Annotated in this window: 50 protein-coding genes and 4 pseudogenes (2 of these 54 running past the window's edge); 28 read left to right on the top strand and 26 right to left on the bottom strand. The window is 71.2% G+C overall.

Features of this window, described 5'->3' with window-relative positions; translation table 11 throughout:
• A protein-coding gene (locus IE313_RS03515) for a glycoside hydrolase family protein (RefSeq protein ID WP_189929402.1) crosses the window boundary here: on the bottom strand, positions 1 to 24 show its start. It extends 1,323 nt beyond the left edge of the window; 24 of the gene's 1,347 nt are visible here — the first part of the coding sequence; its start codon is at positions 22 to 24; its stop codon lies beyond the left edge, outside the window.
• Between the two features lie 190 nt (positions 25 to 214).
• On the opposite strand from IE313_RS03515, the gene IE313_RS03510 reads away from it, so the two are divergent.
• The 4 genes from IE313_RS03510 to IE313_RS03495 all read left to right on the top strand — a co-directional run bounded on the left by IE313_RS03510 (position 215) and on the right by IE313_RS03495 (position 4,559).
• Positions 215 to 1,234, top strand: a complete 1,020-nt coding sequence (locus IE313_RS03510) for a LacI family DNA-binding transcriptional regulator (protein WP_189929401.1) — start codon at positions 215 to 217, stop codon at positions 1,232 to 1,234.
• 110 nt (positions 1,235 to 1,344) lie between these two features.
• The gene (locus IE313_RS03505) at positions 1,345 to 2,664 is read left to right on the top strand and encodes an ABC transporter substrate-binding protein (RefSeq protein WP_229924350.1); all 1,320 of its coding nucleotides are present in this window, start codon (positions 1,345 to 1,347) and stop codon (positions 2,662 to 2,664) included.
• Positions 2,665 to 2,758: 94 nt separating this feature from the next.
• Positions 2,759 to 3,721, top strand: coding sequence for a carbohydrate ABC transporter permease (locus tag IE313_RS03500; protein WP_373316921.1), 963 nt, complete (start codon positions 2,759 to 2,761; stop codon positions 3,719 to 3,721).
• A 1-nt stretch (position 3,722) separates the two neighbouring features.
• Entirely contained in the window at positions 3,723 to 4,559 is an 837-nt protein-coding gene (locus tag IE313_RS03495; RefSeq protein WP_189929399.1) for a carbohydrate ABC transporter permease, read from the top strand.
• A 309-nt stretch (positions 4,560 to 4,868) separates the two neighbouring features.
• Here IE313_RS03495 and IE313_RS03490 read toward each other — a convergent pair whose 3' ends face one another.
• On the bottom strand, positions 4,869 to 5,696 hold the full coding sequence (locus IE313_RS03490; protein ID WP_189929398.1) for a DUF4097 family beta strand repeat-containing protein: 828 nt from the start codon (positions 5,694 to 5,696) through the stop codon (positions 4,869 to 4,871).
• A gap of 821 nt (positions 5,697 to 6,517) precedes the next feature.
• On the opposite strand from IE313_RS03490, the pseudogene IE313_RS03480 reads away from it, so the two are divergent.
• Positions 6,518 to 7,647 (top strand): annotated as a pseudogene (locus tag IE313_RS03480) (methyltransferase).
• A gap of 319 nt (positions 7,648 to 7,966) precedes the next feature.
• Here IE313_RS03480 and IE313_RS03475 read toward each other — a convergent pair.
• Together IE313_RS03475 and IE313_RS03470 are read right to left on the bottom strand one after the other, a co-directional pair.
• Positions 7,967 to 8,101, bottom strand: a pseudogene (locus IE313_RS03475) (IS5 family transposase); the annotation flags it as partial.
• A gap of 640 nt (positions 8,102 to 8,741) precedes the next feature.
• Positions 8,742 to 9,371 carry a TetR/AcrR family transcriptional regulator gene (locus tag IE313_RS03470; RefSeq protein ID WP_189929397.1) on the bottom strand — a complete coding sequence of 210 codons (630 nt, stop codon included), beginning with the start codon at positions 9,369 to 9,371 and terminating at the stop codon, positions 8,742 to 8,744.
• A gap of 121 nt (positions 9,372 to 9,492) precedes the next feature.
• Between IE313_RS03470 and IE313_RS03465 the strand changes: the two genes are divergently transcribed.
• Positions 9,493 to 10,302, top strand: coding sequence for a class II aldolase/adducin family protein (locus tag IE313_RS03465; RefSeq protein ID WP_189929396.1), 810 nt, complete (start codon positions 9,493 to 9,495; stop codon positions 10,300 to 10,302).
• A 589-nt stretch (positions 10,303 to 10,891) separates the two neighbouring features.
• On the opposite strand, the gene IE313_RS03460 is transcribed toward IE313_RS03465, so the two are convergent.
• Complete coding sequence (locus IE313_RS03460) at positions 10,892 to 11,779, bottom strand: alpha/beta fold hydrolase (RefSeq protein WP_189929395.1); 888 nt, start codon at positions 11,777 to 11,779, stop codon at positions 10,892 to 10,894.
• A gap of 221 nt (positions 11,780 to 12,000) precedes the next feature.
• Positions 12,001 to 12,732 (bottom strand): flavin reductase family protein, encoded by a 732-nt coding sequence (locus tag IE313_RS03455; RefSeq protein WP_189929394.1) that lies wholly within the window; start codon positions 12,730 to 12,732, stop codon positions 12,001 to 12,003.
• Between the two features lie 238 nt (positions 12,733 to 12,970).
• On the opposite strand from IE313_RS03455, the pseudogene IE313_RS36590 reads away from it, so the two are divergent.
• Positions 12,971 to 13,203, top strand: a pseudogene (locus IE313_RS36590) (IS630 family transposase); the annotation flags it as partial.
• Between the two features lie 134 nt (positions 13,204 to 13,337).
• On the opposite strand, the gene IE313_RS03450 reads toward IE313_RS36590, so the two are convergent.
• Positions 13,338 to 13,742, bottom strand: coding sequence for a tautomerase family protein (locus IE313_RS03450; RefSeq protein ID WP_189929393.1), 405 nt, complete (start codon positions 13,740 to 13,742; stop codon positions 13,338 to 13,340).
• An 88-nt stretch (positions 13,743 to 13,830) separates the two neighbouring features.
• Between IE313_RS03450 and IE313_RS03445 the strand changes: the two genes are divergently transcribed.
• Positions 13,831 to 14,370: a MarR family winged helix-turn-helix transcriptional regulator gene (locus tag IE313_RS03445; protein WP_189929392.1), complete on the top strand. Its 540-nt coding sequence runs from the start codon at positions 13,831 to 13,833 to the stop codon at positions 14,368 to 14,370.
• A 794-nt stretch (positions 14,371 to 15,164) separates the two neighbouring features.
• Here the strand turns inward: IE313_RS03445 and IE313_RS03440 are convergent.
• The 3 genes from IE313_RS03440 to IE313_RS03430 all read right to left on the bottom strand — a co-directional run bounded on the left by IE313_RS03440 (position 15,165) and on the right by IE313_RS03430 (position 17,845).
• Complete coding sequence (locus IE313_RS03440) at positions 15,165 to 16,091, bottom strand: alpha/beta fold hydrolase (protein ID WP_189929391.1); 927 nt, start codon at positions 16,089 to 16,091, stop codon at positions 15,165 to 15,167.
• Between the two features lie 183 nt (positions 16,092 to 16,274).
• Positions 16,275 to 17,267, bottom strand: coding sequence for an NAD(P)-dependent oxidoreductase (locus IE313_RS03435; protein ID WP_229924349.1), 993 nt, complete (start codon positions 17,265 to 17,267; stop codon positions 16,275 to 16,277).
• 89 nt (positions 17,268 to 17,356) lie between these two features.
• Positions 17,357 to 17,845 carry a winged helix-turn-helix transcriptional regulator gene (locus tag IE313_RS03430; protein WP_189929390.1) on the bottom strand — a complete coding sequence of 163 codons (489 nt, stop codon included), beginning with the start codon at positions 17,843 to 17,845 and terminating at the stop codon, positions 17,357 to 17,359.
• A gap of 129 nt (positions 17,846 to 17,974) precedes the next feature.
• Here IE313_RS03430 and IE313_RS03425 point away from each other — a divergent pair.
• A pseudogene (locus IE313_RS03425) lies at positions 17,975 to 18,530 on the top strand (transposase).
• Between the two features lie 157 nt (positions 18,531 to 18,687).
• Here the strand turns inward: IE313_RS03425 and IE313_RS03420 are convergent.
• From IE313_RS03420 to IE313_RS03405, 5 genes are all read right to left on the bottom strand, one after another.
• Positions 18,688 to 19,653 carry a pirin family protein gene (locus IE313_RS03420; RefSeq protein ID WP_189929389.1) on the bottom strand — a complete coding sequence of 322 codons (966 nt, stop codon included), beginning with the start codon at positions 19,651 to 19,653 and terminating at the stop codon, positions 18,688 to 18,690.
• A 359-nt stretch (positions 19,654 to 20,012) separates the two neighbouring features.
• The gene (locus tag IE313_RS34950) at positions 20,013 to 20,180 is read right to left on the bottom strand and encodes a carbohydrate-binding protein (protein WP_229924348.1); all 168 of its coding nucleotides are present in this window, start codon (positions 20,178 to 20,180) and stop codon (positions 20,013 to 20,015) included.
• The gene (locus tag IE313_RS03415; protein WP_229924347.1) at positions 20,168 to 21,364 is read right to left on the bottom strand and encodes a glycoside hydrolase family 43 protein; all 1,197 of its coding nucleotides are present in this window, start codon (positions 21,362 to 21,364) and stop codon (positions 20,168 to 20,170) included. Before IE313_RS03415 ends, IE313_RS34950 begins: the two co-directional genes overlap by 13 nt.
• Positions 21,365 to 21,410: 46 nt before the next feature.
• Positions 21,411 to 22,949 carry a family 43 glycosylhydrolase gene (locus IE313_RS03410; RefSeq protein WP_189929388.1) on the bottom strand — a complete coding sequence of 513 codons (1,539 nt, stop codon included), beginning with the start codon at positions 22,947 to 22,949 and terminating at the stop codon, positions 21,411 to 21,413.
• Positions 22,950 to 23,510: 561 nt separating this feature from the next.
• Positions 23,511 to 24,524, bottom strand: a complete 1,014-nt coding sequence (locus IE313_RS03405) for a LacI family DNA-binding transcriptional regulator (RefSeq protein WP_189929803.1) — start codon at positions 24,522 to 24,524, stop codon at positions 23,511 to 23,513.
• Between the two features lie 152 nt (positions 24,525 to 24,676).
• Here IE313_RS03405 and IE313_RS03400 point away from each other — a divergent pair, with 152 nt between their 5' ends.
• The 4 genes from IE313_RS03400 to IE313_RS03385 all read left to right on the top strand — a co-directional run bounded on the left by IE313_RS03400 (position 24,677) and on the right by IE313_RS03385 (position 29,853).
• Complete coding sequence (locus IE313_RS03400) at positions 24,677 to 26,503, top strand: glycoside hydrolase family 2 protein (protein ID WP_189929387.1); 1,827 nt, start codon at positions 24,677 to 24,679, stop codon at positions 26,501 to 26,503.
• Between the two features lie 110 nt (positions 26,504 to 26,613).
• Complete coding sequence (locus IE313_RS03395) at positions 26,614 to 27,972, top strand: ABC transporter substrate-binding protein (RefSeq protein WP_189929386.1); 1,359 nt, start codon at positions 26,614 to 26,616, stop codon at positions 27,970 to 27,972.
• Between the two features lie 23 nt (positions 27,973 to 27,995).
• On the top strand, positions 27,996 to 28,913 hold the full coding sequence (locus IE313_RS03390) for a carbohydrate ABC transporter permease (RefSeq protein ID WP_189929385.1): 918 nt from the start codon (positions 27,996 to 27,998) through the stop codon (positions 28,911 to 28,913).
• A 1-nt stretch (position 28,914) separates the two neighbouring features.
• A complete protein-coding gene (locus IE313_RS03385; protein WP_189929384.1) occupies positions 28,915 to 29,853 on the top strand; it encodes a carbohydrate ABC transporter permease in 939 nt (312 codons plus the stop codon).
• A 66-nt stretch (positions 29,854 to 29,919) separates the two neighbouring features.
• Here IE313_RS03385 and IE313_RS03380 read toward each other — a convergent pair whose 3' ends face one another.
• The gene (locus IE313_RS03380) at positions 29,920 to 31,347 is read right to left on the bottom strand and encodes a dihydrolipoyl dehydrogenase family protein (RefSeq protein ID WP_189929383.1); all 1,428 of its coding nucleotides are present in this window, start codon (positions 31,345 to 31,347) and stop codon (positions 29,920 to 29,922) included.
• Between the two features lie 142 nt (positions 31,348 to 31,489).
• Here IE313_RS03380 and trxA point away from each other — a divergent pair, with 142 nt between their 5' ends.
• Entirely contained in the window at positions 31,490 to 31,900 is a 411-nt protein-coding gene (gene trxA, locus IE313_RS03375) for a thioredoxin (protein ID WP_189929382.1), read from the top strand.
• Between the two features lie 120 nt (positions 31,901 to 32,020).
• Here the strand turns inward: trxA and IE313_RS03370 are convergent, their stop codons facing one another.
• A complete protein-coding gene (locus IE313_RS03370; protein WP_229924346.1) occupies positions 32,021 to 32,989 on the bottom strand; it encodes a LacI family DNA-binding transcriptional regulator in 969 nt (322 codons plus the stop codon).
• A gap of 244 nt (positions 32,990 to 33,233) precedes the next feature.
• On the opposite strand from IE313_RS03370, the gene IE313_RS03365 reads away from it, so the two are divergent.
• From IE313_RS03365 to IE313_RS03335, 7 genes are all read left to right on the top strand, one after another.
• Complete coding sequence (locus IE313_RS03365; RefSeq protein ID WP_373316911.1) at positions 33,234 to 33,701, top strand: type II toxin-antitoxin system PemK/MazF family toxin; 468 nt, start codon at positions 33,234 to 33,236, stop codon at positions 33,699 to 33,701.
• Positions 33,702 to 33,901: 200 nt separating this feature from the next.
• Positions 33,902 to 35,182 (top strand): ergothioneine biosynthesis glutamate--cysteine ligase EgtA, encoded by a 1,281-nt coding sequence (gene egtA, locus IE313_RS03360; RefSeq protein WP_189929380.1) that lies wholly within the window; start codon positions 33,902 to 33,904, stop codon positions 35,180 to 35,182.
• Positions 35,179 to 36,525, top strand: coding sequence for an ergothioneine biosynthesis protein EgtB (gene egtB / locus IE313_RS03355; protein ID WP_189929379.1), 1,347 nt, complete (start codon positions 35,179 to 35,181; stop codon positions 36,523 to 36,525). Before egtA ends, egtB begins: the two co-directional genes overlap by 4 nt.
• A complete protein-coding gene (egtC, locus tag IE313_RS03350; RefSeq protein ID WP_189929378.1) occupies positions 36,525 to 37,289 on the top strand; it encodes an ergothioneine biosynthesis protein EgtC in 765 nt (254 codons plus the stop codon). Before egtB ends, egtC begins: the two co-directional genes overlap by 1 nt.
• The gene (gene egtD, locus IE313_RS03345; protein WP_189929377.1) at positions 37,286 to 38,248 is read left to right on the top strand and encodes an L-histidine N(alpha)-methyltransferase; all 963 of its coding nucleotides are present in this window, start codon (positions 37,286 to 37,288) and stop codon (positions 38,246 to 38,248) included. The genes egtC and egtD overlap by 4 nt, the downstream gene beginning before the upstream one ends.
• Positions 38,249 to 38,281: 33 nt before the next feature.
• Entirely contained in the window at positions 38,282 to 38,497 is a 216-nt protein-coding gene (locus IE313_RS03340; RefSeq protein WP_189929376.1) for a dodecin, read from the top strand.
• 46 nt (positions 38,498 to 38,543) lie between these two features.
• Positions 38,544 to 39,578: an MsnO8 family LLM class oxidoreductase gene (locus IE313_RS03335; protein ID WP_189929375.1), complete on the top strand. Its 1,035-nt coding sequence runs from the start codon at positions 38,544 to 38,546 to the stop codon at positions 39,576 to 39,578.
• Here IE313_RS03335 and IE313_RS03330 read toward each other — a convergent pair.
• The 5 genes from IE313_RS03330 to IE313_RS03310 all read right to left on the bottom strand — a co-directional run bounded on the left by IE313_RS03330 (position 39,509) and on the right by IE313_RS03310 (position 44,882).
• Positions 39,509 to 40,471 (bottom strand): lysophospholipid acyltransferase family protein, encoded by a 963-nt coding sequence (locus IE313_RS03330; RefSeq protein ID WP_189929374.1) that lies wholly within the window; start codon positions 40,469 to 40,471, stop codon positions 39,509 to 39,511. The genes IE313_RS03335 and IE313_RS03330 overlap by 70 nt on opposite strands.
• On the bottom strand, positions 40,468 to 41,238 hold the full coding sequence (locus tag IE313_RS03325) for a GNAT family N-acetyltransferase (protein ID WP_189929373.1): 771 nt from the start codon (positions 41,236 to 41,238) through the stop codon (positions 40,468 to 40,470). Before IE313_RS03325 ends, IE313_RS03330 begins: the two co-directional genes overlap by 4 nt.
• Positions 41,239 to 41,494: 256 nt before the next feature.
• Positions 41,495 to 42,244, bottom strand: coding sequence for a succinate dehydrogenase/fumarate reductase iron-sulfur subunit (locus IE313_RS03320; RefSeq protein ID WP_189929372.1), 750 nt, complete (start codon positions 42,242 to 42,244; stop codon positions 41,495 to 41,497).
• Complete coding sequence (locus IE313_RS03315; RefSeq protein WP_189929371.1) at positions 42,241 to 44,208, bottom strand: fumarate reductase/succinate dehydrogenase flavoprotein subunit; 1,968 nt, start codon at positions 44,206 to 44,208, stop codon at positions 42,241 to 42,243. Before IE313_RS03315 ends, IE313_RS03320 begins: the two co-directional genes overlap by 4 nt.
• 2 nt (positions 44,209 to 44,210) lie before the next feature.
• Complete coding sequence (locus IE313_RS03310) at positions 44,211 to 44,882, bottom strand: succinate dehydrogenase (protein ID WP_189929370.1); 672 nt, start codon at positions 44,880 to 44,882, stop codon at positions 44,211 to 44,213.
• Between the two features lie 131 nt (positions 44,883 to 45,013).
• Between IE313_RS03310 and IE313_RS03305 the strand changes: the two genes are divergently transcribed.
• Positions 45,014 to 45,895, top strand: a complete 882-nt coding sequence (locus tag IE313_RS03305) for a LysR family transcriptional regulator (protein ID WP_189929801.1) — start codon at positions 45,014 to 45,016, stop codon at positions 45,893 to 45,895.
• 310 nt (positions 45,896 to 46,205) lie between these two features.
• Here IE313_RS03305 and IE313_RS03300 read toward each other — a convergent pair whose 3' ends face one another.
• Together IE313_RS03300 and IE313_RS03295 are read right to left on the bottom strand one after the other, a co-directional pair.
• On the bottom strand, positions 46,206 to 48,341 hold the full coding sequence (locus tag IE313_RS03300) for a putative bifunctional diguanylate cyclase/phosphodiesterase (RefSeq protein WP_189929369.1): 2,136 nt from the start codon (positions 48,339 to 48,341) through the stop codon (positions 46,206 to 46,208).
• Positions 48,338 to 49,150, bottom strand: coding sequence for an SAM-dependent methyltransferase (locus IE313_RS03295; RefSeq protein WP_189929368.1), 813 nt, complete (start codon positions 49,148 to 49,150; stop codon positions 48,338 to 48,340). Before IE313_RS03295 ends, IE313_RS03300 begins: the two co-directional genes overlap by 4 nt.
• A gap of 665 nt (positions 49,151 to 49,815) precedes the next feature.
• On the opposite strand from IE313_RS03295, the gene IE313_RS03290 reads away from it, so the two are divergent.
• Complete coding sequence (locus IE313_RS03290) at positions 49,816 to 50,409, top strand: hypothetical protein (protein WP_189929367.1); 594 nt, start codon at positions 49,816 to 49,818, stop codon at positions 50,407 to 50,409.
• 184 nt (positions 50,410 to 50,593) lie between these two features.
• Here the strand turns inward: IE313_RS03290 and IE313_RS03285 are convergent, their stop codons facing one another.
• A complete protein-coding gene (locus IE313_RS03285; RefSeq protein WP_189929366.1) occupies positions 50,594 to 51,082 on the bottom strand; it encodes a hypothetical protein in 489 nt (162 codons plus the stop codon).
• Positions 51,083 to 51,411: 329 nt separating this feature from the next.
• Here IE313_RS03285 and IE313_RS03280 point away from each other — a divergent pair, with 329 nt between their 5' ends.
• The 3 genes from IE313_RS03280 (at position 51,412) to IE313_RS03270 (ending at position 54,328) form a co-directional block, all read left to right on the top strand.
• Positions 51,412 to 52,074 carry a class F sortase gene (locus tag IE313_RS03280; RefSeq protein WP_189929365.1) on the top strand — a complete coding sequence of 221 codons (663 nt, stop codon included), beginning with the start codon at positions 51,412 to 51,414 and terminating at the stop codon, positions 52,072 to 52,074.
• 67 nt (positions 52,075 to 52,141) lie between these two features.
• A complete protein-coding gene (locus IE313_RS03275; RefSeq protein WP_189929364.1) occupies positions 52,142 to 52,603 on the top strand; it encodes a universal stress protein in 462 nt (153 codons plus the stop codon).
• A gap of 249 nt (positions 52,604 to 52,852) precedes the next feature.
• A complete protein-coding gene (locus tag IE313_RS03270) occupies positions 52,853 to 54,328 on the top strand; it encodes an amino acid permease (protein ID WP_189929363.1) in 1,476 nt (491 codons plus the stop codon).
• Here the strand turns inward: IE313_RS03270 and IE313_RS03265 are convergent.
• A complete protein-coding gene (locus IE313_RS03265; RefSeq protein WP_229924344.1) occupies positions 54,315 to 55,484 on the bottom strand; it encodes a CapA family protein in 1,170 nt (389 codons plus the stop codon). The two genes, IE313_RS03270 and IE313_RS03265, sit on opposite strands and share 14 nt — an antisense overlap.
• 342 nt (positions 55,485 to 55,826) lie before the next feature.
• Between IE313_RS03265 and IE313_RS03260 the strand changes: the two genes are divergently transcribed.
• Both IE313_RS03260 and IE313_RS03255 read left to right on the top strand, forming a co-directional pair.
• A complete protein-coding gene (locus tag IE313_RS03260; RefSeq protein WP_229924395.1) occupies positions 55,827 to 56,360 on the top strand; it encodes a sigma-70 family RNA polymerase sigma factor in 534 nt (177 codons plus the stop codon).
• A gap of 123 nt (positions 56,361 to 56,483) precedes the next feature.
• Positions 56,484 to 56,688, top strand: partial view of a hypothetical protein gene (locus IE313_RS03255; RefSeq protein ID WP_189929360.1) — the start only. 308 nt of this gene lie beyond the right edge of the window; 205 of the gene's 513 nt are visible here — the first part of the coding sequence; its start codon is at positions 56,484 to 56,486; its stop codon lies beyond the right edge, outside the window.

The following is a 56,688-nucleotide window of genomic DNA, read 5'->3' as shown; positions in this document are numbered from 1 at the left end:
CAGACCGGGCGGGGCGTAACGCACGGACAGCTCCTGTCGGTTGGCTCGCTCGAATAACGCAAGCGTGTGCGTTACTACAACAGCGATATCGCAGCTACCAAAGATCCCGCCCAGTAAAACTGAGCTCAAACGCTTGCGCAACTGACTGTCACGGCTTTACGGTCTGGTCGCCGGCGGCTCACATGGATGTGCGCCGGGATCGGAGGTAGTGACGGTGACGGCCAGCATCACCGACGTCGCCCGTGCCACGGGAGTGTCGGCGTCCACCGTGTCCCGGGCGCTGCGCGGCCGGCCCGGCGTGTCGGTCGAAGTGCGCGCGCGCATCGTGGAGGCGGCGGCCGCGCTCGGTTACACCGCCTCGCGCTCGGCGTCGAGCCTGGCCAGCGGGCGGACGTTCAGCATCGGAGTGATCGTGCCGTACGTCGGGCGCTGGTTCTTCGGCACCGTCGTGGACGCCGCCGAGCATGTGTTCAGTGCCGCGGGATACGACGTCCTGCTGTACAACCTCGGCTCGCCGGACGCGCGCAAGCGGTTCTTCACCAAGCTGCCGGTGCGCAAACGCGTCGACGCGGTGCTGTCGCTGCTGGTGCCCGACGACGACGAGGCCGACGCGCTCCGGTCGCTCGGCGTGCCGCTGGCCGCCATCGTGGGCGAGCCCAGACCGGGCTTCACGGTGGTGGGCATCGACGACCGGGCCGGTGCGCAGAGCGCGGTACGGCATCTGGTCAACCTCGGGCACCGGAGGATCGGCATGATCTCGGGTGACAGCGGACCGCAGCACTGGACGGCCCCGGTGCGGCGGAGGCAGGCGTACCTGGATGTGCTGTCGGACGCCGGGCTGGCCCACGACCCCGCCCTGGAGGCGGACGGCGGCTACACGGTCGAGGGCGGCGAACGCGCCATGACGGAACTGCTCGCCGCCTCCCGGCCACCGACGGCGGTGTTCGCGCAGTCCGACGAGATGGCCATGGGCGCGCTGCGGGCGCTGCGGCTGCACCGGCTCCGGGTGCCCGACGACGTGTCGATCATCGGCTTCGACAACCACGAACTGGCCGACGTGATCGGGTTGACCACCATCGCCCAGCCCGTCGCGGCCCAGGGCGCACAGGCCGCCGGGCTGCTGGTGCGGCAGTTGGAGCACGCCCGGCTCGCGCCGCCCGCCCACGTGCAGCTCCCCATCCGTCTGGAGCTTCGCGACACCACCGCCCCGCCCAACCCTCGTCGGCCCCAGTGACGCCCAGGGCGCGGTCCGGCCGTCGACGGCGGCCCCGTGGGCGCGCGCACACCTGCCACGCGATCCACATCAACACGGAGGTAGAGAACATGCCCGTCAGGAAACGACGGTTGCCCACGAAGAGCCTGACCGGCCTGGCCCTCGCCCTGCCGCTGATGGCTGTGACCGCCTGCGGCGCGGGTGGTACGCCCGCCAAGGCGTCCGCGGGCAGCGGCTCCGGTGCCATCACCGTATGGGGCCACCAGGGGCAGACCAACGAGGACACCGCCCTGCAGAAGGCGGTACGGGGTTTCAACAGCTCACAGCAGAAGATCAAGGTGAAACTGAAGCTGATACCCCAGAACGACTACACCAAGACGATCACCACCACCAACGCGTCCGAGCTCCCGGACGTGCTGGAGATGGACGGACCGACGGTCGCCAACTTCGTCTACAACCGGAAGATCACCCCGATCACCTCGTACGTGTCCGCCAGGACCGTGGAGAACGCGACCCGCGCCGTCAAGGCCGAGGGAACGGTGGGCGGCAAGCTGTACGCACTCGGCATGTACGACTCCGGGATGGGGCTGTTCGCCGACAAGAAGCTGCTCAAGGCCGCGGGGGTGGCCTACCCCACCGGCCTGTCCGACGACTGGACCTCGACGCAGTTCACGGATGCGGTCCGCAAGCTGGCCGCCCGGGACCCGGACGGCAAGAGCCTGGACATCCAGGAGAACACCGGTCTGGACACGGAGGCAGGTACCTACCAGTTCGCACCGATCGTCTGGTCCGCGGGCGGAGCACTGCTCAAGAACGGCAAGGCGGCCGGCGCCATCGACTCCCCCGGCGCGGTCTCCGCGCTCAGGACGTTCCAGTCGTGGAAGAAGTACACCGACCCGAACACCGACGGCAACGCCTTCGCCAAGGGCCGGGTGGCCCTGAGCTGGGTCGGCCACTGGATGTACCCGGCCTACCACAAGGCCCTCGGCTCCGACCTTGCGGTGCTGCCCCTCCCCGACTTCGGCAACGGTCCCAAGACCGGGCAGGGCTCGTGGACCTGGGGCATCGGTGCCGACACCGGGAACGGCAAGGCCGCCGGCGCGTTCCTGGACTACCTGCTCGATGACACCAACGTCTCGGCGATGACCACGGCGAACGGCGCGCCGCCGGCCACCAGGACCGCGCTTGCCAAGAGCCCCCTGTACAAGCCCGGCGGACCGCTCCGGCTCCTCGCGGACCAGCTCGCCAAGCCCTGCGGTGACACGCACATCACCTCCTCCTGCGTCGCCGTCACCCGGCCCGTGACCGCCGGTTACCCCGCTGTCACCTCGCAGTTCAGCCAGGCACTGAACTCGGTCTTCGGCGGAGCCGATCCCAAGGCCGCCCTGTCCAAGGCCGCGAGGGCCATCGACCAGGACTTCTCCGACAACCAGGGTTACAAGATCCCGTAGCACACATCGGCCGGCGGGGATCCAGCGAGCAGGATCCCGACGGGTCGGCCGGGAACAGGACCCCACCGTGACCTCAGACAGCCCTGCGCAGGCCCTGGCCGCGGGCCGGGCCAAGGCGCCGCCCCCTGCGTCCGCGCGGCCTGGGCGCCCCGGACGCAGGAACCGCGAATGGGTGCATGGACTGCTGATGTCCGCGCCCGCGCTCGCCGGCCTGATCGCCTTCGTCGGCGTGCCGTTCGGCTACGCCGTCGTGCTGTCCCTCTACAATGTGCGGCTCGGCTCTCCGCTGCCGCCGAGTTTCTTCGGGCTCGAACAGTACCGAAGGCTGTTCACCGATCCGGATCTCTCGGGCCCGTTCCTGCGGGCCCTGCTGAACAACCTGGTCTTCGCCGCCGTCGTGGTACCCGTGCAGACCGCACTGGCCCTCGGCCTTGCGGTCCTGCTCAATCGCACGCTGAAGGCCATCGGCTTCTTCCGTTCGCTGTTCTTCATGCCGGTGGTCTTCCCCATGGCCCTGGTCGCGGTCGTCTGGCGGCTGATCCTCGCCCGGAGCGACCAGGGCATGCTCAACTCCGTCCTGCACCACCTCAGCCTCGGCCACTGGGGCGCCCACGACTGGCTCGGTTCCGCCGCCACCGCCATGGTCTCGGTGATCGCACTGTCCATCTGGCAGGGCGTCGGCTTCCAGATGGTCATCCTGCTCGCGGGTCTCCAGCAGATTCCGGCGGAACTCCACGAAGCGGCCCAACTCGACCGCGCCGGCCGCTGGCAGCGCTTCTGCCACGTGACCCTGCCCGGAATCCGGGGCACCCTGGTGTTCGTCGCCCTGCTCACCTCCGTCCTGTCGTTCCGCGTCTTCGACCAGGTCTACATCCTGATCCGTGGTGGCGGGCTCAACGAGGACGCCACCCACACGGTGATGTACGAGGCCGTCACCACCGCGTTCGACCGCAACGACATCGGTCAGGCCGCAGCGGTGACCGTCGTCTTCTTCCTGATCGTCGTCGTCCTGACGCTGCTCCAGCGCCGCTTCGTGCGCCCCGACCCGGAGGACTGAGATGACCCGAACGCCGTTGCGCCGGACCCTGGACTACCTCGTCCTGAGCGTGCTGGCCTTCATCTTCGTCCTGCCCGCCCTGTACCTGTTCCTCGGCAGCTTCAAGCCGTCCGACCAGGTACTCAGCGGCCTGTCCGGCTTCCTGCCCACCCATCTGACCCTGCACAACTACCGGGCGGTACTGGCCGCCCTCGACTCCGACAGCACCGGCTACTTCTGGCACTTCATGGGGGTCTCCCTGCTGCTGGCGGCGGTGGTCGTCCTCGGGGGCCTCGTCGTCAACTCGATGGCGGCATACGGGCTGACCCGGCTGCGCTGGCGCGGCAGCTCGGCTCTCTTCGCCCTGATCCTGCTGCTGATGCTGGTGCCCTTCGAGGCGGTCGCCGTGCCGCTGTTCTACCTGCTCAACGGGGCCCGCAACACCCTCGCCGTCCAGGCGGTGCCCTTCGTCGCCAACGCCTTCTCCATCTACCAGTTCGCCACGTTCTTCCGCGCGCTGCCCGTGAGCATCGAGGAAGCCGCCCGCATCGACGGGGCCGGGCCCTGGCGGACCTTCTTCGCCGTCGTCATCCCGATGAGCAGGCCCGTGTTCGCCTCCGTGGCGATCCTGACCTTCCTTACCCAGTGGGGCTCCTTCCTCTGGCCGGTCCTGATGGTCTCCGACCCCTCGGAGCGCCCCCTGCCTCTGGAACTGAGCGTCTTCCAGGGCCAGCAACCCCCCGACTGGGGCCAGATCCTCGCCTTCGGCGTCCTCCTGGTGCTGCCCGTCCTGATCGTCTTCGCCTTCTTCCAACGCTGGTTCGTCCAGGGCGTCGCCGGCTCCGCGGTCAAGGGCTGAGACGCGGGGACCAGGCAAGGGGGACGGCGGCGCCCCGGGTCCGCAAGGTGCGGGTACCGAGGCGTCCCAGCCGTGGGCCGGCTCCCCGCAACGGTCCGCTGACCGTGTCGGCCGCCCCCCTCGCGTTCTCCCGGCCGTCCACCGGCCCGGGCCGGGCGGAGGACCGTGCCGGGCGGAGGACCGTGCCGGGCGGAGGACCGTGCCGCGCGGCCGCGTGCAAGACACGTGCGGCACGCAGGGTGGTGCCCCGGCCCGAAGCGGTGTCCCCCCTGCGGTCTGCTCCCGCGGTACGGACAGCGGAGGCGTCCGTCAGTTCCCGTGGACGGAAACGCTGCCCACCGTGGTGTGGGCCTTCACGGAGTGGGGACTCCCGCTGTCGCTCGGTACTCCGATGTCGGCCGTGCCGACCTTGCTGCTCGCGTCCACCGCGTACGTGGCACCCCCCTTCGGCAGGCCGATGTCGACCGTCCCCTGCCGGGCGTCCACCTCGACGTCGTCAGGCACGGCCGAGAAGCCGAGGTCCACGGACCCCGTGCGGGCCTTGGCCGTGACCTTCTTGGACGTGAGCCCCGTCCCCAGGACGGCTCCGGTGCGGGTGCTGAGGTTGACGGGGCCGGAGCTGTCACTCACCTTCGCGGCACCGGTCGAGGTGCTGATGGAGAGCGGCGTGCTGATGTGGGAGGCGGTGACCGCACCGGTCCGGCTCTCGGCGGTCACGGTGACGTCGCGTCCCACCGTGATCCTGTGCTTGGCCGAGCAGACGGAGACGTTCCCGTGGCACTTCGGCTTCACCCTCAGCGTCAGCGTGTTCCCGCTGAGCCCCCACGACGCCTCGGCTCCGGTTCCGTGGATCTCCCGCTGCACCCGCACGCCGGTGACATCACCGGGGACGATCTCGACGCCGGTGCCGTCGGAGTCGACGGTGAGGTTCTTGCCGCTGAAGTCGAAGGTGTGCGTCGAGGACCCCTGCGAGGAGTCCGAGGAAGCGCTCGACGGGTCGGTGTCGGATGCGTTCGAGGAACCGGGCGCTGCCGAGGAGCCCTGGTCACAGGCGCTGACGGTGAGCACCAGGGCTACGGCACCGCAGGCGGTGAGGGCTGCTCGGCTACGGTTGCTCGGGCGTTGTGCAGCGGTCACGTCTCTCCAGCGTTCGAAGGTCGTCATCAGAGTGGCCGGCCGCCACTGCTGTTGTTCTCGGGGCGCTCGTCGGTCGGTGAGCGAGCCATGGTGGCATACGTCGCCCGGCACACTCCTGCCCCTCGGGGCCACGGAACGCTCCTCGGCTTGCCGCCAGCACGGTCCGGCACCGGCACGCCCGCGGTCTCCCCCGGTCCTCCTGGTGGCCTCGGCGTCATCGTCCGGCACCAGTCCGTGGACTCGGCGGGGGAACCGGACGGGGCACCCTGGTGGGGGCGGCTGCCGACGAGCGGGCGATCGTGCGGGGCGCAGGGCAGCCGTCGGCACGGAAAGCACCCACCGGGTCCGCCCGCACGGATACGGCAAGGCACCGAGGGCACCGTCGTCCTGCCCCGCCGCTGGAAAGTGGAGCGGACGATCGGCTGGTGCATGAACACACGCCGTGACGCACGCGACTGCGAGCGTCTTGCACAGCACTGCGAAGCCCATCTGCACTGGGCACTCATCACCGAGACGGCCAGGCGCCCCACCCGCAGAAGCCCCGCACCAGTCAGTGGACGAAGAAGCCCACCCGCTGACCTCGCAGCCGGTGCTTGGAATCCGAGCAGCACCTGTGCGAGCCTGCTGCCACTCCTTCGAAAGGGCTGACCCTGATGCTCGGCATGGTTGTCCGGGACGTCCGCTCTCGCACTTCGACGCGAGAGCGGTAACGACCACCTGCCTCAACGCGCACGCCTGTCCGACGGACAGGCGTGGGTTCGGCCTGCTCCCCGTCGAAGTGCTCTTCGTGCCCCTGCACGTTCGACCACGAGGAGTACGCGGTGTCCACCATCCACTGGACCACGGGCCGCACCCACCGGTCCGCCCGCTGGCATTCCGAGAGCGCCGCCCCGCTTCCGCAGCGAACCGTCGTCGCCGATGACCGGATGAAGGCCGACGACGCCTACCGCCGGGCATGTGAGGGAACGGCCCTGCTCTGGCAAGGCGACTTCCACAACGGCCGGCAACTGCTTCACGCGATGGGCCGCCGCATCGACCGCGTATCACCCAGGCCCAGCACTTCGCTGAGCGAGGCCTTCCATCTGCACCGACGCAGCACCAGTCACCGCGCCCATGTCCTCGGAAAGCTCCTGGTGCCACTGGACGACGACCACAGGCCGGCCTTGCGCCGAGCTCCCGACACCCGCCAGGCCTGCCTGGAAGCCTACGGCCCCCGCAGGGACCCATGGCAGTCCCGCTCCGGGAACTGCTGGGAGTGATCGGCGCCCACCAGTGGCGCCTGAAGGGGATCGACGTGCCGGCGCTCGGTACCCGAATCCACCCCCACTACGGCGTGTTCGCGCCGGTCAGAGGCGAGTACGTCGACCTGGTCGCCCGTACGCCTCTGCCGCCGGAGACCCGGCGCAGTCCCGCCACCAGTACGGCGTTCGATCTCGGCACGGGAACCGGCGTCCTCGCCGCTGTCCTGGACCGCCGCGGAATCGACCGCGTCGTGGCCACCGATATCAGCCCACGCGCCCTGACCTGCGCCAGGGAGAACGCCCACCGGCTCACACTGTCCGACCGGATCGAGGTGTCCGGCCCCGGCCTGTTCCCCGAAGGCCGCGCCGACCTCGTTTTGTGCAACCCGCCCTGGCTTCCCGCCCGTCCGACCAGCTCCGTCGAGCAAGGCGTCTACGACCCGGACAGCACCATGCTCCACAGCTTCCTCGCTGGACTCTCCGCCCACCTCCAGCCAGGCGGAGAGGGCTGGCTCGTCCTGTCCGACCTGGCAGAGCACCTCGGCCTCCGGACACGTCGGCAACTGCTCGACGCCATCCGGGCAGCGCGCCTCCGGGTTGTGGAGAAGATCGACACCAGGCCCCGGCATCCACGTGCCAAGGACGCCACCGACCCACTGCACGCGGCACGAAGCGCCGAGACCACGTCCCTCTGGCGTTTGACAGCATGACCGGCAGTCCCCTCAGGCAACGGCACCTCACCTCCCGGTCCCCCAGGTGAGCACATCCCGTGGGTGACCTCGCCACGCCCACGGGATGACCCGGTGCCCCGCCAGACCTGAGGATCGAGAACACCTACTCGCAGGCCGGTGCTTGCCCGGCCGTGCTGTCGGTGGCCTACCGGGCATGGATGGGCCGCCGCCTCGGAGGCGGGAGCCGAGGGGCTGGGTGCCCGGCGGGCAGCAGTGGAGCTGGGCTGGCAGGGTGCGGGCCCCGTCCCGGCCGGTTGTGGAGGCCGGCGTGACCAGCACGGCCTGCACGAACCCGAGAGTGCCGTTTGCGCCCGTTGATCTTCTTCCCGGCATCGTATCCCCGTGAAGCGAGGGCGACGGTGGCGTCCGCCTTCACCGGCTGCGAGTCCACGCCCCCTGCGCTCGGCTCCAGACTGGGGCCCTCAGCCCGGCGGACGGCTTCACGCAGCCGCGGCTACCACGACCCCGCGACACTTCAACAACAGGGCCTCCTGCTTCTCACTGGACTCGACAACCGCGAGCTACCAAGAGGCCCTTCCTTCGTGCCTCGACGCAGGACAACCCACCCGATCCAAAACCTCGTTCGAACCGGACCGAGCACACGAACGGATGGACGACAGCCAGTTGAACCTCATCGGCCGCACAGCTCGCACCCCGGTGCGCAGTCGTCGCCGACAGATGACGGCGCAGCCGAGGGTGACGAACGCGTGGTGGATGCCGTCGCGGATCTCCCGGCGGACGCGTAGGCGGCCGAACCAGTGCAGCGGTGCGATCGCTCCCTCCACGACCCAGCGGTGGACGCCCGGGCCGGAGCGAGCCGTGCCCGGTGCCGCGCCGGACGATGTGCGGGGTGATCTGGAACCGGCGGACCTTGTCCCGTGGACCCCGTGGTCATGGCCTCGGTCGGCGTACAGGTGCTCGGGGCGGTGCGGTGGCTGGCCGCGCTTGCCGCGGATCGGCGGGACAGCCTGGATCAACGGGATCAGCGGGATCAGGCGGGGGCGGAAGTGCTCGCCTTCGGCCAGTGCCGGTAGTCAGCCGACGGTGGCAGCGGGTAGGGCACGGCGAACCGCTCAGCGGGCGTTCGATGCATCGCGGGTGACGGCAGCGAGTAGGGGTGCCGTGAAGCGGCGGTCGAGTTCGCCCGGCGGGAGGCGATCCGGCTCGACATAGCTCTGGGCCAGGCCGCCTTCGCGGATGGCGACCAGGAGGCGGGCGAAGTCCTCGGCATCAACGGTGAGTTCGCGGCCCAGGCGGCGTACGAGGTCCTCGATATGGCGGGCGAGCAGCGTGCGGGCGCGGGCGTCGTGTTCGGCCAGCTTGCGGGCGGCCTCGGGAGTGCGGATGGCATGCAGGGTGAACTCGGTCGTCACCAAGTACCAGGCGCGCTCGGACGGTTCGAGGCGGCTGCGGGAGAGCGCCTGTGCGAGGGCGTCGACGCTGGGCTCGCCGTCCGCGGTGACCTGTTCGACGATGGCGGCCATGCGCTCGGCCGAGCGGTCGATGTGCTCGTCGAAGAGCGCGAAGAACAGCTCCTCCTTGGTACGGAAGTTGGAGTAGAAGGCCCCTCGGGAGTAGTTGGCGCGCTCGCAGATCTGCTCGATGGTCGCGGCGTGGAAGCCCTGTTCCGCGAAGACCTCCAGTGCGGCCCCGAGCAGGGCGGCTCGGGTCCGCGGGCGGCGCTTGGTGACCCCTTTGGGCATGGCTGGCTCTCTCTCGCCTGATGTGTGGCTCCGTGACGTGATCCACGATACATGTATGTATCCGATGCACGGGTGTATCTTTTTGTTGTTCGCAGCATTCCCGACCTCATGGAGGACCACCATGGGCACCGCCACGTTCGCCGACGAGCGCTACATCCTGGGCCCCGCTCCCGAGAGCGCGGGCCTCCCCACTCCGCCGGTCTTCGACTCGCCCGAGGCGGAACGGCAGTACCGCAAGGAGCAACTCGCCGCAGGATTCCGCCTCTTCGGCCGCTTCGGCTTCTCCGAGGGCGTCGCCGGACACATCACCGTCCGTGACCCGGACAACCCCCACCACTTCTGGGTCAACCCGTTCGGTATGAGCTTCAGCCAGATCAAGGCGTCCGACCTGGTCCTCGTCGACCACGAGGGCCAAGTCCTGCACGGCAACCGGCCGGTGAACCGCGCCGCCTTCGTCATCCACTCCCAGGTGCACGCCGCCCGCCCGGACGTCCTGGCCGCCGCGCACGCCCATTCCCTGCACGGCAAGGCGTTCTCCAGCCTCGGCATCCCGCTGGCCCCGATCACCCAGGACGCCTGTGCCTTCTACGAGGACCACGGCCTGTACACCGACTACCGGGGAGTGGCCGACGAGATCGAGGAAGGGCAGCGTATCGGCGCGGCACTCGGCCCGCACAAGGCCGTCATCCTCGCCAACCACGGCCTGCTGACGACAGGTCGGACGGTGGCCGAGGCCGTGTGGTGGTTCATCACCATGGAACGCTCCTGCCAGGCCCAGCTCCTCGCCATGGCCGCGGGCACCCCCCGGCACATCGACCATGCCACGGCTCTGAAGACCCGCGACCAGGTCGGCACCCCCACCGCGGGCTGGCTCCAGGCCCAGCCCCTGTGGGACCAGATCACCGCCTCCGACCCGGACCTGTTCAACTGACTGCCCGCGTGCGGCGCTGGGCCACTGGGCCCGCACCGGCCCGTGCCTCGCGCCGCTCAGGCGGTCCTCCTCAGCGATCAGAGCGGGCAGGCCGCACCGCTCGGCCAGCCGGATCGTGGGACGAGCCCCCGCGTGCGCGATCAGATCGGGGTCGTCGAAGGCGGCGAACAGCGCCATGGGGCTTGGAAGACTTTCACTTACGAGATGCCTTGCTACGTGGGACTGATGAAGGGCGTTGGAACTCCCATCATCCCCGGTTCAGCAGCACATTTTTCTCTTTCACCGTCCACAGCCCGAACGTCACGCGGTGGATCCAGGCTGAGGCGGGGGCAGCAGCGCGTGGGGAACGGGTTTTCCGTGAACGAGGTACGGAGAACATCTGGCTTTTATCACATCCAGCGCGACGCGCAGCGCGATGTGCCTAAGCCGCGGAGATCAAACAGCAGTTGGCGAACTTTCCTGGGTGATGAACTCAAGCTGGAACTCTCCCAGCGCAGGACGCTGGTCAGTCCTGGGTTCTCTCACCAAGGATCGATGAGGAACCACGCTTTCACCTTTCACACCGAGCCTTGGGGAAGGTCGCCTTCCCTCAGAGGGTGGAGAGCAGTTCGTCGAGAGCCCGATCGATTGATGAGAGGAAAATCGACATGTGCCCATGTCCTTTGAGTAGATGTGACGTCGCGCCAGGAATATGCTGTGCGAGCCATGCGCCATGGGCGAAGGGTGCTGCCAGATCCTCGGCTCCGTGCCATACGACGGTGGGTACGGCTATCTCCCGCACCGAGAATCCCCAGGGTTTGACATAGGAAAGCGTTTCATCGACCCAGCCGTCGACTCCATGCCGCAGGCCCTCGGCCCAACTCGCACCGATGTCTGCTGCTGTTTCTGCTGTCGCGAGAATTCGATCGGCGGGAGACAGCAGGCTCATCAGGATCTGGCGTACCTCCTCGGCGCCGGCTGAACGCTTTCCCTGAGCTTCGTCTTCCATTGCGGGGCGGATGGCGTCCTCTCCCTGCAACGCCTTGTTGAATTCGTCGGCGTTGCTCTGCGCCATGCCGACGAAGAATTCGGACCCGAGTTCCTCGTACGGGGCCACACTGCACATGACCGTCGCCCCGGCGACCCGTTCAGGCAGTCGAGCCGCGGCTGCCAGGGCGTGGGGGCCACCACCCGACCAACCGAGATGGAGTGACCGGGGAGCTCCGAGATGATCCAGCACGGCAGCCACATCGTTCACCGTATCCACTACCGAGCGGCCGGGCAGCCGGGTGGACGTGCCTACTCCTGGGCGAGAGAACGAAACCAGCCGCAGTCCGCGATCATGTGCGGCACGCTGCAGGAAGCGGAACTGCCTTCCCGAGGTCGACGATCCGTGATAGTAGACGAGAGGCACTCCATCGGATGGCCCGGAAACCTCAATGTCAAGCAATCGCTGATCCGGCAGGGATAGTGCGATTGGCTCCGAATCGGCGACCACCGCGCTCCATGGGCACTCGCCGCCGAAGCCGCACATCCCGGAGAGGACGACCCCTGGGCCCGGCTCAGACGCCTCCGGAACGCGGAAAAACCGCTGTAGACCAGGAGACATCCGGTCCCAGTGCCCTCCGTGATTGCCGACCACACAGGATCGAGTACGCGGACACCTTGCCGAGGAGATCTCGCCGTGGCGGGAGTTCCTTGACACGCCCAACTTCCCCATCAGTCATGGGCAGTGGGCGGTTCGTCCTTGACCGACCCCGAAGCAGACCAGCTCGTACTCTCCACCGCCGAGTATTCTGCGTCGTTGCCGTCAATGCGTACCATGCGTCGGCTCGCTCGCTCGGTGAGGACCTCATCGCTCAACGGGGGCACGAAGGCGTTATCCACGACGGTGTACTCGGCCGCCAGACGCCCGACGGGCGCGAGAGCTCCGAAGTCGATGCGTCCATTGATGTAGATGTCGTCGCGCACGTGGAAGTTGACCACCTCGCCCCACACCACGTGGTTGAGGCCGTCCGGGGAGGAGAAGATCTCGTCGACCCGGCATTCCAGCGCGATGGGTGAGCCCTTCACCCGCGGCGGTGCGACCAATACCGACGCTTCCTTTTCCACGCCCACGGTGTCGAACTCGTCCACGTCCGGCTCGAACTCGACGGCGCTGCGGTGGAGTGGCATGATCTGCGGTAGTGTCGCCAGGTTGGTGACGAACTCGCCCGTGTCACGGATGTTCAGGAAGCTGTCCTTGAGGGTGCGCCCGTCGGATTTCGGCTGCATGGACAGCGAAACCTTGGGTGGCTTGCGCCCCACTACGGTAAAGAAGGAAATGGGCGCCAGGTTGCCGACGCCGGCCACCGACTGTGTGCTGACCCACGCTATGGGACGCGGGATGATGCTGCCGATCAGCAGCTTGTACGCCGACTTGGCGTCCAGCGTGCTCGCGTTGATTTCCATGGAAACTCCTTTTTGTCCGATGCATCCGGCGGGGCCGTCCGCCGAAGGACTGGTGCACGCCGTTGTAGATGGTGCCGGCCGCCACCACCAGGCGGAGCCGAGCAGGGAAGGACGGCCGCCTGTGCTCTGCCGCCTGTAAAACCCATCGGCCTGGGATTCGGATGATCCGCACGCACAAAAGCGTCGGTCGGCTCGAAGAACGCCACGCCCTGAGCCCTCGGGCCGCGGCTCTGCTCAGCGGCATGGCTGGTCCTGTCAGATCCCGGCTCGCTGGGCGAGGGTGCGCGATGAGGCTGCGGTGGCCGGCCGGGTGAAGGGGAACTGGCCGAGCGTGGAAGGACGACGGCGGTGCTCGATGCCTGGCTCGTCTTCGAAGACGGAGCAGGCTTCTCGATGGAGCCGCCCACCATCCAGACCTGGGCGCGGCGCGGTCAATCCCCTCTCGTGCGAGTCCGGGGCCGCTTTCGCCGCGCTTATCGGTCGCTGGTTCGTCGCCGTCCGAAGGGGCTTACGCCAACTCCGATACCGCCCCGACGCCCCCAACGGCTGCCGAGTCGGTACCGGACTCGTACCCGCCCCACCAAGACGACACCACGGCTTCAACGTCAGTCGCTGTCCCGCTCGTCGAGCCAGTCGTCCTCGGCTCCCGGCTCGGGGAGGATGCGGCCGCCCTCGACGGCGAACCTGGCCGGGGTGTCCAGGATCATCACGAGGATCCTGGATTCCGGGATGTCCGTCACGCGGCCGGCGGCGGTCGAAATGTCCTTTGCCAGCCGTATCTTCTCGCTGTCCGCTCGGCCGGCCCGGGTCATACCTTCGATCAGCAGAGGCCGCGACGGGGACCCGTCCGAGAACACGTTGGCCTCGGGCAGTTCGGTGAAGGTGACGTGGACGAAGGAGGTGGGGGCGCCGGTGACGGCGGAGTGGATCTTGGTGATCTCCACAGCCAGGTTCGCCTTCTGCTCGTCGGTGACCACGTCGCGGGTGGTGGTCACGGTGTAGACAGGCATACGATGCTCCTAATTCCGTGAGCTCAAACTGTGTGAGCTCGTACTTTCAATGTAGGTTGTATCCACCATCTACGCAAGGGAGACCCTCGTGACCGAACTCCCACCGAGCTGGGAACCCACCACCACCGCGACCCATCTGATCCGCAGGGCCTTCCAACGCGTGACCGCCTGTTGGACAGAGGCCCTTCCGGGCGAACTCACCACCCCCCAGTTCGCCATCCTCGCGGTGCTGCTCCGCGCGACCGGACCGATCGACCAAGTCACCATCGGCGAACACCTCGGACTGGACAGCTCCACCACCAGCTACCTGATCAAGCGTCTGCACGGGGACGGACACCTGGAGTCCGAGATGGACCCCGACAACCGCAGGCGGCGGCTGATCTCGCTCACCTCCCAGGGCAGGCGCGTGGTGACCGAGGCGTTCCCCGGCGCCCGCGTCGCAGAGGAAGCGGTCCTCGCCCGCCTCGGGCCGGCGGACCGAGAACTGCTGCTCAACCTGCTCCGCCGTCTCGTCGACGCGGAGAAGCAAGCTCTGCCTGACCAGATGACTTCTTCGGACGGCTCGGATGGAGGCCATAACACGTTCGGTGTAACTCCTGATCGAAGAGGACGCATCGATGACCAGTGAGAACGTGGCCGAGACTGAGTCTGCTGAGGGCCAACGCGTCTCCCTACCGGAGAAGAGCGTCACGCCGGACGAGTTCTCGCAGGAACGACCGTCCGACATCTTCGCCGTCCCGAAACGCCCGTACCCTCGGAGCGGGGCTCGCCGTCACCGTCCTCGGCACGTACTCGATCGGATCTCCGCTGTCGCGGACGAGGCCTGCCGAGACTGAGCATCGCCGCGGCCCGCTGGTCTGCGGCATGCGCGACGTGGTGCCGACAGGTGGCACGGGAACTGGCGGATACAGGCCCGGGCTTGTTCAGGACGCATTCCCAGGAAAAGCCCCGGGGGCGCCCGGGGGGCAGACGGTGTGGTCGGCACGCGGCTGGGGAGTTTCAGCGTAGTCCGCGCCGATGGCGAAACCCTGCGACGGACGCGGAACCGGCGCGCCCAGAGCCGCCGGGTCGAACTCTCGTGCCTGCGCCACCGCCTCCGGCGCCCGGACGCGGAAGGCGGGCCACTCGTCGTAGGCGCTCTGCGGTTCAGGGCCGAACCGTCCGCTGCCGGCGCTCTCCACGCCGATCGCACCCTCGTCCTTTGAACAAGGTGAGACGCCGGGAGAGGTTTCCGACGCGCATGATGAGATGCCTTCTCTTAGGTGGTGGGGTGACTGGACGTGTGCCGGAGCACGGCAGGGTGAACCGCCGGCAGGTCGGCCCGCGGTTCACCCTGCCGTGCTGTCCGTTTCGAGCACTCGGGTCATGCCGTCTGCTTCTGGCCGATGACCCGGTCCTGGTTGAACGGTCCGCGCCCAGGCGTCAACCGAGGAATTCGGCGAGGGCAACGACCGTCTCGTCGGGGTTTTCCTCGGGGAGGAAATGGCCGGCGTCCACAGCCGTGCCGTGGCGGTTGTGCGCGTACTCGTGCCATACGGCCAGTGGGTCGTACGTCCGGCCGACAAAACCTTGCTTCCCCCAGAGCACGAGCAGGGGACAGGTGATCCTTTGGCCCGCGGCGGCGTCCGCGCCATCGTGCTCCAGGTCGATGGTGGCAGCCGCGCGATAGTCCTCACACATCGCGGCAATGGCCTCCGGGGTGCGGAAGCACCGTGCGTACTCCGCCCACGCCGAAGAGGGGCCGGCGGTCGTGGCGAGGCCCCCGCCGAGCAGCCGGTGAAGAAAGAATTCGGGCGCGCCACCGATGAGCGTTTCGGGCAGACCGGCCGGCTGCGTGAGGAAGAACCAGTGGAAGTATGCCTCGCCGAGTGCCCGGTCGACCGTCGCGTAGACGTGACGGGTGGGGACGATGTCGAGGACCGCCGCCCGTTCGACCGCGTGCGGATGGTCCAAGGCCATCCGGTGCACGACGCGCGCTCCGCGGTCGTGCCCCACGGCTGCGAAGCGGTCGAATCCGAGCCGCGCCATGAGGCCGACCTGGTCGGCGGCCATCGCCCGCTTGCCGTACGCGGAGTGGTCCGGGCCTGCGGGCGGCTTGCCGGAGTCGCCGTAGCCGCGCAAGTCGGCGGCGACGACGGTGTGGTCGCGGGCGAGCCTCGGAGCCACGTACCGCCAGGCGAGGTGGGTCTGCGGGAAGCCGTGCAGGAGCAGCACGGGAGGCCCCGAGCCACCGACCCGGCCGTGAATCCGCACACCGTCGACATCCACGTCGAAACCCTGGAACTCCGTGAGGAACGCGGACTCTGCTGAAGAAGTGCCTGGCCCAGGCAGGCGATCGGCGCCATTCATCCTCTACTCCTTGGTCTCGGGGCCGGTGCGACAAAAGCGCATCGGTTCTGGAAGTCCTCCGAGGGGCGCGCCATACAGGAGGCCATTCACTGATGACCGGGGTGCGCAGGGTGCTCACATCGGGCTCCTGCACGCCCAAGGGAACCGCTTGCTCTTCCCGGTGGCGTCGTCGATGAAGCGGGATCAACCGCGCTTGGTAATGACAGGATCGATTCCGTTGACTACGTTGGCCACTGGTCTCCCCTCGATGGCAGCCTTAACGTTCTCGAAGGTCACGGAGAAGACATTTTTCAGGGATTGACGCGTGGCCCCCGCCGTGTGGGAGGACAGCAGTACGTTCTCGTGGCTACGCAGTGGGTGAGCGACGCTCAAAGGCTCCTGCACGTACACGTCGAGCGCGGCCCCTGCCAAACGGCCACTCTCCAGAGCAGCAAGGACGGCGTCATCTGGCGCGATCTCTCCACGAGCGACGTTCACCAGAAAAGCCCCCTCCTTCATCATTCCGATTCGCCGCGCATCGAGAAGGCCGTGAGTCTCAGCCGTCAAAGGCAGGCATACGACGACGACATCGGAGGTGGCGAGAAGTTCTTCCATCTCAAGGAACGTCCCTTCGGCCCGACGTCGACGCGACCAGTACACAACTGGGGAACCCAGTGCCTCGAAAAGCCGCTTGACCTCTGCGCCGATCGCCCCCATCCCCAGAATACCCACGCGGCGATTACCCAGTTCGTCGGCGCCGCGTGCGGTCGTGTCGAACTGCGGCCACCCGCCTTCACGCATCCGCCGGTCCGCCCAGGTAAGGCTGCGTGTCAGGTCAAGCGTGGCCGCAAGCGCCCATTCAGCCACCGCTCGCGCATTCGCCCCGGGCGCGTTCGCAACCGGAACTCCCGCCGCTGTAAGGGCCTCCACGTCGAAAGAATCCAGTCCGACCCGAGGTACCTGCAAAAAGGCGAGACGTGAAGCTGCCGCTACGGCGTCGGCTTCGAACGCGAGCGCCCCCGTGTAGTCTCCCATGACTATATCGACATCTTCCAACGCCGCGAGCACTCCGGCCCTGTCCCGCACGGCGGGAACGCTGAGTTGCACACCCAATGGATCGAACAGCTCATGCAAGCGCTTCTCAGCCAGGGGAGGCAGCGCCAACACGCGCCACGATGACCGAATGTTCTCAGGCACTGCATCTCCTATTGCAACGTGTCTGCATGGATTTCTCTTGCGCCCATGGACGACAGTCGTCAGCAGTGGACCCTGTGACCTGATGCAGGTCACACGACAGCGGCGAGGTGCACGGGAGGTCCGTCGGCGCCGGGCCGGGTCCACTCGGTTCGCTCGACGGTCAGCGGCTGGTTGCAACTGGTGCACCAGTCCGCGGACTGCGCCGGCTGGCCGCACTCGGTACAGGTGATCGCCATCGGCCGTGCCCACTGCGGTGCCGTGGTGTGCTTGGCCCCCCAGTTGGCGAGGGCGTGGAGTACGGGCAGGGCGTCACGCCCGGCGTCGGTCAGGCGGTACTCGACCCGCGGGCGCACGGTACCCCCGTAAGGGATCCGGGCCACCAGGCCGGCCTCGGTCATGCGCGCGAGCCGGGCCGCGAGCACGTTGTCGGACGAGCCGAGCGCCGTGCGCAGGCCCTCGAAGCGAACGTTGCCGGCGAACAGCTCGCGAAGGACCAGCAGGGTCCACGGATCACCGAGGACGTCGAGACTGCGAGCGATCGGGCATGGCTTGTCCGACCAGTCCGACCTCAGAGGCATAGTATTTCCTTTCTTCAAGAAAGCTAATGCCTGGACGATACACCTCTGGCCGGAGGGACGACAACCCGCGGCCTCCTGGTCCGCGGCGTTGGACCGTGTCCCATGTGGTGATCGCTCGTTGGGGTGTTCATGGGGTGGGGCAGGTGGAGTTGGATGGTTCCGGATGGGCTGTGGGAGATCACCGAGCCGCTGATCCCGCCGCCCAGGGTGCGGCCGCAGGGCCGCGGGAACGCAGGACACGCCTGACGAGACGCTGTTTGCCGCGATCATCTACGTGCTGGTCAGCGGCTGTGGTCGGCGTGCGTTGCCGCCGTGCTGCGGGATATCGAAGTCGACCGCGCACCGCCGGTTTCTGATCTGGTCCCGTCGCCAAACGAGAGACGACCCGCACAGGGGCCGCTGCCTCAAGCCGCAACGTCTGCACGCAGACAAGGCTTACGACGTTCCTCACCTGCGGAAATGGTTACGCGGCAAACGCATCGGCGTCCGGATCGCCCGCAAGCGCATCGAGTCCAGCGAACGCCTCGGCCGCCGCAGGTGGGTGATCGAGCGGACCATGTCCTGGCTGACCGGTTATCGCCGACTCAACCACCGATACGAACGCCACCCCCGTAACCACCTCGCCCTTCTGGGACTAGCTGCAACCCTGTGCTGCTACAAACGCCTCGTCCGTCCCACCGCATAGGACACGGTCTGAGGACGCCCGCAGAAGACCGGACTTGGGAACGGGAGGCGGCCCGCGAGGGGGCTCCTCGGGGGCGCGAACCTTCTCCGCCGCGACACGCGCCGAGCTGAGACACTCGCGCCACACAAGAGGGCCACTCCGGAACAGTATGCCCAGGTCAGCGCACCCGCCCCCGCGGTTTCAACGGAACCGGGGGCAGTTGGGGAGCAGGCAGGCGATCGCCGTCGTAGCCGTGCACCTCGCCGAAGCGGGAGCCGTTCATCCAGTCCTCACGGGCCTGTGCGACGTCCTCCTGGGAACGCCCGATGAAGTTCCACCACATGACCAGTTCCTCCGCGAAGGGCTCGCCGCCGAGGAGCATCACGGCGGCGTCCGAGGCCGCACGCAGCGGCAGTTCGGTGCGGCCGCAGCCGAGGTAGAGCATCGAGCCCGGGAGCACGGGCACCCCGTCGACGTGGGCCTCGCCCGACATGGCGAGCACGGCGTACTCGAAGTCGGGGTCGAGCGGGAGGCGTACGTCCGCGCCGGAGGTGAGGGACAGGTCGGCACCGACCAGGGGGCTGTAGGTGGTTCCCGGTGAGGCGGCGCCGTCCAGGGAGCCGAGGATGACGGTGGCGGTGAGTCCGGGCGCGGTGACGGTGGGCAGTTCGGCGTGGTGCTCGAAGTGCGGCTCGGTGTGGCGGTCCCCGTCCGGCAGGGCTACCCAGAGCTGGGCGCCGTGCAGCAACCGTGCGTGCGGACGGGGGCTCTCCTCGGAGTGGCTGATGGCCCGGCCGGAGGTGATCAGGCCCAGCTCGTAAGGGCGCACGGTCTGCACGCTGCCCAGCGAGTCGCGGTGCAGCACCTCGCCCTGGTGCAGCCAGCTCACGGTCTGCAGACCCATGTGCGGGTGCGGCGGCACCTGCATACCGGGCTCGTCGGCGATGTCGTCGGGGCCGTAGTGGTCCACGAAGCACCAGGCGCCGACCATGCGGCGGCCCAGGTTCGGCAGCAGGCGGCGCACCTCGGTGGACTCGCCCAGTCTGACTTTCCGGGGACTGAGGAGTTCACGCACCGGCTCCGCGACGACGAACCCGCGTCCGCCGCAGAGTGCGGGAACTGCCTCGCGTTCGAGATTGCTCATGGTGCCCAACCTAACCCCGCGGTGCCGGGCCCGTGAGACCCGATGCGGTCAGGAGCACCGGTCGGGCGCACTCGGTGCCGTTCGGCCGGCCGGACCACCGCCTCAGGCCGGGCCGCGCCGGTCCAGGCCGCGCCGGGCCGCGCCGGGCCGCGCCGGGCCGCCGCACCGCACCCGGCCGGCCCCGACCCAGCCCGAGCCGGCGCGACACCGGCCGGTGTGACGCGGCCGGCACCCGCGGTGGGCTCGCCCACCGGAGCGCGTCTGCCGGTGCCATCGCCCGGCAGGTGCGCCCACCATGCGCCGTCGGACCGGGCCGCCGGACCGGGTCGGACCGGGCGGCCGGACCGAGGCAGGCGCCGTCAGGCCACCTCGATGCTGTCCAGTTCCGCGTAGTAGTCGCCCTTGGACAGCCGAAGCGTGTTCCACCCCTCGTGCAGGCCGACCGTGACATCGACCTTCTGCCAGTTGTCCCAGCCGGTGAACGGATAGTGCACCGCGCCCGCACCCACCCCGTTCACGGTGAGCACGTGCGAGGCCGGGCTCCTGGTGCCCGCCGCGTCCAGCGAGCCGTTGCCGAAGCGCACGGACAGGGTGTGGTCGCCCGCCGACGCCGCGAAGACGCTGAACTCCACGTAGCTGTCCGCATGGTCGATCTTCCCCACGGCACGGCCGTCCAGCGCACCACGGCGTCGTGCACCGCCGCGTTCTCCGCCTGGTAGACCACCTTGCTGCCGCGCACCACCGGATAGCCGTTCGCCCAGCCGAGGTCCGCCACGTACAGCGCCCGGTAGCGGTACGCGGGGTCCCAGCCGTGGAAGACGATCCTGTCCCGGCCGTCGGGTCCCGTCACCACGTCCTGGCCGCCCGGGCCGCGGACCGTGCCGGCGAAGGAGTCCGTGGTCATCAGCGGCGCCGCGGCCTTCGTGTAGGGGCCGGTGAGGCCCGCGGAGACGGCGTAGCCGGTGGCGTAGCCGTCGCCCGCGTAGGAGCCCGCGGAGTAGATAAGGACGTAGTGGCCGTCGCGCTTGACGAGGGTCGGCGCCTCGATGACGTTGCCCTCGAAGGGCCGGTCCTGGCGGATGAGCCGGACGGCGGCGCCGGTGGTGGAGGTGCCGTCGCGGCCGACCGGCTGGATGTGCAGCCAGGTGTCGAGCCCGCAGCAGTTGCCGTCGTTCTTCCAGAGCAGGTACCGCTGTCCGTCCTCCGTGTAGCTGGAGGGGTCGATAGCACCGCCGTCGGCCGCCGGGCAGACCAGCGGGCCGTCGCCCACCGGCGTGAACGGGCCGTCGGGCGAGGCGGCCTTGGCGGCACCGATGCACTGCTTGTCGCTGGCCCGGTCGCGGGCGGTGTAGTACATCGTCAGCCCGCTGCCGTTGTCGAAGACGTCGGGGGCCCAGACCAGCGACGCCTGCGGGAGCGCCCAGGAACCGACGGCGGGCAGGGCGTCGGCGGCGGCCACCGACCAGTGCACCAGATCGGTGGAGGTGGCGTGCCGGATGTTCTTGCCGTCGCCGTTGGTCGCGTAGGCGTGGTAGGTGCCGCCCACCTTGACGACGTCCGGGTCGGGGAAGTCCCGGTCGAGGACGGGGCCGCCGGTGGCCGCCCGGGCCGGGGCGGTGGCGAGCGGGACGGCGGCGAGGACGGCGGCGGCGAGCAGGGCGGTGAGGGCGCGGCGCGGCCGGGAACCGGCTCTGCCGGGGTACGGGTGCATCCGGAAGCTCTCCTTTCGTGGCGGCGGGCCCTGGTGGGCCCCGGGCTCAGTCGGTGTACACCTCGGCGCGGTCCACGCTGACGAAGGAGGCCGACGAGTTCGGGTCGTGCGCGCCGGTCACACGGATCCGCAGGGTGTGCTGGCCGGGGGCCAGCCGCGGGCTGATGTACTGCACCACCTCGCCGGTGCGGATGGCGCCGTAGTAGTCGACCTGCTGCTCGGGTCCGCCGTCGACGCTGATCGCCGCGTAGCCGTTGCCGACGTCGCGGACCGAGAGCAGGGCGATGCGGGTGCCCGTGAAGGTGAAGGTGGCCGAGGCCCCGGCCTGGTCCAGCCAGTGGTCGTCGCCCCAGAAGCACTGTGCGGCGCAGCCGGTGCCGGTGTTCCAGGTGCCGGTGAACGCCACCCCGCCCGGCCCGCTGGAACGCCCGTCGTCGTTGATCCAGTAGGCGCCGGGTCCGGGGTCGCCGGACGGGAGGTCCTGGGTGGCGCCGGTGGCGAGGGGAACCCCGAGGTCGGGGCTGCCGTCGGCCCGCCAGGTGAACTTCTGGGCGCGGGTGGTGCGGTTGTCGTACGTGTAGGTGCCGGTGCTCTTGGCGTGGTAGACGATCCAGTCCTCGGTGCCGTCGGGAGAGCGGAAGAAGGCGTGATGGCCGGGGCCGAAGACGCCGTTCGCGTCGGCGCGGGAGAACACGGCCCCCTGGTGCTGGACCCAGTTCGCGGGCACCAGCGGGTCGGCGCCGTCCGGCAGCGACATCATCCATACCTGGTAGTCGGGCTTGCCGGTGTCACAGGTCGAGTACGTCATCCAGGTGCGCCCGCCGTGGTGCAGGAACTCGGGCCCCTCCCTGACCTCGGGGCAGCCGCCGGCCGCGTCGACGGCCACCGCGTTGCCGGAGAGCGTGTACGGATTGGCGAGCGGGGCGATGTCGAGGCCGTTGTGCTGGTACTGGTTGATCCCGCTGTAGGCGAGGTAGAGCCGTCCGCCGACCTGGAGGATGCCGGGGTCGATGGCGAAGTCCTGCGCGTGGTTGGGCGGCGCGAGCTTCGCCTTGAAGTGGTAGGGGCCGGCGGGGTCGTCGCGGTCGGACTCCAGGACGTACAGCCGATGGTGGTCGTCCACGCCGTCGTCGGCCGTGTAGTAGAGGTACCAGCGGTCACCGAAACGGTAGAACTCCGGGGCCCAGATGTTCCGGTTGCGGGAGGGGTCGGCGTCGGTCCAGACCGTGGCGGGGGCCGCGGTGAGCAGGGTGGCGAGCGACGGCGAGCGCCACATCCTGATGCTGTCGCCCTGGGTGGTGGTCAGGTAGTAGGCGCCGTTGAAGTAGGTCATGAACGGGTCGGGGCCGGTGTTCAGCGGATTGCGGAAGGTGCCGGACCCGGCGGCCGGCCGGACCGTGCCGGGCGCCGCCGCGGACGTCCCGCCGGTGGGATCGGCCACCGCGGGAGCGACAGCGGCAGAAGCGGCCGCCGCGGGAGCGGCCGCCGCGGGAAGCGAGCCCGCGAGCAGGGCGGCGAGAGCGAACAGGAGCGTGGCGAGCAGACCTCTTCGGCCTGCCCGGTGTGCGGGAAGCGGTGCGGACATACGGCATCCCTCCGGAACACGTCTCGGACGAAGCCCGCCGCGGGATACCGCCTCGACGGGCTTTACATCGATGTAACCACGTCGCGACGACGGTAAGGACGGGGCGTGAACCTGTCAATGGCGGGGGCACAAGGGGGAGGTGGCCGACGGCGTGCCCCCGCCCGGTGCCGCCCGTCCACCCCCGCGGGGGTCGCGCGCGGCCCGCCGGCACCCTCCGCTCCCCCACCGGCCCGCCAGGGCCGGGGCGAGCCCGCACGGCGGACGGGCGGGCGGCGGACGAGGCCGGACGCCGGGCCGGGCGGGCGCAGGCGGGGACGGGCAGGGCCCCGGGCGGCGGACGGGGCGGGACCAGCCGGGCCGGAGCGGGCCGGGGCGGCCCGCACGGCGGACAGGACGGCCCCGGACTGCGGACGGAGCAGACGCACACGCGCACAGGACTGGCCCGGACAGGACGGTGCCCCGGACGCGAACAGGACGGCGGACGGAGCGGCGCACACACGAACAGGACTGACCCGGACGCGGACAGGACGGCCCCGGACGCGCTCCGCGGACGCGTGCCGCTCAGCCCCCCGAGCTCTCCCGGACGATCAGGCGGTGCCCCGCCACGTGCTCCACGGGAGGCGGGCCGTCCTCCGGCCGGTCGATGCGGTCCATCAGCAGGTGCACGGCCGCCCGGGCGATATCCCGCTTGTCGGGGGCCACGGTGCTGAGGGTCGGGATGCTGAAACGGGACGCCTCGATGTCGTCGAACCCCACCACGTCCAGGTCCTCGGGCACGGAGAGGCCCCGTTCGTGCAGCGCCCGGACCGCGCCGAGCGCCAGGTGGTCGTTGAGGCACAGCAGGGCGTCCGGCGGGTCGCGGCGGGTGACGAGCTCGGTTGCGGCGCGGGCGCCGTCCTGCCAGTGGAAGGCGGGGACCGGGACCACCAGGCCGCTGTCGAAGGGCAGCCCGGCGGCGCCCAGCGCCGCACGGTAGCCGTGTGTGCGCAGCCGGTCGGTGCCCTGCGGCCCGCGCAGCGCGCCGCCCACCACGGCGATGCGCCGCCGGCCGCGGGCCAGCAGGTGCTCGGTCGCCTCGCGGGCCGCCAGGACGTTGTCGATGCCCACGTGGTCGGCGCCGCCGGGTGCGGTGCGCTCGCCGAGCAGCACCAGCGGCAGCCGGGTGTCGCGACCGGTCAGGTCGCGCGGCAGCAGCGCGAGCGGGCTCAGGATCACTCCGTCGGTGAACTGGGCGTCGAAGCCGGAGACGGCGGCCAGCTCCCGCTCCCGGCGGCCGCCGGTCTCGTGGATGAGCACGGTGCCGCCGCGCCGGTCGGCCTCCAGCATCACGTGCCGGGCCAGCTCGGCGAAGTAGGCGACGTCGAGCTCGGGCACCACGAGCGCGAGCATGCCCGTGCGGCCCCGACGCAGTTGGCGGCCCGCGAGGTTCACCCGGTAGCCCAGGGCGTCGATGGCCTCGCGGACGGCGGTGCGAGTGCGCTCGGAGACGTGCTCGTAGTCGTTGATCACGTTCGAGACGGTCTTCGGGGAGACGCCCGCGTACTCCGCCACGTCCTTGATCCTGGGCCTGGGCACCACGTTCGCTTCCTTTCCGCCGCCATGATCGTACCCAGCATCACGAATCGGTCTCGCGGCACCCGTTCTGAGCCCCGGACTATTTACATCGATGTAATGCCATGGTGCCATGAGCCCCGCACCGAACGGCACCTGCGTACGCGAGGAGCAGCATGTCCTCTCCCCCGCTCCCGGACGTCCCACGTCCCGAGTACCCCCGGCCGCAGTTCGCCCGCGAGGCGTGGCTGAATCTCAACGGCCGCTGGCAGTTCGAGATCGACCGCTCGGACAGCGGCCTCGAACGGGGCCTCGGGGAACGTGCTCTCGCGGACGTCATCACGGTGCCGTTCTGCCCGGAGTCCGCGCTGTCGGGCATCGGTGAGACGGACTTCATGGAGGCCGTGTGGTACCGCAGGACGGTGGCGGTGCCCGGTGAGTGGGCCGGCTCCCGGGTGCTGCTGCACTTCGGCGCCGTCGACCACGACACCACCGTGTGGGTCAACGGCACCGAGGTGGCCCGCCACCGGGGCGGCTTCACGCCCTTCACGGCCGATCTGCACGGGGTGGCCGAGCCGGGCTCCGAAGCGGTGATCGTGGTCCGGGCCCGCGACACCCGGCACGGACCGCAGGCCCGCGGCAAGCAGGCCACCTGGTACGCCAACTCGCACTGCCACTACACGCGCACCACCGGCATCTGGCAGACGGTGTGGCTGGAGCCGGTGCCGCTCGCCACCCGTCTCAAGCGTCCCCGCATCACACCCGACCTGGCCTCAGGCTCCTTCCACCTGGAGCTGCCGGTGACCGCCAACCTGCCGGGCCACCGGGTCAGGGCGGTGCTCGGTGACGAGCGGGGCGAGGCGGTACGGGCGGAGAGCCGCGCGGATCTCGACCTGTGCCCGCGCCTGGTGCTCACCCTGCCCGAGGACCGGGTGCGCCCCTGGTCCCCCGGCGACCCGCACCTGTACGACCTGCGCCTTGAACTGCTCGACGCGCGGGGGACGGTGGTGGACGAGGCACGCTCGTACGCGGGACTGCGGGCGGTGGCCCTGCACGGCAGGCGGGTGCTGCTCAACGGCGAACCGGTCTTCCAGCGCCTCGTCCTCGACCAGGGCTACTACCCGGACGGACTGATGACGGCACCGTCGGACGAGGCCCTGGAGCGCGACGTCCGCCTGGGGCTCGCCGCCGGGTTCAACGGCGCACGGCTGCACCAGAAGGTCTTCGAGGAGCGCTACCTCTACCACGCGGACCGGCTCGGCTACCTGGTGTGGGGGGAGTTCGGCGACTGGGGCTGCGAGGTCGGTGCCCGCGACGACAACCAGCGCCCGGACGCGTCCTACGCCGCCGAGTGGCTGGAGGCGCTGGAGCGCGACTACTCGCACCCGTCGGTGATCGGCTGGTGCCCCCTCAACGAGACCTACCAGCACCTGCACGACCGCATCACCCAGCTCGACGACGTCACCCGGGCCATGTTCCTGGCCACCAAGGCGATGGACACCACCCGTCCGGTGATCGACGCCTCCGGCTACGCGCACCGGATCGCCGAGACCGACGTGTACGACTCGCACTGCTACGAGCAGGACCCCGAGGTGTTCGCCGGCCTCATGGCGGGCCTGGCCGAGGGCCGGCCGCACACCAACACCGCCCCGGACGGCAGGCCCTGGTCGGTGCCGTACCGCGGGCAGCCGTACTTCTGCAGCGAGTTCGGCGGCATCTGGTGGGACCCCTCGGCCGCCGGGACCGCCGCCGGCGACGAGCCGGACTCCTCCTGGGGCTACGGCCAGCGGCCGCGTACCGCCGAGGAGTTCGTCTCCCGCTTCACCGGCCTGGTGGACGTCCTGCTCGACGACCCCGACATGTTCGGCTACTGCTACACGCAGCTCACGGACGTCTTCCAGGAGCGCAACGGCGTCTACGGCTTCGACCGCGCGCAGAAGGTCGACACCGGGCTGCTGCGTGACGTCCAGCGGCGCACCGCGGCCTGCGAGTCGCGCTCCTAGCCGGCCGGCGCAGGCCGGACAGCCGCGGGGCCGCCACCCGGCGCCCCGGCACACCCCGGCGCCCGCACCCCCTGCGCCACCCGTACACCGATGTACAGGAAGGGCATTCCATGGTCGACCTGCCTCTCCCCCGGGCCGCCTCCCTGGACGGCGGCGCCCGTGTGACCCGCCGCCGGGCGCTGCGGGCCGCTCTCGCCCCGGCCTCCGCACTGCTGGCCGGCCCTGCCCTCAGCGCCTGCGGTTCCGCCCTCGCCGCCGACGAACGGACGGTACGGCTGTGGGACCTGTTCTCGGGCGGCGACGGGGCCAACCTCAACACCATGATCGACACCGCCCGCCCGGACATGCCCGGCACCCGGATCGAGCGCACCGTGCTGGAGTGGGGCACGCCCTACTACACCAAGCTCGCGATGGCGTCGGCAGGCGGCCGCGGCCCGGATGTGGCGGTCATGCACATGTCGCGGCTGCCCGGCTACGCGCCCACCGGCCTGCTGGACCCCTGGGATGCGGACCTGCTCGCCGAGTACGGCATCCGCCGCGCGGACTTCGCCCCGGCCGTGTGGGCGCGCGCCCAGTCCATCGGCAGGACCTACGCCGTCCCGCTGGACACCCACCCCTTCATCGTCTTCTTCCATCCGCATCCGGCCGCGCAGGCGGGCCTGCTGACCGGGGACGGCGCACTGGACCTGGCGGCGTTCAACTCCCCGCAGGGGTTCCTGGAGGCGGGCCGGGAACTGGCGAAAGCCTCCGGGAAGCAGGGCATCGCCTTCGGCTACGTCAACGACTCCGCACAGGCCTGGCGGCTGTTCTACGGTCTGTACCGGCAGACCGGAGCCAGCCTGGAGCTGCCTGACGGCGGCCCGGCCGAGGTGGACGAGGACCGGATGGCGGAGGTCATCGCCTTCATGGCGAAGATCACCGACGGGAAGGCCAATCCGAGGGGGCTCGACTACAACGCGGGCCTCGCCGGCTTCGTCAACGGGCAGGCCGCCATGATCCTCTCCGGTGAGTGGGAGCTGCCCACCTTCAAGGCGGCCGACCCGAAGGTGGGTGCAGCGCCCTTCCCCACCGTCTTCGGCACGCCCGCGGTCTACGCCGACTCGCACTCGTTCGTCCTGCCGCACCGCCCGCACCCCGACCCCGCCCGCCGCAGGCGCGCACACCGTGCGGTGGCGGCACTCCTCAAGGCGGGCCAGGTCTGGGCCACGGCCGGTCACATCCCGGCGTACCGCCCCGTGACCCGCACCAAGGCGTACGCCGAGCTGATGCCGCAGGCCCATTACGCGGCGGCCCAGGACCACGTGGTGCTCGACCCGCCGGCCTGGTTCGCCGGGGCGGGCTCCGACTTCCAGAACGCCATGTGCCAGGTGCTCCAGCAGGCGCTGCTCGACGGTCTCGCCCCGAGGGCGGCCGCGCGCGCCATGGTCCGGCGCCTGGACACCTTCCTCTCGAAACCCAGTCCGGCCTGAGCCCGAGCGCAGGAGGAACCACGATGTCCGCTCCCCAAGCCGCGCCGCGCCCGGCCACCGGCACCCCACCCGCCGCGGCGCGCCGCTTCCCCAGTCCGGGGCTGCTCTTCGCCCTGCCGTTCCTGGTCCTGTTCGCCGTCTTCATGGTCTGGCCGCTGGTGCAGGGCCTGTGGATGAGCCTGACGGACCGGTCACTGTCCGCCCACCCGCCGTCCTTCGTGGGCCTGGACAACTACGCGGAGGCACTCGGTGACGCCGAGATGTGGCGCTCGGTGGGGCACACCGTCCTGTTCACCCTGATCTCGACCGTGCCCCTGGTGCTGGTGGCGCTGGTCATGGCCCTCCTCGTGCACACCGGGCTGCCGGGGCAGTGGGTGTGGCGGCTCGCCTTCTTCGCGCCCTACCTGCTGCCGGTCGGTGTGGTGAGTCTGCTGTGGCTGTGGCTGTACCAGCCCGATCTGGGCCTGTACAACCACCTGCTGAACTCCCTGGGACTGGACGGCGTGGCCTGGCTGAGCGACGAGTCGGTGGCGATCTGGGCGATCGCGCTCACCACCCTGTGGTGGACGGTCGGCTTCAACTTCCTGCTGTACCTGGCCGCGTTGCAGTCGCTGCCCGACCACCTCTACGAGGCGGCGGCCATCGACGGTGCGGGGGCCTGGCGACGGCTCGGGTCGATCACGCTGCCGCAGCTCGGCCGGATCACGGGTGTGATCACGGTGCTGCAGGTGCTCGCCTCGCTCAAGGTGTTCGACCAGGTGTACCTGCTGACCAAGGGCGGCCCGAACGGCTCGACCCGGCCGGTCGTCGAGTACGTCTACGACGTCGGGTTCACCGGCTACCGCCTCGGTTACGCCTCGGCGATCAGCTACGTCTTCTTCGCCCTGGTCGTCCTCGCCTCCGTCGCGCAGCTCACCGCCTTCCGCCGCAGGGAGAAGTGACATGACCTCCACCGAACTGCCCGTGCGCCCCGCCCGCCCGGTCCGGGGCCCGGTGCCGCGGGCCGGCGCCCGACGCGGGTCCGCCTTCGGGACGGGCACGAACCTGACGCTGGGCGGCAGCCGGCTCACCAGGGCGCTGGCGCTGGGCGCGCTCGCGGTCTTCGCCGCCGTGTGGCTGCTGCCGCTGCTGTGGGCGCTGCTGACGTCCTTCAAGTCGGAACGGGACGCCAGCGACCCCGGCCACTGGTTCTGGCCGGGTTCCGGTTTCACGCTCGACGGGTTCCGCACCGTCATCGAGCGTGGGGACCTGCCGCTGTGGATGTTCAACAGCCTGCTGATCTCGACCGCGGTGACGGTGGTCACCGTCCTGGTCTCGGCCATGGCCGGCTACGCCTTCTCGCGCACCCTGTTCACCGGGCGCAGGTGGCTGTTCGCCGTGACCGTCGCCGCCGTCCTGGTGCCGCAGCAGGTGCTGATCGTGCCGTGGTTCCGGCAGATGCTCGCGCTGGGGCTCATCGACACCTACGCGGCGGTGATCCTGCCGCAGACGGTGATGCCCATGATGGTCTTCATACTGAAGAGGCACTTCGACTCCGTCCCCCGGGAGCTGGAGGAGGCCGCGCGGCTCGACGGGGCCGGGCACTGGCGGGTCTTCTGGTCCATCGTGCTGCCGCTGTCCCGTCCGATGCTGGCCGCGGTCGCGATCTTCGTCTTCATCACCGCCTGGAACAACTTCCTGTGGCCCTTCGTGTCCACGTCCGATCCGGCGCTGATGACGCTGCCGGTGGGCATCACCTCGGTCAAGGACGCCTACGGCGTCCAGTACGCGCAGACCATGGCCTCGGCCGTGCTCGCCGCCCTCCCGCTGGTGCTCGTGTTCATGCTCTTCCAGCGGCACATCGTCAAGTCGGTGGCCACCACGGGACTGGGCGGCCAGTGACCGCGGGGCCCGCCCGGGCCGGCACACGCATCCGGGCCGGCACACCCGCCCGGGGCGGCGGACCCCTCAGTTGTCCCGGTACGCCTCAAGGAGCCGCAGCCACACCTCGCTGATCGTCGGGAAGGACGGCACCGCGTGCCAGAGGCGGTCGAGGGGGACCTCGCCGGCGACGGCGACGGTGGCCGAGTGCAGGAGCTCGCCAACGCCCGCGCCGACGAACGACGCACCGACCAGCACCTCGCGGTCCAGGTCCACGACCATACGGGCGCGGCCCCGGTAGTCCTCCGCGTAGAGGCCGGCGCCCTCGGCGGAGGTCATCTCCTGGTCGACGGCGCGCACCCGCAGGCCCCTGCTCTCCGCCTCGGCGAGGGTGAGGCCGACGGAGCCGACCTCGGGATCGGTGAAGACGACCTGCGGTACCGCGGCGTGGTCGGCGGTCGCGGTGTGCGAACCCCAGGGGTCGGTCTCCAGGATGGGCACGCCCTGGGCACGCGCGGCGATGGCGGCGCCCGCGATCCTGGCCTGGTACTTGCCCTGGTGGGTGAGGAGCGCACGGTGGTTGACGTCACCGCACGCATAGAGCCAGGTGGTGCCCTTCACCAGGCAGGTGTCGTCGACGCTCAGCCAGGAGCCGGGTTCGAGACCGATGGTGTCGAGGCCGATGTCCTCGGTGCGGGGCGCACGCCCGGTGGCGACGAGGATCTCGTCGGCCTCCACTGTCCCGCCGCCGACGACCTCGGCCGTGACCGTGTCGCCGTCCCGGGCGACCGAGGACACCGCGGTGCCGGTGCGCACCTCGGCGCCCGCCTCGCGGAGCGCCTCGGCGACCAGCTCCCCGGCGAACGGCTCCATCCGCGGCAGCAGCCCCTGGCCGCGGACCAGCATGGTCACCTCGGATCCGAACGCCTGCCAGGCCGTCGCCATCTCGCAGGCGACGACGCCGCCGCCGACGACGAGGAGCCGGCCCGGCACCTGGTCGGCGGAGGTGGCGGTCCTGCTGTCCCAGGGCCGGACCGTGTCGAGTCCGGGCAGGGCGGGCAGCGCGGCGCGGCTTCCGGTGCAGACGGCGACGGCCTGGCGCGCGGACAGCTCCTGCACTCCGCCGTCCGGGGCCGTCACGGTGACGTGGCGGGGGCCCGCGATCCGGCCCTGGCCGCGGAACAGGTCGGCGCCGATGCCGGTCAGCCAGTCGGCCTGACCGCCGTCCTGCATGTTCGCGGTCCAGTACTTGCGGTGGGCGAAGACCGCCTGGACGTCCAGCGGTCCCTGCACGTCCTGTTTGACACCGGGCACCCGCCGGGCCTCCGCGCGTGCGATCACCGGTCGCAGCATGGCCTTGCTCGGCACGCAGGCGTAGTACGAGCAGTCCCCGCCCACCAGTTCGCTCTCCACGATCGCGGTGCTCAGTCCCGCGGCACGGGCCCGGTCCGCGACGTTCTCGCCGACCGGCCCGGCGCCCAGCACCACCACGTCGTACTCGATCACATCCGTCATGAACGTCAGTCTGGCGGCAGGTGTGCGCCGCGGCCACTCGGGTACGCGCGCGGAATACGTGCCGGTCCGGATCGGTTGTCGCTCTCGCTGCACCGGATCCGGGAGCCGGAGTCCGGATATCCAGGAAGAGGTAAGGACGCCCATGAGCAGCACCGTCGAGCTCACCAAAGAGAACTTTGACCAGACGGTCACTGACAACGACTTCGTCCTGATCGACTTCTGGGCGTCGTGGTGCGGACCCTGCAAGCAGTTCGGGCCCGTCTACGAGAAGGCCGCGGAGGCCAATCCGGACCTGGTCTTCGGGAAGATCGACACGGAGGCGCAGCCCGAGCTGGCGCAGGCCTTCGGCATCCAGTCGATCCCCACCCTGATGATCGTCCGTGACCAGGTCGCCGTCTTCGCGCAGCCCGGTGCCCTGCCCGAGGCCGCACTCGACGACGTCATCGGCCAGGCCAGGAACCTGGACATGGACGAGGTCCGCCAGTCGATCGCACAGGCGGAGGCCCAGGGCCGCCAGGGCGCCCAGCCGGACGGCAGCGGGCCCGCCGAGTAGCACGGCGGTCGTTTCCAGGGCTCAGGACACCACCGGCCCGGGCCCGGGGCTGGTGTGCCCCGGGCCCGGGCCGGCCCGTGCCCGGTGCGGCAGGCCCCCGCGTCGGGGCCGGCCGGCACCCTACGTCGACTCCCGCCGCACCGCCGTGGCGGCCAGCAGGTCGTGCGCCTCGGTCCGTGCGCCCGGCGCCCGCACCAGGCGGTCGACCAGCTCGGCGAGGGCCTGTCCGGACGGCAGTTCGATGCGGACGGTGCTCAACCGGGGCCGCAGCAGCCGGCTGAGCAGCAGGTCGTCCGCGCCCATCACCGCGGTCTCCGCGGGCACCCGCACGCCCTCGTCCTGAAGGGCGCGCATCAGCAGCATCGCGTACTCGTCGTTGTACGTGAACACGGCGTCCAGCCCGAGGTCCCGCCAGCGCCCCGCGAGGCGTGCGGCGGCCTCCTCGGTGTGGGCGAGCGGTAACTCGGCCACCTCGGCCCCGGTGCCTTCGGCGGCGCGCCGCATGCCTTCCACCATGGGCCGGGAGAAGACGTCGAGGCCGCGCTCCGCCGGGACGACCGCACCGATCCGGGTACGGCCGCGCGCCAGCAGGTGGGCGGCGGCGCACTGCCCGACCAGGCTGTGGTCGGTGAGCAGGGCGTGCGCGCCGTCCACCCGCTCGGGCCCGAGCGTGAGGACCGCACGGGCGCCGGAGCGCTTCAGGACGGCCACGCCCTGCGGGTCGAGGCCGTGCCCGGACTGGGCGAGCACCGCCACCGGCCGCAGCTCGGCCCAGGCGCGTACGGCCGCGTCACCGGTGCAGCCGGGGCCGCCGTACTGGACCACGGTGTACTCCATACGGCCGAGCGCCGCCTGGAGATCGCCGAGGAAACTCTCGTAGAGCGGGCTGAGCGGCACGGTCGGGGAGGCCATCAGCACCATCCGGCTGTGCCCGGCGCGCAGGCTGCGGGCGGCGGCGTGCGGCACGTAGCCCAGTTCCTCGGCCGCCGCCCTGACCCTGCGTCGGGTGGGCTCGCTGATCCGCATGGTGCTGGTGTTGTTCAGCACGTAGGAGACCGTGGCCCGTGAGACGCCGGCGAGGCGTGCCACGTCCGCGCTGGTGGGGGCGGCTCGGACGGCCGGTCCGGGCGGCCGGGGCAGGGCCGGCGGCCCTGCGAGGGGTAAGCCGGGGCGCTGTCCCCCGGGTGGCTGTGTTCCATGCTGTTTCGGTATCTGCACCATGACGCCCCGTATTTTTCCACTCACGCGACGCTGTGGGGCGAAACTCCCGAAAACCGCGGACCGCGGGCAGCGGGGCGCCCCGCTCCCGAGGTGACCGTACACCGGCTCTAACGTGACCCGCGTGACTGAGCGCATCGACCATCCCCAGACCGACGAGACCCCGGGCCGCAGCGGGCCCACCGCCACCACCGAGGCCCGGCCCGACCGGGTAGGACGGGTGCGCACCGAGTACGCCCCGGTGTACGACGGAGATCCCGATCCGGGCGAAATCGTCTGGACGTGGGTACCGTTCGAGGAGAACGACGGCCGCGGCAAGGACCGGCCGGTTCTGGTCGTCGCCCGCGAGGCGGCGGGCACCCTGCTCGCCGTGCAGTTGTCGAGCAGGCGGCACGACCACGACCGGGAGTGGGTGCCGATCGGGAGCGGGCCGTGGGACCGGGAAGGCCGTGAGTCATGGGTGGACGTGGACCGGGTACTACGCGTACACGAGCAGGGCATGCGGCGCGAGGCGTGCGCGCTGGACCGGATGCGCTTCAACCTGGTGGTGCACCGGCTGCGACTGCGCTACGGCTGGCGGTGAGCGGTCCCCAGGGCGCCTCCCGTGCCGTTCCCCCGCTCGGCACGCCCGCGTCCGTTCGCACTCCGTAATCGTATATAAGTTCGAAATACCCTTGTGTGTGCCGTCGTGATCGGCTTGGGTGGGACAGGTGTGGCCGGCCGGGTCCAGCGCGGACCGGGCCGGCTCGTGGTTCTCGACCGGAGGATCAGGAGACTCCCGACATGACCGAGGGAAAGTGTGTGCAGGTCGGCACGGACATCACCGATGCCGACCTGGAGGCCCTGGTACGCGGCATCTGTTTCAAGACAGGGCCGCCGCGCACCATCGGCGTCGAGGTGGAGTGGCTCCTGCACGAGCCGCACCGCCCCCGTGTCCCCATCACACCCGCCCGCTTCGCAGCGGCACACGCCGCCGTGCGGGCCCTGACCCTGAGTTCGGCGCTCACCGTCGAACCCGGCGGCCAGCTTGAGCTGAGCTCGCTGCCCGCCGCATCCCTGATGGAGTGCATCACGGCCGTCTCGGCCGACCTGGCGCTGGTGCGCACCGCGCTGAACGCTCTCGACCTCACCCTCACGGGGCTCGGCACCGACCCGTGGCGCCCGCCCACCCGGCTGCTGCACGACCCGCGGTACGAGGCCATGGAGGTCTACCTGGACCGCGCGGGCCCGGCCGGCCGGGGCATGATGTGCTCCTCGGCCTCCGTGCAGGTCTGCGTCGACGCCGGGTACGAGGAACCGGGCCCGCTGGGTCACGGACGGCGCTGGCGGCTCGCCCACCTGCTGGGCCCCGTGCTGGTGGCCGCGTTCGCCAACTCCCCGTTCATCGCCGGGCGGCCGAGCGGCTGGCGCTCCACCCGGCAGGCCCTGTGGGCCGGCATCGAGCCCGGCAGGTCCGCCGCGCCGGGACTCGACCTGGATCCCCGCACGGCCTGGGCCAGACGGGTGCTGGACGCGCCCGTGATGTGCGTCCGCGCCGACGCGGGCCCCTGGCTGGTGCCCGAGGACCTGTCGTTCCGGGCGTGGGTGCGCGGCGGCGTGCCCAGACCGCCCACCGGTGCCGACCTCGAATACCACCTGTCCACCCTCTTCCCACCGGTGCGGCCACGCGGGCACCTGGAGCTGCGCATGATCGACGCCCAGCAGGGCGACGACGGCTGGATCGTGCCGCTGGCGGTGACGGCCGCGCTCTTCGACGACGCCGAGGCCGCGGAGACGGCCTACCGGACCGTCAAGCCGCTGGCCGAGCGCGCGGGGTCCCGGCCGGCGCCGCGCAACGCCCTGTGGACGTCCGCCGCCCGGCATGCCCTGGCCGACCGCGAACTGCACGACGCGGCCGTGGTCTGCTTCGCCGCCGCGCTCGACGCGCTGCCCCGGCTCGGTGCCACCCCGGCCGTGCTGGACGCCGTGGGCGCCTACACCGAGCGCTATGTGGTCCGCGGGCGCTGCCCGGCGGACGAACTGATCGACCGATTCGCCCCGCAGGGGAAGGACGTGCTGTCATGACCGATCCCACCACTCCAACGGCCGACCCCGACACGCTGCGCGGGCGCGCCCTCGCCGCCCTGCTCGCCGCACGCGACCGCACCTCTCAGCTCACGGAGTGCGTGGACGAGGCGGACCTGACGACGCAGCACTCACCGCTGATGTCGCCTCTGGTGTGGGATCTCGCGCACATCGGCAACCAGGAGGAGCTGTGGCTGCTGCGCGCGGTGGCGGGCGCTGACGCCATGCGGCCCGAGATCGACCCCCTGTACGACGCCTTCGAGCACCCGCGCTCCGAGCGGCCCTCACTGCCGCTGCTGGCTCCGAAGGAGGCCCGCAGCTACGCGGCGGAGGTACGCGGCCGGGTGCTGGACGTCCTGGAGCGCACCGCCTTCCACGGCGCGCCCCTCACCCATGACGGCTTCGCCTTCGGCATGGTCGCGCAGCACGAGCAGCAGCACGACGAGACGATGCTGATCACCCACCAGCTACGCAGGGGCCCGGCGGTCCTCACCGCCCCGGACCCCGGGCCGTCCGAGTTCACCGGGCCCGCCGAGGTCATGGTGCCCGGCGGGCCGTTCACCATGGGCACCTCCACCGAGCCCTGGGCGCTGGACAACGAGCGGCCCGCGCACCGCAGGCTCGTCCCGCCGTTCTTCATCGACACGGTGCCGGTCACCAACGGCGCCTACCAGTTGTTCATGTCCGACGGCGGATACCGGGAGCGGCGCTGGTGGAGCCCGCGGGGCTGGGCGCACATCCGCGAGCACGGCATCTCGTCGCCGCTGTTCTGGCGCGAGGAGGGCGGCATGTGGCTGCGGCGCAGGTTCGGTGCGACCGAGCCGGTGCCGCCGGACGAGCCGGTGCTGCACGTCAGTTGGTACGAGGCGGACGCCTACGCCCGCTGGGCGGGCCGCAGGCTGCCCAGCGAGGCCGAGTGGGAGAAGGCGGCCCGGTACGACCCGGTGTCGGGCACCTCCAGGCGCTACCCGTGGGGCGACGCCGACCCGCGTCCCGAACACGCCAACCTGGGCCAGCGCCATCTGCGCCCGGCGCCCGCCGGCAGCTACCCGGCCGGCGAGTCGCCGCTCGGGGTGCGCCAGTTGATGGGCGACGTCTGGGAGTGGACGGCGAGCGACTTCCTGCCGTACCCGGGCTTCAGGGCGTTCCCCTACGAGGAGTACTCGCAGGTGTTCTTCGGATCCGACCACAAGGTGCTGCGCGGCGGTTCCTTCGCGGTGGGCACGGTGGCCTGCCGCGGCACGTTCCGCAACTGGGACTACCCCATACGCCGGCAGATCTTCTCCGGCTTCCGCACGGCTCGCGACGCGACGCCCGCCGAGAGCTCCCGGGGGGCGCGCTGATGTGCCGCCACCTGGCCTACCTGGGGCCCTCCGTGCCCATCGGCGAGCTGCTGCTCACCCCGCCGCACAGCCTCTTCCGGCAGTCCTGGGCACCGCGCCACCAGCAGCACGGCACGGTCAACGCCGACGGGTTCGGCGTGGGATGGTACGCCGGCGAAGACCCGGTGCCGGCCCGCTACCGCCGTTTCGGACCCATCTGGGCCGACCAGTCCTTCGCCGACCTGGCCCGGGTGGTGCGCACCGGGGCGCTGCTCGGCGCGGTGCGCGACGCCACGCTGCGCAGCGCGGACGGGGAGGCCGCGGCGGCGCCCTTCGCCGAAGGACCCTGGCTGTTCAGCCACAGCGGCGCGGTCGACGGCTGGCCCGGCTCACTGGCGCCGCTCGCCGCCGACCTGCCGCCGACCGCCCTGCTCGACCTGGTGGCGCGCAGCGACTCGGCCCTGCTGTGGGCGCTGGTGCTGCACCGGCTGCGGCACGGCGACTACCGCGACCGGGCGGGCGCGGCGCTCGCGGACACCGTGCTGGACGTGGCACGTGCCGCTCCCGCGTCCCGTCTCAACTTTCTGCTGACGAACGGTTCGGCGATCATGGCCACATCGTGGGGCGACGCCCTGTGGTACCGCACCGGTCCCGGCCCCCGGGTCGTCGTGGCCTCCGAGCCGTACGACGACGAACCCGGCTGGCACCCGGTTCCGGAACGGACGCTGCTGGTGGCGGACCCCCGCGATGTCCGGCTGACCCCGCTCAAGGAGGTCGCAGCGTGAGCCCGTTCCACGTCACCCGCACCCTGCCCGAGGACGCCTCCAGCGCGGCGCTGCGCGCCGACGTCCTGCACGGCCTGACCCGTCTGCCCAAGACCCTGCCGCCGAAGTGGTTCTACGACGCACGCGGCAGCGCCCTCTTCGAGGAGATCACCGCGCTCGCCGAGTACTACCCGACCCGCGCGGAGCGCGAGATCCTGCGGGACCGCGCCCCGGAGATCGCCGCCGCCACCGGTGCGCGCACCCTGGTGGAGCTGGGCTCCGGCTCCTCGGAGAAGACCAGGTACCTGCTCGACGCGCTCACCGGCCTCGAGACCTACCTCCCGGTGGACGTGAGCGAGAGCGCCCTCACCCTGGCGGGCGAAGCACTGCTCGCGGAGCGCCCCGGTCTCGACGTGCACGCGCTGATCGCCGACTTCACCCGGGACCTCACGCTGCCCGAGGCACCGGGGCCCCGCCTGGTGGCGTTCCTCGGCGGCACCATCGGCAATCTGCTGCCGCCCGAGCGCGCCGCGTTCCTGTCCGCGGTGCGCGCCCTGCTGGCGCCCGGGGACGCGCTGCTGCTCGGCACCGACCTGGTGAAGGAGGAGGAGGTGCTGGTCGCCGCGTACGACGACGCGGTCGGGGTGACGGCGGCCTTCAACAAGAACGTGCTGTCCGTCGTCAACCGCGAGCTCGCGGCCGACTTCCACCCGGACGCGTTCAGCCACGTGGCCCTGTGGGAACCGGAACACGAGTGGATCGAGATGCGGCTGCGCTCGCGCACGGCCCAGACGGTGAAGATCAGGGCGCTCGACCTCGCGGTCGACTTCGCGGCGGGCGAGGACCTGCGCACGGAGGTGTCCGCCAAGTTCCGCCCGGAAGGCGTGCGCGCCGAGCTGGCCGCCGCGGGCCTCAGACGCACCCACTGGTGGACGGACGCGGCGGGGCGCTTCGCGCTCTCGCTCAGCGCGGCCGCGTAGCCGAGCGGCCGCGAACGACGAAGGGAGATCGTCATGTCACATCACACCTACCGGGTCACCGAGATCGTGGGAACCTCCCACGAGGGTGTCGACCAGGCCATCCGCAACGGCATCGGACGGGCCTCGCAGACCATCAGGAACCTCGACTGGTTCGAGGTGACGGAGGTGCGCGGCCAGATCGAGGATGGGCAGGTCGAGCACTACCAGGTGGGCCTGAAGGTCGGCTTCCGCCTGGAGGAGGACGGCTGAGCGGGCCGGAAGGGAATCCTGGCGCCGCCCGGGCGTTGACACCAGGGTGAGTTCCGTCATCGCCGCCACCCGCTTCTCCGTTCTGGACCGCTCGCGCGTCCGCGAGGGGTACGGCGAGGCCCGGGCGCTGCGCGACACGGTCCGTCTCGCGGTCCGTGCGGAGCGGCTCGGATACCACCGGTTCTGGGTCTCGGAGCACCATGGCGTACCCGGGGTCGCCGGCTCGGCGCCGACCGTGCTGGCGGCCGCCGTGGCCGCCGCCACCCGCAGGATCCGGGTGGGCACGGGCGGCGTGATGCTCCCGAACCACCGGCCGTACGTGGTGGCCGAGCAGTTCGGCGTGCTGGAGTCGCTGTTCCCGGGCCGGATCGACATGGGCCTCGGCCGTTCGGTGGGCTTCACCGACGGGGTGCGCAGGGCGCTGGGCCGCGGCAAGGACGACGCCGGTGAGTTCGCAGCGCAGCTCGCCGAACTGCTGGGCTTCTTCCGCGGCGACTCGCCGACCCGGGCGCACGCCCGCCCCGCCGAGGGCCTGCGGGTGCCGGCCTTCGTGCTGGCCACCGGCGAGGGCGCGGACATCGCCGCCGAGGCCGGGCTGCCGCTGGTCATCGGCGACGTGCGGGGCCGGGAGCGGATGCTGCGCGCCATCGACCGCTACCGGCGGGCGTTCCGGCCCTCGCCCTGGGCCGCGGAGCCGTACGTCGTGGTGTCGGGCACGGTCGCGGTCGCCGCCGGCACCGAGGAGGCGCGCCGCCTGCTGGTACCGGAGGCCTGGGCCGCGGCCCACTCGCGCACCCACGGCACGTTCCCGCCGCTCCCGCCTGCCGAGGCGGTCGAGGGGCGCGCCATGACCGCCAAGGAGCGCGAGCTGTACGAGTCGGCGCTGCGGGGCCATGTGCACGGCACCGAGGAGGAGGTCACCGAGGCGCTCGAAGAGCTGATCGGGGAGAGCGGGGCCCAGGAGGTGCTGGTCACCACCAGCACGCACGACCGGGTGGCCCTGCTGGACTCCTACACCCGGCTGGCCGGGATCGCGGAGCTCATCCCGCGCGGGACGGCACCGGCACGCCCGGCGGGATGAGCGGCCCGGCTCCCGCGGCCCGCCCCGGCGGGCTCCGGACAGCCCGGCTCCGGACAGCCGGGCACCGTCCCGTCGGGCTCGGCACCAGCCGGGGCGGTGTCCCCCAGTGCGTCCTGCGCGGCACGCGCCAGGGAGCGGCGGTCCGGGTGGCCGGCGGGCGCGAGCGCGGTCCTTACCCGCACATGGGCGACGAGGCCGCGGGCCCGCGCGATCCGCCACACCGACTCCAGCAGGGTGTCCGCGCCGATGAACGCGGCAGCGGTGCTGCGGGCGCCGTGGGCGTCCGCGTACCGCAGGCGCACCGGCTGCACGGGCACGGCCGCGTCCAGTGCCGCCTGGAAGACGGCCCGCCTGACCGCTCCCCGGTCCCGGCCGCACCAGGTGCTGCCCTCGGGGAACGCCGCGACGGCGGAGCCCGCGCGCAGGGCGCCGGCGATCTCGCGCACCGCCCGGGGCAGCGCGCGCGGCCGCGTCCGGTCGATGAACAGGGTGCGGCCCGTGGCCGCCAGCGCACCGGCGACGGGCCAGCCGCGCACCTGCGACTTGGCGAGCATCCGCGCCGGCCGGAGGGCGGCGAGCAGCGGGACGTCGAGCCAGGAGATGTGGTTGGCGACGACGAGCACTCCGCCCGTGGCCGCGATCTCCCCACTGACCCTGGTACGCACCCCGATCGCGCGCACCAGGGTGCGGCACCAGAGCCTGACGAGCCGCTCGCGCGGTCCGCGGGGGCACCGCAGGACCGCCGGGGACAGCACGATCCCGGTGCCCAGGACGGCCGCCAGCGCCGCGAGCCTGAGCAGGGCGCGCGGGACGCCGGCCGCCGCTGCCCGGCCCGCGGCGCCCGGGATGCATGCTGCGGGTGTGCAGGTCGAGGTGGGCTGCCAGGTGCTCATGAGGCGGGCACGAGGGAGAGGAAGTGCCGCAGGTAGCGCGGGTCGACCCGGCGCATGGGCAGCAGCACGTAGAGGTCGGCGACGCCGAAGTCCGCGTCGAGCGCGGGCTCCGAGCACACCCAGGCGCCCAGCCGGAGGTAGCCGCGCAGCAGCGGAGGCAGTTCGGTGCGGTCCTGCCGGGCGATGTCCTCGTGGCGCCACGGCAGCAGGGGGCGCACCCGGTACTCCTCGGGCGCCAAGTGGCGCTCCCGCACCCGGTCCCAGGTGCCCGCGGCGAGCGCGCCGCCGTCGGCGAGCGGCACCGAGCAGCAGCCGCCCAGCCACTCGTGCCCCGCACCCGTCATGTAGCGGGCGATGCCGGCCCAGATGAGGCCGATCACGGCGCCGTCGCGGTGGTCCGGGTGCACGCAGGAGCGGCCGGCCTCGACCAGTCCGCCGCGGATGGCGCCCAGGGCGCTCAGATCGAACTCACCCTCGGCGTAGAGCCGTCCGGCGATCGCGGCGCGCTCGGGCGGCAGCAGTCGGTAGGTGCCGACGGCCTGTCCGGTGGCCTCGTCGCGCACCAGCAGATGGTCGCAGTAGGCGTCGAAGGCGTCGGTGTCGAGACCCGGCTCCGAGGTGGCCCGCAGATGCGCCCCCATCTCCAGGGCGAACACGTCGTGGCGCAGCCGCTGGGCGGCCCGTACGTCGGACTCGTCACGGGCGAGGGTGACGGTGTAGCGGGCGGGGGGCGCGGGCGGGGTGGCGAGGGCGGGGACGGCGGTCATGGCTCTCTCCTGGTCACGGGCGGCGCAGACGGCGGAACCACGGACCATGAGGGGTCCGTGGTTCCAGTTCTTCCGCTGTCTGCTGGCGTGCACATGACCTGCGGCGGGAGCGGGGGTGAGCGGATGCTGAACGGCCCGGGGCGTTCAGCACCCGCCTTCGGGATCGCGCCCCGGGCAGGGGCGACAGCCTCGTCGGGGATCTTCCCCGTGGGGATCTCCGTGGAGACCCCCACGTGGGGGCCTCGCCCCCTGGTGGCTACCGCTTGCCGGCCTTGCGGGTGGCCCGCAGCCACTCCTTGTTCATCCCGGTGATCGACATCAGCGGGATGCCCTTGGGGCAGGCCGTCGCGCACTCGCCGGTCAGGGTGCAGCCGCCGAAGCCCTCCTCGTCCATCTGCGCCACCATGTCCAGCACCCGGCTCTCACGCTCGGGTGCGCCCTGCGGCAGCACGTTGAGGTGATTGATCTTCGCGGAGGTGAAGAGCATCGCCGCGCCGTTCGGGCAGGCGGCCACGCAGGCCCCGCAGCCGATGCACTCGGCGTGCTCGAAGGCGAAGTCGGCGTCCGCCTTGGGGACGGGCGTGGAGTGCGCCTCGGGGGCCGCGCCGGTGGGCGCGGTGACATAGCCGCCGGCCTGGATGATCCGGTCGAACGCGGAGCGGTCCACGACCAGGTCCTTCACGACCGGGAAGGCGGCGGCACGCCACGGCTCGATGTCGATCGTGTCGCCGTCCTTGAACGCCCGCATGTGGAGCTGGCAGGTGGTGGTGCGCTCCGGGCCGTGTGCGTCGCCGTTGATGACGAGGCTGCAGGCTCCGCAGATGCCCTCGCGGCAGTCGTGGTCGAAGGCGACCGGGTCCTCACCCTTGAGGATCAGCTCCTCGTTGAGGGTGTCCAGCATCTCCAGGAACGACATGTCCGAGGAGATGCCGTCCACCTCGTACGTGGACATGGCGCCTTCGGCGTCGGCGTTCTTCTGCCGCCAGACGCGCAGGGTGAGCTTCATGCATAGCTCCGCTGAGTGGGATGGACGTACTCGAAGACCAGGTCTTCCTTGTGCAGTACGGGAGCGCGGCCGGTGCCGGTGAACTCCCAGGCCGCGGCGTAGGAGAACTCCTCGTCCTTGCGGGCCGCCTCGCCGTCCGGGGTCTGGGACTCCTCGCGGAAGTGGCCGCCGCAGGACTCGCTGCGGTGCAGCGCGTCGAGGCACATGAGCTCGGCGAGCTCCAGGTAGTCGACGACGCGGTTGGCCTTCTCCAGGGACTGGTTGAACTCCTCACCGGTGCCCGGGACCTTGATGCGCCGCCAGAACTCCTCACGGATCGCGGGGATCCGCTCCAGTGCCTTGCGCAGCCCCGCGTCGGTGCGTGCCATGCCGCAGAACTCCCACATCAGCTCGCCGATCTCGCGGTGGAAGGAGTCCGGCGTGCGGTCGCCGTCGACGGCCAGCAGCCGGGCGAGGCGCTCCTCGGTCTCCTTGCGCGTCTCGGCGACGGCCGGGTGCTCGGCGGTGACCTCCTCGTGGTGGGGGTTGCGGGCCAGGTAGTCGTTGATCGTGGACGGCAGGACGAAGTAGCCGTCCGCGAGGCCCTGCATCAGCGCGGAGGCGCCGAGGCGGTTGGCACCGTGGTCGGAGAAGTTGGCCTCGCCGACCGCGAACAGGCCGGGGATGCTGGTCTGGAGGTCGTAGTCGACCCACAGGCCGCCCATGGTGTAGTGCACGGCGGGGTAGATCCGCATCGGCACCTCGTACGGGTTCTCCGCGGTGATCCGCTCGTACATGTCGAAGAGGTTGCCGTACTTCTCGGCGACCTTCTCCTTGCCCATGCGGTGGATGGCGTCGGCGAAGTCCAGGTACACGCCCTGCCCGCCGGGGCCCACCCCGCGTCCCTCGTCGCAGACGTTCTTGGCGGCGCGCGAGGCGATGTCCCGAGGGACGAGGTTGCCGAAGGACGGGTAGATGCGCTCCAGGTAGTAGTCGCGCTCGTCCTCGGGGATCTCGTTCGGCGGGCGGGTGTCGCCCTTCGCCTTCGGCACCCAGATGCGGCCGTCGTTGCGCAGCGACTCGCTCATCAGGGTCAGCTTCGACTGGTGGTCGCCGGTGCGCGGGATGCAGGTCGGGTGGATCTGGGTGAAGCAGGGGTTGGCGAAGTAGGCGCCCTTGCGGTGCGCGCGCCAGATCGCGGTGGCGTTGGAGTTCATGGCGTTCGTCGACAGGTAGAAGACGTTGCCGTAGCCGCCGCTGGCGAGCACCACCGCGTCCGCGAAGTAGCTGTCGATCCTGCCGGTGACCAGGTCCCGGGCGACGATGCCGCGGGCCCGTCCCCCGACGACGATCAGGTCCAGCATCTCGGTGCGCGGGTGCATCTCGACGTTGCCCGCCGCGATCTGCCGCGACAGCGCCTGGTAGGCGCCGAGCAGTAGCTGCTGGCCCGTCTGACCGCGGGCGTAGAAGGTGCGCGAGACCTGGACGCCGCCGAAGGAGCGGGTGTCCAGCAGACCGCCGTACTCACGGGCGAACGGCACGCCCTGCGCGACGCACTGGTCGATGATCTCCACGGAGATCTGGGCGAGCCGGTGCACGTTCGACTCGCGGGCCCGGAAGTCGCCGCCCTTCACGGTGTCGTAGAAGAGGCGGTGCACGGAGTCGCCGTCGTTGCGGTAGTTCTTGGCGGCGTTGATGCCGCCCTGCGCGGCGATGGAGTGGGCGCGGCGCGGCGAGTCCTGGTAGCAGAACTGCACCACGTGGTAGCCCTGCTCGGCGAGTGTGGCACCCGCGGAGCCGCCGGCGAGGCCGGTGCCGACCACGATGACGGTGTGCTTGCGGCGGTTGGCCGGGTTGACCAGCTTGGCCTCGAAGCGGCGGGTGTCCCAGCGCTCGTTGATCGGGCCCTCGGGGGCCTTGGTGTCGGCGACCGGCTCACCGGTCGTGTAGGCGGCGTAGTCGCTGTATTCGCTGGTTGAGGTCATGTTCAGGCCACCAATCCGGTCATGACGCCGACGGGTACGGCGATGAAGCCCGCCGTCAGGATCACGGCGAGGGCATTGGCGATGATCTTGAGGACCCGGTCGCGGGTGCGGCTGCCGACGCCGAGGGTCTGCGCGGCGCTCCAGAACCCGTGCTGGATGTGCAGGCCGAGCGCGAGCATCGCGACGATGTAGATGACGTTGCCGTACCAGGTGGAGAAGGTGTCCACGACGTTCTGGTACGGGTGCCCGGGCTGGAAGCCGCCGGAGTGCACGGTGCCGGTGGTCAGGTCGAGGATGTGCCAGACGATGAAGAGGCCGAGGATGATCCCGCCCCAGCGCATGGTGCGGGTCGCGTAGCTGGCGCGGGGCCTGGCGTGCACGTACTTGCTCGGGCGTGCCTTGATGTCGCGGCGGCTGAGCTGGTACGCGGAGGTGGCGTGCGCCACGACGGCGAGAACCAGCACGACGCGGATCACCCAGAGGGTCCACTCGTAGTGCATGAACGGTTCGCCGATGGTGCGCAGCCAGTGGGCGTAGTGATTGAAGTCACCGGCACCGAAGAAGATCTTCAGATTGCCGAACATGTGGACGGCCAGGTAGAGCAGCATGATCAGGCCGCTGACGGCCATCACTGTCTTCTTGCCGACCGACGAGTCCCACATGGTGCGAGTCATGGACGGCCGTCGGTCCGTCCGCGTTGCCAGAGCCATGTCACAGAACGTTAGAACGACAGGAGGCGATCGGTCCAAGAGATGGAATAGCTCATTTCGATAGGTGAAACCTATTGATCGACTATGCTGACCCCATGCAGTTCCAGCAGCTTCAGTATTTTGTGGCGGTTGCGGAGACCCGGCACTTCACCCGGGCCGCCGAGCTGGTGCACGTGGCCCAGCCGTCGCTGTCCCAGCAGATCAGGTCGCTGGAGCGGGAGCTGGGCGCCGATCTCTTCCGCCGCGCCCGGGGCAACATCACGCTCACCGACGCCGGAGAGGCCCTGCTGCCGCTGGCCCGCCGCATCCTGGCGGACGCCGACACCGCCCGCCAGGAAGTCCAGGAACTGGTACAGCTCCGCCGCGGCCGGGTCCGCCTCGGGGCGACGCCGAGCCTGTGCACCGGCCTGCTCCCCGATGTGCTGCGCGACTTCCACGACCGCTATCCCGGCATCCGGCTGATGATCGAGGAGGGCGGCTCCCACGACCTGGTGCGCGAGCTGGCGCGCGGGGCGCTCGACCTGGCCCTGATCGTCCTGCCGCTGCCCAGCCCCTCCCCCGCGCTCACCACCGTGGAGCTGCTGCGCGAGGACCTGGTGGTGGTCTCCTCGCCGGACGCGCCGGCTCCCGGTACCGGGAGCATCGTGCGGGTGCCCGACCTGGAGGGCGAGCGCCTCGTGATGTTCCGGCACGGCTACGACCTGCGGGAACTGACCGTGGCCGCCTGCCGCGCCGAGGGCTTCGAGCCGGACTTCGCGGTGGAGGGCGGCGAGATGGACGCGGTGCTGGGGTTCGTCAGGGCCGGCCTCGGCGTGGCCGTGGTCCCGCACATGGTGGCCGAGCGGGCGGGCCGGGGCCTGCGGGTGACCCCCCTGGCCCGTCCGGGGCTGCACCGGATCATTGCACTGGCGCACCGCAGCGACGTGGCCCCGCCGCGCGGAGCCAGGGAGCTCCAGCGGATGCTGCTGGCCCGGTGACCGGGCCGCCCCCGCGCCCACGCGGTGGCGCCGCTGCCCCGACCGCGGGAGCGGCCGCCCCGACCGGTGATGCTGTTCCCCGCGCCCGCGCGGCGGCACCCGCGCTCCCGCCACCCCGATCGGTGAGCCGGGCGCGGCGGTGGCGTACGCCCCGCAGGGCGCGCGGTGGGGCGCGGCGGACCGTGGTCAGGACGCCCGGTCGCACCCCGGCGCGCGACGCCGGGGCGACCGGCCCGGCGCGCGACACGGCCGCCTGCGGACCGCCGGCCCGAACCCGTGCAGTGCCCGCGCCCCTCACGGCGCACGGGGGCTAGCCGATGGCGTCGGCCAGGGCCAGCTCGTGCAGCCGGTCGGGCGGGCCGGGGCGGGCGTAGTACCACCCCTGGGCCGTGTCGCAGCCCATGTCGCGCAGGGCCTCGGCCTGTGCGCCCGTCTCCACGCCCTCCACCGTCACCGACAGGTTCAGGCTGTGGGCGAGCGAGACGATGCCCTCGACGAGCTTCAGGTCGACGGGGTCGGCCGGGAACTGCTGCATGCCCTGGGTGAAGGACCGGTCGAGCTTGAGGACGCTGACGGGCAGCCGGCGGAGGTTGGCCAGGTTCGAGTAGCCGGTCCCGAAGTCGTCGAGCGCGATGTCGACGCCCATCTCGCTCAGCCGCCGCAGCGGCTTGAGCAGGTCGTCGTCGGCCCCGATCAGCGCCGACTCGGTGACCTCCAGGCAGAGCCCGGAGGGATCGAGCCCGAGCCGGTCGAGGATGTCGACCGTGTCGGAGACCAGGCCCGGATGCTGGAGCTGGCAGGGCGAGAGGTTGACGTTGATCCGCAGCGGCCCCGCCTCCGCATGCCGCTCCTGCCAGCGCCGGGCCTGCCGTACGGACTCCTCCAGCACCCAGCGGCCGAGCGGCACGATCAGTCCGGTGTCCTCGGCCAGGGGTATGAAACGGTCGGGCCCGAGCACGCCGTGCTGCGGGTGGGCCCAGCGCACCAGCGCCTCCGCGCCGCGCACGCTGCCGTCGCCGAGGTGCACCAGGGGCTGGTACTCGATGAAGAACTCGTCCCGCTCCAGCGCGGCGGGCAGCGCGGTGGTCAGGCCGTGCCGGGTGATGGCGCGGGCGTCGGCCTCCGGGTCGGCGAGTTCGTAGCGGTTGCCGCCCGCCGACTTGGCCCGGTACATGGTGATGTCGGCACTGCGCAGCACCTCCGCGGGGCTGCGCTCCTTCGCCGGGCCCTCCACGATCCCGATGCTGCCGCGCACCGTCAGCTCGCGGCCCTCGATGCGTACGGGGCCGGCCAGGGCGTTCATGATGCGCCCCGCCAGGTCGTCGACGTCGGTCTCGGTGTCGGGTCCGGTGGTCAGCGCGACGAACTCGTCGCCGCCGAGCCGGGCGACCATCTCGCCCGGCGCCGTCGCGCAGGCCTGGAGCCGGTCGGCGACCTCCACCAGGAGCCGGTCGCCGGCCGCGTGGCCGAGACTGTCGTTGACGGTCTTGAAGCCGTCCAGGTCCAGGTAGCAGAGCCCGAACCGCTTGCCCTCGCCCGCCGCGAGGGCCTTCTCCAGGCGCTCGAAGAACAGCGTCCTGTTGGGCAGTCCGGTGAGCGCGTCGTGGGTGGCCTCGTAGCGCAGCCGGAGGTTGAGCAGCCTGCGCTCGGTGGTGTCCTCCATCAGCGCCAACTGGTACTGCGGGCGGCCGTCCGCGTCACGCAGCAGGGAAACCGTCAGATTGGTCCACAGCACGGTGCCGTCGGGGCGGTAGAACGCCTTCTCCACGCGGTAGTGCTCGCGCTCGCCGTGCACCAGCTCCTCGTAGAGCCGCCAGATGTGCGGGGTGTCCTCGGAGTGCACCCACTCGGTGACTTTGCGATTGCGAACGAGTTGTTCGGAGCCGCCGAACATCCGCACCAGGGCGTCGTTGGCCTCCAGGACGGTGCCGTCCAGGTCGGCTATGCCGATCCCTATCGCGGCCTCCTCGAAGACCGCGCGGAAGCGTGCCTCGCTTGCGTGCAGGGCCGCCGCCACCGTACTGCGGGCGTCGAGCGTGGCGCGCGCGATGGCCTCCTGCTCGGCGAGGGTGCGCTCCCGCAGGGCGCCGGCGAAGCCGGCCGCTGCGGCGTGCTGCAGGCGTGCGCTGCGCGAGCGCAGTTCCTCCTGCGGGCCTTCCCCGCCGCAGTACAGCACCAGGTAGGCGTCGACCACGTCGAGGGTGCGGCTGAGCGCCTCGGGGTCGGTGCAGTGCACCTCGACGAGGGCCGCTCCGACCTGTCGGCCCGCGACCGCGTCGAAGGTGCGGGCGAGCAGTGCGTCACGCAACTGCCGGGCGAGCGGGAGGAGTAGCCGCTCGAACTCCGGGCGGTTCAGCGAGGTGGCCGTCACCGGGAAGACCGCCCGGCTCCAGATGGTCGCGAACCTGTGCAGTCTGTCTTCCGGACCGTCCGGCTCCGCGCTCACGCCTTCCGCCCCACACCGGCGAGACCCCACAGGGCGAGGGCGTCCTCCTCGTCGGGAGCGGCCACTGGCCGCCAGCACGGCAACGGCACGAGGCCCGGTTCCACCATGTCGTACCCCTCGAAGAACCGCGCGATCTCGTCACGCGAGCGCATGATCAGTGGATTGCGGATGTCCCTGTACACATCCAACGCTCCGCCCGCCTGTTCGGCCGGGACGGGGATCCCCTCGTACGAGACGTGCGTGAGGATGAGCAGACTACCCGGCGCCATGGCGTCCCGTAGCTCGCGCACGGCCGCGCACGGATCGTCCGCCTCGGCCAGGAAGTGGAGCACCGCGACGAGCAACAGCACGGCCGGCCGCGTCAGATCGAGCAGCCGACCGACGGGTTCGAGCGCCAAAACCTCGCGCGGCCTGCGCAGATCGGCCGTACCGGCGCCGGCGCCCGCATCGCCGTCGAGGACCGCGCCGGCGTGGGCGACGGCGACCGGGTCGTGGTCGACGTACACCACCTTCGCCTCACCGCAGGCCCCCCGCGCGACTTCGTGGACGTTGCCGAAGGCCGGTATGCCGGAGCCGATGTCGAGGAACTGGGTGACGCCCTGCGCCACGGCGTACTCGACGGCCCGCCGCATGAAGGCACGGTTCGCCTGGGCGAGCTTCGGCAGCCCCGGCATGAACTCCATGGCCCTGCGGCCCGCTTGCCTGTCGACCTCGAAGTTGTGCGAACCGCCCAGGTAGAAATCGTAGATGCGGGCCACGCTCGGCACCGAGATGTCGATGCCGCGCGGTGCCCACGGCGGACGCTCCATCAAAGTCTCCAAGGCCTAGGCGATCCGGTGTTCGAGCTGAGGCTACTGATCGCCCGCCAAAGGAGCGAGCCCAAACGGAAATTGGCGATCCGTTCTCGGTCACTGCCTGCGGCAAGTGCCGCAAAAGACTCTCCTGAAATCCGATGAATCTGTCGGAAGCCTGCCAAGGCACACGAAGGACGCCGGCGGGTTCCTTCGGTGCGGTGCGGTCGAGAACGGGCGACCGGAGCGCCGGGTGTCCGGTTTGCGGGGCTCTCGGGCGGGACGGCCGGACGGGGCGCGGGTGTGCACGGCGCACGGGAACGGTATGGGAGCGGACCAGGGCGCGTTGCTTACGCGTACACGCCGTCGTTTGCTCCGAGGGGTCGCCCGAACCGGAATGGCTTGTTCTTATCCTTGCGATGCGCCCGGGGCGCATGGGGCCGGTGCGTCGGGGCGTACACCCGGGCACCGTAGGGGCAGGCGCTGGGCCGTCCTGCCCGCGCACCGCACGGCCCGTTCGGCCCGGGAACGGGCCCGCTTCGCCCGCTCGGCCTCCACGCTTGCCCCGTTCGCGCGACAGCGATCGCGCCACACCGCGCGCCTCCTTAGCGTTTGGGACATCGAGGTGCATACGACGCGAGCGGAAGAGGTCCGCGGGGTGCCCCTCGGGACGGAGGACGCCCATGTGCGCGATACGCGCCGCCTCGGCCGCTCTGCTCTGCGCCGCGGTCCTGGTCCTTGCGCCTCCTGCCCCGCCCGCCCTCGCCGCGCCGCGCTCCGGGGCCGTGCCGCCCACCGTCGCCGACCGGGAGGACGGACGGTTCCTGCCCGGTCTCAACCCCCCGCTGGTCGCCGCGGGCGGCGTGGTGACGCTCAGCGCACGGGGGTGCCCGGGCGACACCACGGTGTCCTCGGACGCCTTCGGCGTGGTGACGCTGCACGCGCACTCGGGCCCCGGCACGGCCACCGTGCACCGCGGGGCGAGAGCGGGCACCGGTTACCGGGTGGTGTTCGCCTGCGCGGACGGCACCGCGCTGAGCCGCGAGCTGACCGTGGCGGGCGGCCACGGCGGTGGCGAGGGCGGCGCGGTGCGGCACGCGGCGCGGACCGGCGCCACGGGCGCTCTCGGCGGCTTCGACCTCCAGGAGATCGGGGTGGGGGCGGCACTCCTCGGGGCCGCGCTGGTGCTGGCCTACCGCCGTGCCCGGCGGCACGGGGCCGCCGCGCGGGAGACGACCGCCGAACGCGGCGGGCACGCCGGCCGCCCGGCGGGATGAACCACGGCCCTTCGCCCCGGAAGCGATGGTTCCGGGGTGAAGGGCCGTAGCGGAGGCCACGCGCGGGGCGCGGCCGCGGAGCGTCAGAGGTGGATGGCGGATGCGTGGGGACAGAAGGGGCGGCGACGTCCTGTGCGGCCGGGTACCGGACCGCCGGGAAGGGCACGCAGGGAGCGGTGCGGGGTCAGGCGTTGCTCTCGGCGCGCCGGTGCCGCAGCACCAGGCCGCCGCCCAGCAGGGCCGCCGCCACGAGACCGCCGCCGATCGCCATGTCGCTGCCGGCGACGCCCTTGGAGCTGCCGCCCAGACCGCCCTGCACACCGCCGATGACGGTGAAGGCGTTCCGCCTGGTCAGGGTGCTGCCGTCGCAACGGGCCGTGACGTCGTAGGAGCCCCGGGCGGCGTTCCTGAAGACCCGGACGGTGGCGGTGACCCGGTTGCTGCCGGCCACGGGCTGGAGCTCGGTCCTCGGGAAGGCCTCCGACTCCACGGTGCTGCCGGGCGTACGGCACTCCGGCGCGTCGACGGAGACGGTGAGCTGGCCGCCCCTGGCGATCACGCTGGGGGTGACGGTGATGTTGTCGGGGTCGTTCCAGGCCGCGGCCGTGGGAACGGCGAGTCCGACGGCGGCGGCCGTGACGGCCGAGACCGCCAGGGCTCGGAATCTACGCATGGGAATCCTCCGCGGAAGGCGCCCGGGGAGCCGTCCCCGGTCGGTCGGTGAGCACGCCTTCCAGACAGACCCTCAGATGCGGTGCGCAGGCCCGCATGTCGGGACTCGTCCGTCCTGGTGAGACGACACGCCGGTGGCCGTCACACCGGTGTGGATCACCGCAGGTCACCCAGTGTCAGAAATTTCCCGGTGGGCGGGACTCGGATGGCGCACCGGGACCCGGCCGCCACCCGTTCGCCGCTGTCGCGTCGCCGCCCGCGGGCGGTGCGCCTACGGTGCTGGTACGCGCACCGTACGCGGCCCGCCGCCGCGTCGAGAAGGGATGGCGAATGTCTGGGTCCCAGTCGGCCGAAGAGGAGGAACGGCCCAGGAAGCGCACGCCGTTCGGCGCTCTCGCGCTGGTCCTGCTCGCCGGCCTCGCGCTGATCCGCAACGGCTCCGGCGAGTTCAGCACCGGCCCCCCGCAGCCCGCGTCAGCCGCGGCACCGAGCAGCAGCTTCGCCGTCGGGGTACCCGCGCCGGGCATGCAGGCGCTGCCGTACTCGATGGTCGACCGGGTCACCATCCCGGAGATCAAGGTGGACGCGCCGGTCACTCCCGTGGGGCTCGACGCGGACGGCTGGGTGGGCGCGCCACCGCCCGAGGACCCCAATCTGGCGGGCTGGTTCACCGGTGCCGTGTCGCCCGGCGAGAAGGGCACGGCCGTCATCGTCGGCCATGTCGACAACGCCCACGGTCCGGCGGTGTTCTACGGCCTCGGCTCGCTGAAGCAGGGCAACCACGTCGAGGTCCGGCGCAGGGACCAGCGCACCGCGGTCTTCGAGGTCTACGGCATCGAGCTGTTCGAGAAGGAGAACTTCCCCGGCGACCGGGTCTACAGCAGTACCGGGAAGCCTGAACTGCGGGTGATCACCTGCGGCGGCGGCTTCTCCAAGCAGCACGGGTACGACGGCAACGTGGTGGTGTTCGCGCGCATGGTGGAGGTGCGCTGATCGGCTCCGTCGCGACTTTCCGTCCCCCCGGGGTCCTGGGGCTGCCCGTTCGGCTAGCCTCACCGCTGTGACCGATCAGCAGTCCACCCAGTTCGAACGCGGCACCGACGGCCCCAAGGTGATCGTCGCGGGCGTCGACGGCTCCGACTCCTCGCTGCGGGCCGCCGCCTACGCGGGTGGGCTGGCCCGCAGGCAGCACGCACTGCTCGCCATCGTGTACGTACAGCCGGTGATGGCGGCGGGCGCCGCGCTCGGGGTGCCGGTCGCCGACACCACGGACGAGATCGCGGAGTCGCTGGCCGGGGAGATCCGGGCGGCGGCCGAGCGCGTGAAGGACATGTTCGAGGTGCGCTGGGAGTTCCACACCTTCCGTGGCGACCCCTACAACGGCCTGGTGGCCGCCGCGGACGAACTCAAGGCCGACGCCGTGGTGGTGGGCGCGTCGGAGCAGGCGGGACACCGCATCGTCGGATCGGTGGCGATCCGGCTGGTGAAGGCCGGGCGGTGGCCGGTGACGGTGGTGCCGTGACGGATTGGCGGGTCCCGGCCCGCCCGCCACCACCGCACCCGCGCAGGCGCAGGCACCCGCACTCGCGCACACACCCGCACCCGCACCCGCACCCGCACCCGCAGGCACATCGTGACCCCTTGATGACGATGTGTCTCGCCGGCGTGGGAGTTCCTGGGTCGCGAAGGTGCGGTGTCTTCCCTCCCGGACGTTCGTCGGACATCATGATCGGCCATCAACCGACTGCCGTCCGCGAAGAGGTGGGTCCTCATGGCGCGACTCCGTATGGGCGAGGGCGTACTCCGCCGCAAGCCGATCGACCAGATCTCCGAGCCCGGTGGCGCCCCCGGCGCCGAGGGAACCGAGAGCGGGCAACTGACCCGCACGCTGGGGTTGTGGCAGCTCACCGCCATCGGCGTGGGCGGCATCATCGGGGCGGGCATCTTCGCGCTGGCCGGCACGGTGGCGAACGGCACCGCCGGACCCGCGGTGCTGGTGTCCTTCCTGATCGCGGGAGTGGCCAGCGCCGCGGCGGCGCTGTCGTACGCGGAGTTCGCGGGACTGATCCCGAGAGCGGGCTCGGCCTACACCTACGGCTATGCCGTGCTCGGCGAACTGGCGGGCTGGTGCATCGGGTGGGACCTGCTGCTGGAGTACACCGCGATCGTGTCGGTGGTGGCGATCGGCATCTCCGGCTACTTCAACTTCCTCCTCGGTGACATGGGCGCCCGGCTGCCGGGGTGGATGCTGGGGGCGCCGGGCACCGGCAGCGGCCACCGGGTGGACCTGATCGCGATGCTGCTGTGCCTGCTCATCGCGTACCTGCTGAACCTGGGCATCAAGAACGCGGCGCGCTTCGAGACGGTCGTGGTGGGCCTGAAGGTCCTGGTCGTGCTGCTGGTGATCGGTGTCGGGTTCTTCCACATCAGCACCGGCAACTACCACCCCTACTTCCCGTACGGGATCGGCGGCGCGTTCACCGGTGCGGCGACGGTGTTCTTCGCGGTGTTCGGCTACGACGCGATGAGCACGGCGGCCGAGGAGTCCAAGGACGCCCAGCGCCACATGCCGAAGGCGATCATCTACTCACTGGTGATCGCGATGGTGCTGTACGTGCTGGTGTGCCTGGTACTCACCGGCATGCAGGACTACCGGCACATCGACAAGGCGAGCGGCCTTTCCACGGCGTTCAAGTCGGTGGGGCTCGGCGGGCTCGCGGACGTGATCGCGGTGGGCGCGATCATCGGGATCCTCACCGTGATGTTCACCTTCATGCTCGGCGTCACCCGCGTGTGGTTCTCGATGAGCCGCGACGGGCTGCTGCCGAAGTGGTTCGCCAAGACCCACCCGACCCGGCGGGTGCCCACCCGGGTGACCTGGATCGCGGGCGCGGCCTCGGCGGTCATCGCCGGGTTCCTGCCGATCGCCGAGGCGGCCGAGCTCACCAACATCGGCATCCTGCTGGCCTTCGTGGTGGTGTGCGTCGCGGTGATCGTGCTCCGCTACCGCAGGCCCGACCTGCCCCGTACGTTCCGCGCCCCGGGCATGCCGGTGGTGCCCGCCGTGGGGGTCGTCTTCTCCCTCTGGCTGATCACGTTCCTGCAGTGGCAGACCTGGGTGCGGTTCGCGGTGTGGTTCGCGATCGGCCTGGTGATCTACTTCGGGTACTCGCGCCGGAAGTCGTTGCTGGCCACGTCCGGCGCGGGCAACGCCGCACCGGACGCCCGGGACACTACCGCCCCATGAGCAGGCCGTCCTGGCCCGCACCGCGGCTCAGCACCACCTGCCGGATCCGGTCGCGCACCGCGGTGAGCGGCCGGCCCCGGCCGATCGCCTCGTTGAGGTTGGTGACGCGTCCGGTGCCGGTGTCGAACCACTGCGGGACGAACTCCGCCTTCGTCACCCGCCACCGGTCGCCGGACCGCTCGGGCGGGGCGAAGGTGAAGCGGGCGAGGGTGCTCTCGTTGCCGCGCGGGTCGGGCCGGCCCGCGTGGTTGACCATGTCGCCGGCGATCTGGTCGCCCATGCCGTAGACCACCCAGGTACCGGACACCTTCTCGTAGGCCTGCGGGACGTGGGCGTGGGTGCCGAGGATCAGGTCGATGTCGGGGCGGCCGGCGGTGCGGGCCGCGGTGAGCTCCCTGGCGAGGGTCAGTTGCCTCTCGTCCGGCTCGTCCTGCCACTCGGTGCCCCAGTGCATGGACACCACGACCACGTCGGCCCCCGCCCGGCGGGCCGCCCGGGCGTCCCCGACGATCCGGTCCCGGTCGATCAGGTTGACCGTCCACGGCCGGCCGGCGGGCAGCGGGACGTCGTTGGTGCCGTAGGTGTAGGCGAGGTGGGCCACCTTGGCGCCGCCGGCCGGCAGCCAGGACGGAGCACCCGCCTCCGCGGCGGTGCGCGCGGAGCCGGTGTGCCGTACCCCGGCCTGGTCGAGGGCGTCCAGGGTGCGCCGGACCCCCTCCGCACCGTCGTCGAGCGTGTGGTTGGAGGCCGTGGAGCAGGCGTCGTACCCGGTGGCCCGCAGTCCGGCGGCCACCTCGGGCGGAGACTTGAAGGCGGGGTAGCCGGTGTATTCGCCGTTCGCGCCGTAGACCGTCTCCATGTGGCAGATGGCCAGGTCGGCCCGGGACACCACGGGTCTGACGCCGGCCAGCATCGGGGCGAAGTCGTAGCCGCGCCCTCCGGCGTCGGCGCCGGCCTGGCGGATGATCGAGTCGTGCGGCAGCACGTCGCCGGAGGCGAGCAGCGTGAAGCCGCGCGGCGCGCCCCCGCCGGTCACCGGAGACGGTGTCGCGCCGCGGCCTGCCTGGCGCTGCTGTGTGGCGCACGCCGCGACCGCGAGCAGCACGGTGAGAGCCGGGACCAGGGTCCAGCGCAGGACGCCGCGGACACCGTGCACCCGGGCGGCGGACGCGGGCCCGGCGGCGGGCCGGCAGCCCCGGGGGCGCCGAGTGCGCCCGGCGGCCGCCGCACGTCCCGGGCGTCTCGGACATCCGGTGGGTCCGCGGCGTGGGGTGCGCTCGTGCATCGGGATGCCTCTCACTCGGGAGCTTTATACGCACAATCCGCATATATGATTAATAGGGAGTCAAGTAACAAGACCGGCACGGTCCCCGGATCGGCCGCACGCCGCGCGCCCGGTGGCCCGTTCACCGCACCGCTCGCCGACGGCATCGACCGCCCGCCGCAGACCCGGGTACGCGCCCTGTCCGCGCCGCGCGGCCTGCGCTGGCATACGCCCATGACGGTGACGACGGGGGAGCGGGAGCTGGCCGAACTGCTGCGCGAGCACGCCGGTCCGCTCTTCGCCCTGCTACTGAGGCTGAGCGACGGAGACCGGCAGCGCGCCGAGGACCTGGTGCAGGAGACCCTGGTGCGTGCCTGGCAGCACCCGGAGGCGCTGCACGCCGACTACGACTCCGTGCGCCCCTGGCTGTTCACGGTCGGCAGGCGGCTGGCGATCGACGCGCGGCGCGCCCGGCAGGCCCGTCCCGCCGAGGTGCAGGGCGAGGTGCTGGAGAGCGCCCGGATCTGTGCGGACCACGCGGAGCGCGCCGCCGCGATGCTCGACGTACGCGAGGCTGTGAAGACTCTCACTCCCGAGCACAGGGACGTCCTGTTGCAGGTGTACTTCCGAGGGGCGAGCGTGGCGGAAGCCGCACAGGCCCTGGGGATACCGCCCGGTACTGTGAAGTCCCGTGCGTACTACGCGCTGCGCGCGCTGCGTCGGGTGCTCCCCGGTTACGCACCCGACCAGGGACGAAACCACGGCTGAGGCAAAGGCTTCGCAAATCGCCTTGCCACCGGGCCGGTTGAGTAATCGGCTGTCCTCATCCGTGTTCCACAGACAATGGGGCTTGGTCCGTGGTGCGCCGCGGGCCGGAGGAAGGCGGGAAGGATGCAGCACAGGGGCCGAGGGAGTACCGACGACGCCGGCGGCGGCGAACTCACCGTTCCCATGGCGTGGTTGTACGCCGAGTACATCGCCGACGAGGTGCTGCGCGCCGGCGATCTGATGCCGCCCACCTCGTTCGAGTTCCGTGCCGGACGCGACGCGCTGGCGCTGACGGTCTTCCTGTCGGAGCCGGGCACCGAGCTGACCG

The organism is Streptomyces sulfonofaciens, assembly GCF_014656295.1.
In the GTDB taxonomy this organism is placed as follows: domain Bacteria; phylum Actinomycetota; class Actinomycetes; order Streptomycetales; family Streptomycetaceae; genus Streptomyces; species Streptomyces sulfonofaciens.
This window is presented reverse-complemented; position numbering and strand designations above follow the sequence as displayed.

Coding starts and splice junctions, on each gene's coding strand:
- IE313_RS03495 (WP_189929399.1), top strand. CDS start 3,723: ATGACCCGAACGCCGTTGCGCCGGACCCTGGACTACCTCGTCCTGAGC.
- IE313_RS03470 (WP_189929397.1), bottom strand. CDS start 9,371: ATGCCCAAAGGGGTCACCAAGCGCCGCCCGCGGACCCGAGCCGCCCTG.
- IE313_RS03465 (WP_189929396.1), top strand. CDS start 9,493: ATGGGCACCGCCACGTTCGCCGACGAGCGCTACATCCTGGGCCCCGCT.
- IE313_RS03455 (WP_189929394.1), bottom strand. CDS start 12,732: ATGGAAATCAACGCGAGCACGCTGGACGCCAAGTCGGCGTACAAGCTG.
- IE313_RS03450 (WP_189929393.1), bottom strand. CDS start 13,742: ATGCCTGTCTACACCGTGACCACCACCCGCGACGTGGTCACCGACGAG.
- IE313_RS03440 (WP_189929391.1), bottom strand. CDS start 16,091: ATGAATGGCGCCGATCGCCTGCCTGGGCCAGGCACTTCTTCAGCAGAG.
- IE313_RS03430 (WP_189929390.1), bottom strand. CDS start 17,845: ATGCCTCTGAGGTCGGACTGGTCGGACAAGCCATGCCCGATCGCTCGC.
- IE313_RS03420 (WP_189929389.1), bottom strand. CDS start 19,653: ATGAGCAATCTCGAACGCGAGGCAGTTCCCGCACTCTGCGGCGGACGC.
- IE313_RS03415 (WP_229924347.1), bottom strand. CDS start 21,364: ATGCACCCGTACCCCGGCAGAGCCGGTTCCCGGCCGCGCCGCGCCCTC.
- IE313_RS03410 (WP_189929388.1), bottom strand. CDS start 22,949: ATGTCCGCACCGCTTCCCGCACACCGGGCAGGCCGAAGAGGTCTGCTC.
- IE313_RS03400 (WP_189929387.1), top strand. CDS start 24,677: ATGTCCTCTCCCCCGCTCCCGGACGTCCCACGTCCCGAGTACCCCCGG.
- IE313_RS03395 (WP_189929386.1), top strand. CDS start 26,614: ATGGTCGACCTGCCTCTCCCCCGGGCCGCCTCCCTGGACGGCGGCGCC.
- IE313_RS03390 (WP_189929385.1), top strand. CDS start 27,996: ATGTCCGCTCCCCAAGCCGCGCCGCGCCCGGCCACCGGCACCCCACCC.
- IE313_RS03385 (WP_189929384.1), top strand. CDS start 28,915: ATGACCTCCACCGAACTGCCCGTGCGCCCCGCCCGCCCGGTCCGGGGC.
- IE313_RS03380 (WP_189929383.1), bottom strand. CDS start 31,347: ATGACGGATGTGATCGAGTACGACGTGGTGGTGCTGGGCGCCGGGCCG.
- trxA (WP_189929382.1), top strand. CDS start 31,490: ATGAGCAGCACCGTCGAGCTCACCAAAGAGAACTTTGACCAGACGGTC.
- egtA (WP_189929380.1), top strand. CDS start 33,902: ATGACCGAGGGAAAGTGTGTGCAGGTCGGCACGGACATCACCGATGCC.
- egtB (WP_189929379.1), top strand. CDS start 35,179: ATGACCGATCCCACCACTCCAACGGCCGACCCCGACACGCTGCGCGGG.
- egtC (WP_189929378.1), top strand. CDS start 36,525: ATGTGCCGCCACCTGGCCTACCTGGGGCCCTCCGTGCCCATCGGCGAG.
- IE313_RS03340 (WP_189929376.1), top strand. CDS start 38,282: ATGTCACATCACACCTACCGGGTCACCGAGATCGTGGGAACCTCCCAC.
- IE313_RS03330 (WP_189929374.1), bottom strand. CDS start 40,471: ATGAGCACCTGGCAGCCCACCTCGACCTGCACACCCGCAGCATGCATC.
- IE313_RS03325 (WP_189929373.1), bottom strand. CDS start 41,238: ATGACCGCCGTCCCCGCCCTCGCCACCCCGCCCGCGCCCCCCGCCCGC.
- IE313_RS03320 (WP_189929372.1), bottom strand. CDS start 42,244: ATGAAGCTCACCCTGCGCGTCTGGCGGCAGAAGAACGCCGACGCCGAA.
- IE313_RS03315 (WP_189929371.1), bottom strand. CDS start 44,208: ATGACCTCAACCAGCGAATACAGCGACTACGCCGCCTACACGACCGGT.
- IE313_RS03310 (WP_189929370.1), bottom strand. CDS start 44,882: ATGACTCGCACCATGTGGGACTCGTCGGTCGGCAAGAAGACAGTGATG.
- IE313_RS03305 (WP_189929801.1), top strand. CDS start 45,014: ATGCAGTTCCAGCAGCTTCAGTATTTTGTGGCGGTTGCGGAGACCCGG.
- IE313_RS03295 (WP_189929368.1), bottom strand. CDS start 49,150: ATGGAGCGTCCGCCGTGGGCACCGCGCGGCATCGACATCTCGGTGCCG.
- IE313_RS03290 (WP_189929367.1), top strand. CDS start 49,816: ATGTGCGCGATACGCGCCGCCTCGGCCGCTCTGCTCTGCGCCGCGGTC.
- IE313_RS03285 (WP_189929366.1), bottom strand. CDS start 51,082: ATGCGTAGATTCCGAGCCCTGGCGGTCTCGGCCGTCACGGCCGCCGCC.
- IE313_RS03280 (WP_189929365.1), top strand. CDS start 51,412: ATGTCTGGGTCCCAGTCGGCCGAAGAGGAGGAACGGCCCAGGAAGCGC.
- IE313_RS03270 (WP_189929363.1), top strand. CDS start 52,853: ATGGCGCGACTCCGTATGGGCGAGGGCGTACTCCGCCGCAAGCCGATC.
- IE313_RS03260 (WP_229924395.1), top strand. CDS start 55,827: ATGACGGTGACGACGGGGGAGCGGGAGCTGGCCGAACTGCTGCGCGAG.